This is a genomic window from Streptomyces sp. NPDC006314 (assembly GCF_040613075.1).
Classification (GTDB): Bacteria; Actinomycetota; Actinomycetes; order Streptomycetales; family Streptomycetaceae; genus Streptomyces.
In genome coordinates this window covers 1-56,074 of record NZ_JBEXRL010000011.1, presented here as the reverse complement: position 1 = coordinate 56,074, position 56,074 = coordinate 1, and the positions used below count along the sequence as shown (strand labels likewise).

The 56,074-nt window shown below is 71.2% G+C and carries 51 protein-coding genes and 2 pseudogenes (1 of these 53 cut by a window edge); 17 read left to right on the top strand and 36 right to left on the bottom strand.

Annotated elements, in window-relative coordinates; genetic code table 11:
- A protein-coding gene (gene pssA, locus ABZ079_RS21350; protein WP_356941174.1) for a CDP-diacylglycerol--serine O-phosphatidyltransferase crosses the window boundary here: on the top strand, positions 1–149 show its end. Its footprint begins 670 nt before the window's first position; only the last 149 of its 819 coding nucleotides appear in the window; its start codon lies off the left edge, out of view; its stop codon occupies positions 147–149.
- Positions 150–470: 321 nt separating this feature from the next.
- Here pssA and ABZ079_RS21345 read toward each other — a convergent pair whose 3' ends face one another.
- Positions 471–1,589 (bottom strand): glycerate kinase, encoded by a 1,119-nt coding sequence (locus tag ABZ079_RS21345; RefSeq protein WP_356941173.1) that lies wholly within the window; start codon positions 1,587–1,589, stop codon positions 471–473.
- Positions 1,590–1,787: 198 nt separating this feature from the next.
- Between ABZ079_RS21345 and ABZ079_RS21340 the strand changes: the two genes are divergently transcribed.
- Together ABZ079_RS21340 and ABZ079_RS21335 are read left to right on the top strand one after the other, a co-directional pair.
- On the top strand, positions 1,788–2,861 hold the full coding sequence (locus ABZ079_RS21340; RefSeq protein ID WP_356941172.1) for an ADP-ribosylglycohydrolase family protein: 1,074 nt from the start codon (positions 1,788–1,790) through the stop codon (positions 2,859–2,861).
- 29 nt (positions 2,862–2,890) lie between these two features.
- Positions 2,891–3,385 carry an NUDIX hydrolase gene (locus ABZ079_RS21335; RefSeq protein ID WP_356940997.1) on the top strand — a complete coding sequence of 165 codons (495 nt, stop codon included), beginning with the start codon at positions 2,891–2,893 and terminating at the stop codon, positions 3,383–3,385.
- Positions 3,386–3,389: 4 nt separating this feature from the next.
- On the opposite strand, the gene ABZ079_RS21330 is transcribed toward ABZ079_RS21335, so the two are convergent.
- Entirely contained in the window at positions 3,390–3,590 is a 201-nt protein-coding gene (locus ABZ079_RS21330) for a DUF2191 domain-containing protein (RefSeq protein WP_356940996.1), read from the bottom strand.
- A 31-nt stretch (positions 3,591–3,621) separates the two neighbouring features.
- Here ABZ079_RS21330 and ABZ079_RS21325 point away from each other — a divergent pair, with 31 nt between their 5' ends.
- Both ABZ079_RS21325 and ABZ079_RS21320 read left to right on the top strand, forming a co-directional pair.
- Positions 3,622–4,023, top strand: coding sequence for a hypothetical protein (locus tag ABZ079_RS21325; protein WP_356940995.1), 402 nt, complete (start codon positions 3,622–3,624; stop codon positions 4,021–4,023).
- A gap of 47 nt (positions 4,024–4,070) precedes the next feature.
- Positions 4,071–4,826, top strand: a complete 756-nt coding sequence (locus ABZ079_RS21320; protein ID WP_356940994.1) for a Sir2 family NAD-dependent protein deacetylase — start codon at positions 4,071–4,073, stop codon at positions 4,824–4,826.
- 30 nt (positions 4,827–4,856) lie between these two features.
- On the opposite strand, the gene ABZ079_RS21315 is transcribed toward ABZ079_RS21320, so the two are convergent.
- The 3 genes from ABZ079_RS21315 to ABZ079_RS21305 all read right to left on the bottom strand — a co-directional run bounded on the left by ABZ079_RS21315 (position 4,857) and on the right by ABZ079_RS21305 (position 7,735).
- Entirely contained in the window at positions 4,857–5,348 is a 492-nt protein-coding gene (locus tag ABZ079_RS21315) for a methylated-DNA--[protein]-cysteine S-methyltransferase (protein ID WP_356940993.1), read from the bottom strand.
- A gap of 12 nt (positions 5,349–5,360) precedes the next feature.
- Complete coding sequence (locus ABZ079_RS21310) at positions 5,361–6,830, bottom strand: AlkA N-terminal domain-containing protein (protein ID WP_356941171.1); 1,470 nt, start codon at positions 6,828–6,830, stop codon at positions 5,361–5,363.
- Positions 6,831–6,928: 98 nt separating this feature from the next.
- Complete coding sequence (locus ABZ079_RS21305; protein ID WP_356941170.1) at positions 6,929–7,735, bottom strand: methylenetetrahydrofolate reductase; 807 nt, start codon at positions 7,733–7,735, stop codon at positions 6,929–6,931.
- Between the two features lie 1,091 nt (positions 7,736–8,826).
- Between ABZ079_RS21305 and ABZ079_RS21300 the strand changes: the two genes are divergently transcribed.
- On the top strand, positions 8,827–9,675 hold the full coding sequence (locus ABZ079_RS21300) for a YihY/virulence factor BrkB family protein (RefSeq protein ID WP_356940992.1): 849 nt from the start codon (positions 8,827–8,829) through the stop codon (positions 9,673–9,675).
- A gap of 254 nt (positions 9,676–9,929) precedes the next feature.
- Here ABZ079_RS21300 and ABZ079_RS21295 read toward each other — a convergent pair whose 3' ends face one another.
- Positions 9,930–10,760 (bottom strand): hemolysin III family protein, encoded by an 831-nt coding sequence (locus ABZ079_RS21295; protein WP_356940991.1) that lies wholly within the window; start codon positions 10,758–10,760, stop codon positions 9,930–9,932.
- A 219-nt stretch (positions 10,761–10,979) separates the two neighbouring features.
- Here ABZ079_RS21295 and ABZ079_RS21290 point away from each other — a divergent pair, with 219 nt between their 5' ends.
- On the top strand, positions 10,980–11,540 hold the full coding sequence (locus tag ABZ079_RS21290; RefSeq protein WP_356940990.1) for a hypothetical protein: 561 nt from the start codon (positions 10,980–10,982) through the stop codon (positions 11,538–11,540).
- Positions 11,541–11,860: 320 nt separating this feature from the next.
- Here ABZ079_RS21290 and ABZ079_RS21285 read toward each other — a convergent pair whose 3' ends face one another.
- The gene (locus tag ABZ079_RS21285; RefSeq protein ID WP_161200952.1) at positions 11,861–12,064 is read right to left on the bottom strand and encodes a cold-shock protein; all 204 of its coding nucleotides are present in this window, start codon (positions 12,062–12,064) and stop codon (positions 11,861–11,863) included.
- A gap of 242 nt (positions 12,065–12,306) precedes the next feature.
- Positions 12,307–12,645: a MerR family transcriptional regulator gene (locus tag ABZ079_RS21280; protein WP_356940989.1), complete on the bottom strand. Its 339-nt coding sequence runs from the start codon at positions 12,643–12,645 to the stop codon at positions 12,307–12,309.
- A 1,047-nt stretch (positions 12,646–13,692) separates the two neighbouring features.
- Between ABZ079_RS21280 and ABZ079_RS21275 the strand changes: the two genes are divergently transcribed.
- Positions 13,693–14,049 (top strand): hypothetical protein, encoded by a 357-nt coding sequence (locus ABZ079_RS21275; RefSeq protein ID WP_356940988.1) that lies wholly within the window; start codon positions 13,693–13,695, stop codon positions 14,047–14,049.
- Positions 14,050–14,158: 109 nt separating this feature from the next.
- Here ABZ079_RS21275 and ABZ079_RS21270 read toward each other — a convergent pair whose 3' ends face one another.
- From ABZ079_RS21270 to ABZ079_RS21235, 8 genes and pseudogenes are all read right to left on the bottom strand, one after another.
- Complete coding sequence (locus ABZ079_RS21270) at positions 14,159–14,467, bottom strand: SCO5918 family protein (RefSeq protein WP_356940987.1); 309 nt, start codon at positions 14,465–14,467, stop codon at positions 14,159–14,161.
- A gap of 82 nt (positions 14,468–14,549) precedes the next feature.
- Positions 14,550–14,818, bottom strand: a pseudogene (locus tag ABZ079_RS21265) (hypothetical protein); the annotation flags it as partial.
- 132 nt (positions 14,819–14,950) lie between these two features.
- Positions 14,951–16,426 carry a DEAD/DEAH box helicase gene (locus ABZ079_RS21260; RefSeq protein ID WP_356940986.1) on the bottom strand — a complete coding sequence of 492 codons (1,476 nt, stop codon included), beginning with the start codon at positions 16,424–16,426 and terminating at the stop codon, positions 14,951–14,953.
- A 357-nt stretch (positions 16,427–16,783) separates the two neighbouring features.
- Entirely contained in the window at positions 16,784–16,987 is a 204-nt protein-coding gene (locus ABZ079_RS21255) for a cold-shock protein (RefSeq protein ID WP_003973099.1), read from the bottom strand.
- Positions 16,988–17,400: 413 nt separating this feature from the next.
- Positions 17,401–17,910 carry an O-acetyl-ADP-ribose deacetylase gene (locus ABZ079_RS21250; protein WP_356940985.1) on the bottom strand — a complete coding sequence of 170 codons (510 nt, stop codon included), beginning with the start codon at positions 17,908–17,910 and terminating at the stop codon, positions 17,401–17,403.
- Complete coding sequence (locus tag ABZ079_RS21245; RefSeq protein ID WP_356940984.1) at positions 17,907–19,325, bottom strand: NAD(P)/FAD-dependent oxidoreductase; 1,419 nt, start codon at positions 19,323–19,325, stop codon at positions 17,907–17,909. Before ABZ079_RS21245 ends, ABZ079_RS21250 begins: the two co-directional genes overlap by 4 nt.
- A gap of 338 nt (positions 19,326–19,663) precedes the next feature.
- Entirely contained in the window at positions 19,664–20,509 is an 846-nt protein-coding gene (locus tag ABZ079_RS21240) for an inositol monophosphatase family protein (RefSeq protein ID WP_356940983.1), read from the bottom strand.
- 109 nt (positions 20,510–20,618) lie between these two features.
- Complete coding sequence (locus ABZ079_RS21235) at positions 20,619–22,436, bottom strand: gamma-glutamyltransferase (RefSeq protein ID WP_356940982.1); 1,818 nt, start codon at positions 22,434–22,436, stop codon at positions 20,619–20,621.
- A gap of 285 nt (positions 22,437–22,721) precedes the next feature.
- Between ABZ079_RS21235 and ABZ079_RS21230 the strand changes: the two genes are divergently transcribed.
- On the top strand, positions 22,722–23,390 hold the full coding sequence (locus ABZ079_RS21230; RefSeq protein ID WP_356940981.1) for a hypothetical protein: 669 nt from the start codon (positions 22,722–22,724) through the stop codon (positions 23,388–23,390).
- Positions 23,391–23,404: 14 nt separating this feature from the next.
- Here the strand turns inward: ABZ079_RS21230 and ABZ079_RS21225 are convergent, their stop codons facing one another.
- From ABZ079_RS21225 to ABZ079_RS21185, 9 genes are all read right to left on the bottom strand, one after another.
- A complete protein-coding gene (locus ABZ079_RS21225; RefSeq protein ID WP_356940980.1) occupies positions 23,405–24,931 on the bottom strand; it encodes an NCS1 family nucleobase:cation symporter-1 in 1,527 nt (508 codons plus the stop codon).
- 124 nt (positions 24,932–25,055) lie between these two features.
- Entirely contained in the window at positions 25,056–26,075 is a 1,020-nt protein-coding gene (locus ABZ079_RS21220) for a TIGR03842 family LLM class F420-dependent oxidoreductase (protein ID WP_356940979.1), read from the bottom strand.
- A gap of 11 nt (positions 26,076–26,086) precedes the next feature.
- Entirely contained in the window at positions 26,087–27,490 is a 1,404-nt protein-coding gene (gene hydA / locus ABZ079_RS21215) for a dihydropyrimidinase (protein ID WP_356940978.1), read from the bottom strand.
- Between the two features lie 31 nt (positions 27,491–27,521).
- Positions 27,522–28,364, bottom strand: coding sequence for a nitrilase-related carbon-nitrogen hydrolase (locus tag ABZ079_RS21210; RefSeq protein ID WP_356940977.1), 843 nt, complete (start codon positions 28,362–28,364; stop codon positions 27,522–27,524).
- Between the two features lie 155 nt (positions 28,365–28,519).
- A complete protein-coding gene (locus ABZ079_RS21205) occupies positions 28,520–30,091 on the bottom strand; it encodes a PucR family transcriptional regulator ligand-binding domain-containing protein (protein ID WP_356940976.1) in 1,572 nt (523 codons plus the stop codon).
- A gap of 40 nt (positions 30,092–30,131) precedes the next feature.
- Positions 30,132–31,415: an aspartate aminotransferase family protein gene (locus ABZ079_RS21200; RefSeq protein ID WP_356940975.1), complete on the bottom strand. Its 1,284-nt coding sequence runs from the start codon at positions 31,413–31,415 to the stop codon at positions 30,132–30,134.
- Positions 31,412–32,254, bottom strand: a complete 843-nt coding sequence (locus tag ABZ079_RS21195) for a nitrilase-related carbon-nitrogen hydrolase (RefSeq protein ID WP_356940974.1) — start codon at positions 32,252–32,254, stop codon at positions 31,412–31,414. The genes ABZ079_RS21200 and ABZ079_RS21195 overlap by 4 nt, the downstream gene beginning before the upstream one ends.
- A 331-nt stretch (positions 32,255–32,585) precedes the next feature.
- A complete protein-coding gene (locus ABZ079_RS21190; protein WP_356940973.1) occupies positions 32,586–34,247 on the bottom strand; it encodes a hypothetical protein in 1,662 nt (553 codons plus the stop codon).
- Positions 34,248–34,397: 150 nt separating this feature from the next.
- A complete protein-coding gene (locus tag ABZ079_RS21185; protein WP_356940972.1) occupies positions 34,398–34,649 on the bottom strand; it encodes a helix-turn-helix transcriptional regulator in 252 nt (83 codons plus the stop codon).
- 58 nt (positions 34,650–34,707) lie between these two features.
- Between ABZ079_RS21185 and map the strand changes: the two genes are divergently transcribed.
- Together map and ABZ079_RS21175 are read left to right on the top strand one after the other, a co-directional pair.
- Entirely contained in the window at positions 34,708–35,484 is a 777-nt protein-coding gene (gene map / locus ABZ079_RS21180) for a type I methionyl aminopeptidase (RefSeq protein ID WP_356940971.1), read from the top strand.
- 203 nt (positions 35,485–35,687) lie between these two features.
- Complete coding sequence (locus ABZ079_RS21175; protein ID WP_356940970.1) at positions 35,688–38,228, top strand: ATP-dependent Clp protease ATP-binding subunit; 2,541 nt, start codon at positions 35,688–35,690, stop codon at positions 38,226–38,228.
- A 113-nt stretch (positions 38,229–38,341) separates the two neighbouring features.
- Here the strand turns inward: ABZ079_RS21175 and ggt are convergent, their stop codons facing one another.
- A complete protein-coding gene (gene ggt / locus ABZ079_RS21170) occupies positions 38,342–40,141 on the bottom strand; it encodes a gamma-glutamyltransferase (protein ID WP_356940969.1) in 1,800 nt (599 codons plus the stop codon).
- Positions 40,142–40,283: 142 nt separating this feature from the next.
- Between ggt and ABZ079_RS21165 the strand changes: the two genes are divergently transcribed.
- Together ABZ079_RS21165 and ABZ079_RS21160 are read left to right on the top strand one after the other, a co-directional pair.
- On the top strand, positions 40,284–41,030 hold the full coding sequence (locus ABZ079_RS21165) for a hypothetical protein (RefSeq protein WP_356940968.1): 747 nt from the start codon (positions 40,284–40,286) through the stop codon (positions 41,028–41,030).
- A gap of 108 nt (positions 41,031–41,138) precedes the next feature.
- Positions 41,139–42,704, top strand: coding sequence for a CocE/NonD family hydrolase (locus tag ABZ079_RS21160; RefSeq protein WP_356940967.1), 1,566 nt, complete (start codon positions 41,139–41,141; stop codon positions 42,702–42,704).
- A 48-nt stretch (positions 42,705–42,752) separates the two neighbouring features.
- On the opposite strand, the gene ABZ079_RS21155 is transcribed toward ABZ079_RS21160, so the two are convergent.
- From ABZ079_RS21155 to ABZ079_RS21115, 9 genes are all read right to left on the bottom strand, one after another.
- Positions 42,753–43,631 (bottom strand): amino acid ABC transporter permease, encoded by an 879-nt coding sequence (locus tag ABZ079_RS21155; protein WP_356940966.1) that lies wholly within the window; start codon positions 43,629–43,631, stop codon positions 42,753–42,755.
- Positions 43,628–44,272: an amino acid ABC transporter permease gene (locus ABZ079_RS21150; protein ID WP_356940965.1), complete on the bottom strand. Its 645-nt coding sequence runs from the start codon at positions 44,270–44,272 to the stop codon at positions 43,628–43,630. The genes ABZ079_RS21155 and ABZ079_RS21150 overlap by 4 nt, the downstream gene beginning before the upstream one ends.
- Before the next feature lie 11 nt (positions 44,273–44,283).
- A complete protein-coding gene (locus ABZ079_RS21145) occupies positions 44,284–45,207 on the bottom strand; it encodes a glutamate ABC transporter substrate-binding protein (protein ID WP_356940964.1) in 924 nt (307 codons plus the stop codon).
- Between the two features lie 18 nt (positions 45,208–45,225).
- Positions 45,226–45,969 (bottom strand): amino acid ABC transporter ATP-binding protein, encoded by a 744-nt coding sequence (locus ABZ079_RS21140; RefSeq protein ID WP_356940963.1) that lies wholly within the window; start codon positions 45,967–45,969, stop codon positions 45,226–45,228.
- A 147-nt stretch (positions 45,970–46,116) separates the two neighbouring features.
- Positions 46,117–46,536 carry a DUF6278 family protein gene (locus ABZ079_RS21135; RefSeq protein WP_356940962.1) on the bottom strand — a complete coding sequence of 140 codons (420 nt, stop codon included), beginning with the start codon at positions 46,534–46,536 and terminating at the stop codon, positions 46,117–46,119.
- Between the two features lie 15 nt (positions 46,537–46,551).
- Positions 46,552–47,331: an exodeoxyribonuclease III gene (locus ABZ079_RS21130; RefSeq protein WP_356940961.1), complete on the bottom strand. Its 780-nt coding sequence runs from the start codon at positions 47,329–47,331 to the stop codon at positions 46,552–46,554.
- A gap of 45 nt (positions 47,332–47,376) precedes the next feature.
- A complete protein-coding gene (locus ABZ079_RS21125) occupies positions 47,377–48,012 on the bottom strand; it encodes an MBL fold metallo-hydrolase (protein WP_356940960.1) in 636 nt (211 codons plus the stop codon).
- A gap of 36 nt (positions 48,013–48,048) precedes the next feature.
- Entirely contained in the window at positions 48,049–49,338 is a 1,290-nt protein-coding gene (gene pcaC, locus ABZ079_RS21120; protein WP_356940959.1) for a 4-carboxymuconolactone decarboxylase, read from the bottom strand.
- Between the two features lie 32 nt (positions 49,339–49,370).
- Entirely contained in the window at positions 49,371–49,592 is a 222-nt protein-coding gene (locus ABZ079_RS21115; RefSeq protein WP_356940958.1) for a hypothetical protein, read from the bottom strand.
- Between the two features lie 207 nt (positions 49,593–49,799).
- On the opposite strand from ABZ079_RS21115, the pseudogene ABZ079_RS21110 reads away from it, so the two are divergent.
- Positions 49,800–50,096, top strand: a pseudogene (locus tag ABZ079_RS21110) (metal ABC transporter permease); the annotation flags it as partial.
- Positions 50,097–50,202: 106 nt separating this feature from the next.
- On the opposite strand, the gene ABZ079_RS21105 reads toward ABZ079_RS21110, so the two are convergent.
- Positions 50,203–52,281, bottom strand: a complete 2,079-nt coding sequence (locus tag ABZ079_RS21105; protein WP_356940957.1) for a SpoIIE family protein phosphatase — start codon at positions 52,279–52,281, stop codon at positions 50,203–50,205.
- Positions 52,282–53,243: 962 nt separating this feature from the next.
- On the opposite strand from ABZ079_RS21105, the gene ABZ079_RS21100 reads away from it, so the two are divergent.
- The 3 genes from ABZ079_RS21100 to ABZ079_RS21090 all read left to right on the top strand — a co-directional run bounded on the left by ABZ079_RS21100 (position 53,244) and on the right by ABZ079_RS21090 (position 55,993).
- Positions 53,244–53,450, top strand: coding sequence for a hypothetical protein (locus tag ABZ079_RS21100; protein WP_356940956.1), 207 nt, complete (start codon positions 53,244–53,246; stop codon positions 53,448–53,450).
- Positions 53,451–54,186: 736 nt separating this feature from the next.
- Complete coding sequence (locus ABZ079_RS21095; RefSeq protein WP_356940955.1) at positions 54,187–54,915, top strand: HAD-IC family P-type ATPase; 729 nt, start codon at positions 54,187–54,189, stop codon at positions 54,913–54,915.
- An 88-nt stretch (positions 54,916–55,003) separates the two neighbouring features.
- On the top strand, positions 55,004–55,993 hold the full coding sequence (locus ABZ079_RS21090) for an IS481 family transposase (RefSeq protein WP_356940954.1): 990 nt from the start codon (positions 55,004–55,006) through the stop codon (positions 55,991–55,993).
- The last annotated feature ends 81 nt before the right edge of the window (positions 55,994–56,074 follow it).

Here is a 56,074-nt window from a genome sequence, read left to right as displayed (position 1 = left end):
TCGACGCCCCGAGCGGCCAGCTGCTGCTCCAGACGGGCTGCGCCCTGCAGCTGGTCATGGGCGCGGTGATCCCGCTGTTCGCGACGGCTCGCCGGGTGAACAACTTCCGCGACAACCGCCGGGAGGCGCGGGCGGCGCAGCTGCCCTGAGCCTCCTTACCGGCCCAACGGGTGTGGCCCGAGTCCATGCGACTCGGGCCACACCCGTTTCCCGGTACAGCTGGGCACGGCAGCCGGCCAAGGGGCACTACGACGTGGGCATGCTGGACCTTCAGGGTCCCGTGCTGCCGGCCGGCGCGCACGAGGTGTCCACCGGTTCGGGAACAGCCAGACCGTGAGTGTCGCCGGGGTTGATCGTTCTGTCCGGTTCACCGTGGACGATGACGATGGGAACCCGCTCCCCGAGCACATGGGTGTCGGACGTGTCCTCGCGCGGTCAGACGGGACCAGGACGGTCCGTGCGGCCACCGCTCAGTTCGGGAAGTCCCGCCCGATCTGCTCCGCGACCCGCTCCAGGATCGGCCCGGCCTCCGCGATGCACGTCGCCACGTCCGGCTCGACGGAGGTCAGCGGATACGCCCGGCCGATCCCGGCCCGCCGCAGCGCCTCCTGCGGCAGCGCGAGCCGCCCGCACACCGCCACGACGTCCTTCCCGGCCGCCCGCGCCGCCGCGGCGACCCCCGCCGGCGCCTTCCCGTGCAGCGTCTGCTCGTCCAGTGACCCCTCACCGGTGATCACCAGCGAGGCCCGCTCGAGTGCGGGTGCGAAGCCCAGGACATCCAGCATGACGTCGATGCCGGGACGAAAGCGGGCGCCCAGGAGCAGAGCGCCGTAGCCGATGCCGCCCGCCGCGCCCGCCCCCGGGGCCGCCGCGTACTCCGCCGCCCGCGGTCCGGCCTCGGCCTCGAGCACCTTGGCATAGTGCGCGAGCGCCGCGTCCAGGGTCTCCACGTCGTCCGGCGACGCCCCCTTCTGCGGGCCGTACACCGCAGCCGCGCCCTTCGGCCCGGTCAGCGGGTTGTCGACGTCGCTCGCCAGCACCAGCTCGACCGAGGACAGCCGGGGGTCGAGACCGGAGAGGTCCGCGCGGGCCAGGCCGGCCAGCCCGCCGCCGCCCGGGGAGACCGGCTCGCCGTCCTCGTCCAGGAAGCGCGCGCCGAGCGCCGCCAGCATGCCCGCGCCGCCGTCCGTCGTGGCGCTGCCCCCGACGCCGAACACGATCGTCCGCGCACCCGCGTCCAGCGCGGCCCGCAGCAGCTCCCCCGAGCCGTACGTGGAAGCCGTCAGCGGCGCGAAGACACCGGCCGGGAGGCGCTGGAGCCCGCTCGCCTCGGCCATCTCCACGACCGCCGTGCCCTCGCGCAGCGCGAACGCGGCGGTGACCTCCCGGCCGAGCGGTCCGGCGACCCGGATCTCCCGCCGTTCGAAGCCGGCCGCGACCGCCGCGTCCACGGTCCCGTCGCCGCCGTCGGCCACGGGCAGCGCCTCCACCTGAAGATCCGGCACGGCCCGGCGCAACCCGGCCGTCACTCGCTCGGCGACCTGTACGGCCGTCAGCGAGCCCTTGAACTTGTCCGCGGCGATGAGCACCCGACGGGTCTCGTTCACTGCAGCGTCCGCCACCTTGCTTTCCCCTTGCTCTCCGGGCCCCGCGCACGTCAGGGCCAGTCGCGCCGCTGCGACCATAACCTCAGGACGCCCTCCCCGTCATGCTCCGACCGAACCATGGGAAGCCCCTGAGATGCGGCCGGGGAAAACGGGTAGACCCCAGCCATGACCACCCGCCCCATGACCATCGGGCGCACCGAGCCCGACCTCGCCGACCGCATCCACGGCGGCTGGCTCGGCCGGATCGCGGGCAACATGCTCGGCAAGCCGGTCGAACAGGGCGAGGTGTGGACCCGCGACCGCATCGACCGCTATCTGCGGCGGGCCGCCGCCCTGCCCCTCACCGACTACCTGCCCGAGCCCGCCGACGCGGCCGAGACCGCCGTACTGCGCCCCGAGTGGCGCGCGTGTGTGCGCGGCCGCATCCACGGCAGCTGCCGGGACGACGACGTGGACTACGCGATCCTCGGCCTGCACCTGCTGGAGACCCACGGCTTCGCCTTCAGCACCGAACAGGTCGGCGACCTGTGGCTGCTCCGGCTGCCGTACCTGCAGACCTTCACGGCGGAGCGGGCGGCGTACCGCAATCTCGCGAACGGGCTGAAGCCGCCGCTGACGGCGACGTACGACAACCCGTACCAGGAGTGGATCGGCGCCCTCATCCGCGCCGACGTGTACGGCTGGACCTGCCCCGGCGACCCGTCCCGCGCCGCCGGTCTGGCCCGCCGGGACGCGGTGCTGTCGCACACCGGCAACGGCGTGTACGGCGCGATGTTCGCGGCGGGGCTGATCTCGGCGGCCTTCACCGCCCCGACCGTACGGGACGCGCTGGAGCGAGCTCTCGGCCTGATTCCCGCGAGCAGCCGCCTCGCCCGTACCGTGCGGCGGGTCACGACCCTGCACGAGACGCGGCTGCCGTGGGAGGAGACCCTGGCCACGCTGTCCGCGGAGACCGCCGGGCTCGGCTGGATCCACACCGTGCCGAATGCCGCCGTGCTCACCGCCGGGCTGCTCTACGGTGACGGCGACTTCACCCGGACCATCGCACTGACGGTGCGCGGCGGCCTGGACACCGACTCCAACGGGGCGACGGCCGGCTCGGTGGCCGGTGTCCTCCTCGGCGCGGCCGCGATCCCGGACCAGTGGAAGGACCCGCTGGAGGACACCGTCCGCAGCGCGGTGTTCGGCTTCGACGGCGTACGGATCAGTGCGCTGGCCGAACGCACCCTGCGCCTGGCGACGAGCGGGGCATAGCCCCCACCGTGGCTGGTTACCCTTCCTGGATGACCACGACTGACGACTTCGCCACGTACATCGCGAGCCTGCCCCGTGTCCTCGCCGGAGCCGCCGCGCTCTTCCGGGACACCGACGGGCGTGTGCTGCTGGTCGAGCCCAACTACCGTGAGGGCTGGGCGCTTCCGGGCGGGACCATCGAGTCCGACGACGGGGAGACCCCGCGCCAGGGCGCGCGGCGGGAGACGCTGGAGGAGATCGGGCTCGACCGCGAACCGGGCCGGCTGCTGGCCGTGGACTGGGTGCTCGGCGCGGGCCGGCCGCCGCTGGTGGCGTACCTGTACGACGGTGGGGTCCTCGCGGACGCCGACTTCAAGGCCATCCGGCTGCAGGAGGAGGAGCTGCTGTCCTGGCGTCTGGTACGGCGCGAGGAGATCACCGAGTACCTGCCCGGCGCGCTCGGCCGCCGCGTCCTGGCCGCCCTGGACGTCCTCGCGGACGGCTCCGGCGCGGCGGAGCTGGAGAACGGCCACCGGGTGGCGTGACCGGTCAGCCCTCCGGGTCCCGCGGCTTGGCGTCCACCTCGCGCAGCGCCTCGTCGCGTGCGGCTACCCTCGCCTCCGTGCGGTGTCCGCGCTCGATGTAGTCGCGGACGACGAGTTCGACGGCGTCCTGGGGGTTGCCCACCCCGGCGAGCACCATGACCTCCACGACGAGCTGGGCGTCGAGCGAGACAGTCACCTTGGCCATGCCCGGACGCTAGCATCGGGAACTCCCCGCCGTGACCGGAATCCCCGACACGAGGACCGGCCGACCCGAGGACGACACCGCGCCGATGCCCCGCCCCGCCCACCCGGACGACCTCGCACCGAAGCGCGGCCCCGCGGCCCCCGACGACGACCGCGGCTGTCTGCGGCTCGTCATGGCCGCACCGCTCACCCTGCTCACCCTCGTTGCCGGGTTCTTCTGCCGGGCGGCGCTCACCATACGCCCGTCCGGCCCGTGGGACGACGACGCGTACGCCGCCATGGTCCTGGCGTGCGTCCTCACCGTGGCGGCCGGCGGTGCGGCGACCGGGCTGTGGCTGTTCCCGTCGGTGCGGCGGGTCTTGGGGTGGGGCTGGGCGGCGCCGGCACTGACGCTGGCCGCGGTGGCCGCGGTGCGCTGGGCGTGGCTGGGCTGAGGTTATCCGTTGGCGGGGGCCGGAACGCCCGGCCTACCCTCGAGTACATGACCAAGCTTCTCGTCGCGGTGCTCAGCGGCGCCGGTATCTCCACCGACTCCGGGATTCCCGACTACCGCGGTCCCAACGGGCTGTGGCGGCGGGAACCGGAAGCCGAGAAGCTCGTGACCTACGAGTACTACATGGGCGATCCGGAGATCCGGCGGCGGTCCTGGCAGATGCGGCGCAAGAACCGCACGCTGAGGGCCGAGCCGAACGCGGCGCACCGGGCCGTCGCCGAGCTGGAGCGGTGCGGCGTCCCGGTGCGGGTGATCACGCAGAACGTGGACGGCCTGCACCAGCTGGCCGGGATGCCGGCCCGCAAGGTGCTCGAACTGCACGGCAGCGCGCGCAGTGTGGTGTGCACCGGGTGCGGTGCGCGGAGGCCGATGGAGGACGCCCTCGCCCGGGTCGAGGCCGGCGAGGAGGATCCGTCGTGCCTGGAGTGCGGCGGCATCCTGAAGTCGGCGACGGTCATGTTCGGCGAGCGGCTGGATCCGGTGGTCCTCGGTGAGGCCCTGGCGATCAGCAAGGCGTGCACCGTTTTCATCGCGGTCGGCAGCAGTCTGCGGGTGCAGCCCGCCGCCGGTCTGGTCGGGGTCGCCGCCGACCACGGCGCCCGCCTGATCATCGTCAACGCCGAGCCGACACCGTACGACGAGCTGGCCCAGGAGGTGATCCGCGAGCCCATCGGCACCGCCCTGCCCGGGCTCCTGCGGCGGCTCGGTGCCGAGAGCGGCGTGAACGGCCCGGACGGCGTCTAGGCCGGTCGTGCGCCGTGGAGTCGCGGTGTGCTAGAAGAGTGCCGTTCCCCGCTCGAAGTCCAGCAGCTGCCGCTTGCGGTCCAGGCCGCCGCCGTAGCCGGTGAGGCTGCCGTCGGCGCCGACCACCCGGTGGCAGGGGATGATGATGCCGATGGGGTTGCGTCCGTTGGCGAGGCCGACCGCGCGGGAGGCCTGGGGATTGCCGAGGGTCTCGGCGAGTTCGCCGTAGGTGCGGGTCTCGCCGTAGGGGATGCGGGCGAGTCGTTCCCACACGTTGCGCTGGAACGGCGTCCCGGACAACGCGAGTTCGACGGTGAACTCCGTCAGCTCGCCCGCGAAGTAGGCCGACAGCTGCTCCTCGGCCGCAGCGAAGGTGGACGGGTGGTCATCGCGCGGGCCGAAGCCCTCCTCAGGAGGGCGGTGCCGCTGGCCGGCCATGTACAGGCCGCACAGGGCGCCGTCCGCGTCGGCGACGAGGGTGAGTGGGCCGTACGGGCTGTCGATCACGGTATGGCGCTTCACTGCTGACCCTTCTCAGACGGGGAGGAAGTTGATCGGGTGGCTGTCGGTCGCCCACAGATACTGCACCGCGTACGCCCGCCAGGGCCGCCAGGCCTCGGCGCGTGCGGTGAGCGCGGCCGGGGTGGCCGGCAGGCCCGACTCCCCCGCCGCTCGGCGGATTCCGAGGTCGGTGGGGAGGAAGGCGTCGGGGTCGCCGAGGGCGCGCATGGCGATGACGTCGGCCGTCCAGGGCCCGAAGCCGGGCAGGGCGAGCAGCCGGGCACGGGCCTCCACCCAGTCCGATTCGACGCCCAGGTGCAGAGTGCCGTCGGCGAGTTGCCGGACGAGGGTGGTGAGGGTGGTGCGGCGGGTGCGGGGCATGGCCAGGGTCTCGGGGTCCACGTCGGCCAGCGCCTCGGGGGACGGGAAGAGGTGGGTGAGTCCGCCCCCCGGGTCGTCGAGGGGCTTGCCGTGTGCGGTGACCAGGCGGGCCGCGTGGGTGCGGGCGGCGGCCGTGGACACCTGCTGTCCGAGGACGGCACGGACGGCGAACTCGGCCTCGTCGACCGTGCGGGGCACCCGGCGGCCCGGGGCCCGGTCGACCAGGGGCGCGAGCAGCGGGTCGGTGCGTAGCCGCCCGTCGACGGCGACCGGGTCGGCGTCCAGGTCGAGCATGCGGCGGCAGCGGCTGATGGCCACGGTCAGGTCGCGCAGGTCGCTGAGGGTGAGGCGGCAGGCGATGTGGTCGGGCCGCGGGGTGAGGGCGGCGATGCCGTGCCCGTAGGGCAGCCGGAGTGTGCGCCGGTAGGCGCCGTCGCGCCACTCCTCGACGCCGGGTACCGCCGTGGCGGCGAGGTGACCGAACAGGTTGTCGGGGTTGAGCGGGGCGCGGAACGGCAGGCGCAGGGAGAGCGTGCCCGGGGTGCTCGCCGCGCGGCTGCCGGGGACTCGGGCGCGCAGCTCGCTCGGGGACAGGGCGAAGACCTCGCGGACGGTGTCGTTGAAGGTGCGGATGGAGGAGAACCCGGCCGCGAAGGCGATCTCCGCCATGGGCAGCGGGGTGGTCTCGATGAGCAGGCGCGCGGTCTGGGCGCGCTGGGCGCGCGCGAGTGCGAGGGGCCCCGCGCCCAGCTCGGCGAGCAGTTGCCGCTCCACCTGCCGGATGCTGTAGCCGAGCCGGGTGGCGAGTCCCGGCACGCCCTCCCGGTCCACGACGCCGTCGGCGATGAGCCGCATGGCCCGGGCGACCAGGTCGGCGCGCTGGTTCCACTCCGGGGAGCCGGGGCTGGTGTCGGGGCGGCAGCGCTTGCAGGCCCGGAAGCCGGCCTGCTGACAGGCGGCGGCGCTCGGGTAGAACGTCATGTTCCCGGCCTTGGGCGGGACCACCGGGCAGCTGGGCCGGCAGTAGATCCGGGTGGTCAGGACGGCCGTGAAGAACCACCCGTCGAACCGCGCGTCCTTGGAGCGCACGGCGCGCACGCAGTGCTCCCGGTCGAGGTGCATCCCTGTCCGCATGCGTCCAGCATCGACCACCGCCGGACCCCGCCGCTGGCGGAAATCCGACACGTACGTGGGCGTGACCAGGGGGCGCCTTCGGGTTACTAGAGGCGGCTCTCCCGCTGGAACCGGGAGACCCACTCGGCGGTGGTCCGCAGCCCGCCGAACGTGTAGAAGTGCACCTTCACCTGGCCGTGCCGCGCGGGGTCGTACCCGTCGGCCAGCGCGTGCAGGAAGCGGTCCGGTCCGGTCGTGCCCATCAGGTTGGTCAGCGAGAAGCCGTACTTGCGGGCGACGGAGGCGCTGGTGGCGACGCCGAACCGGGTGGCGTAGCCGAGCAGCCGGCGCACGCCCGCCGGGCCGGGGACGCCGATGCGGACGGGCAGGTGCACGCCGCGGGCGCGGACGGCCTCCAGCCAGGCGAGGACCGGGTCGGCGTCGAAGCCGAACTGCGTGATGACCTCGCCGCCGAACCGGTCGGTGCCGATGGCCGCCGCCTTGTCGGTGAGCGCCGACCACAGCGTGGGACCGGCGATCGCCGGGTGGCCCTCGGGGTAGCCGCTGATGCCGACGTGGCGGACGCCGTGCTGCCGCAGCGGACCGGTGCGCAGGAGGGCGAGGGCGTCCGCGTAGGGGCCCTCGGGGCGGGCGGGGTCACCGCCCACGACGAAGACGTTCTCGGCGGTGCCGTCCGCCGCCAGCCCGGACAGGAACTCCTCCAGGGCGGAGTGGGAGGGCAGGCGGCGCGCGGAGATGTGCGGTACGGGGACGAAGCCGAGCCGTTTGACCGCGCGGGCGGCCGTGAGCCGCATGCCGAGGTCCTCGCCGGCGAGGAAGGTGATGTTGATCCGGGTACCGGGCGGGATGCTGTCGCGGGCCTCCTCCAGCCGGGGCACGTCCTTGCCGGTCATCTCCAGGGAGAAGTCGTCCAGGAGGCCGTTGGCCGGCCTCCGGCTCTCGGCTCCGTTCGGGGCGGGGGTACCCCCGTCGGGCGGGGCGGTGAGAGCGGGGTTCATCGTGCTCCTCGTACGGCGGTGGTCCTGACCCCGGCCGATGATGCCACGCGCGCCGCCGCCGCTTCGGCCAGGGGGCGGCGGCCGCTACCGGCCTCCGGGGAGGGCATGGCCATGGCCGGGGCATACAACGGCCGCGGCAAGGCACATGGCCGTCGCCCCACACGGCCGCTCCGCCAGGCCTGCGGCCGTCTCCCGGCCTATGGGCGCGGACCGGAACAGGACCGGTCGCTCGCATCAGGGTTCCAGTAGTACGTGCCCGGTATCGCGGCACCCCCACGGGGCGAACGCGTTCGGGCAGCTCATCACCGAGTCCAGCGCATGCAGCAGGTGCCTTCTGCACCGCGCCTTGCCGCAAGTGGCTGAAAGCCGACGGAGATTGAGCAGTGAATCACGGAATGACCCCAACCGGCACCATGAGCTTGGCCCGAAGTCGCCAAAGGGCGATCCTCCGGCGCCTCGAACCGTACTGACGGATGCCCACCTCGGCGCTGCCTCTCGTGTGACAGCCCGCGGAGTTCCCGAGTTTCTCGCGGACTAACAGCGTCCCACCAGGTCAGGCGCCTTTGCGCGGCTGGCTCAAGGACGGCGACGCACTCCGCATGACTTCCTGGGCCTCGATCTGCCTGCCCCCTCAGGCTGCCGGGGAGCCGAGTGCGCCGCACGCCATCGCAGCCCGCCTGGGCGCCCGGCCGTCGGCAAGGCGCCGGGGGCGGGTACACGGCAGGAGGTCGCGCCGGTTCCCTCGCGCGTGCCCGTCCCGCCCCCGACTGCCACATTCCTACCCCTGCTGCCGTTTGGTACCCCTGCAGGCGGTATGGCCTCTTACGCGCCCGATCGCCTGCGCGTCCGCAGTGCGCACGGGGTCCGGCCGTCATATGGGCCGGACCCCCGGCCCGAGCGGTGACTCAGAAGGCGTGCCGGGCAGGCGTAGGGTGACGGCGAGAACGTCTCGAGCAGCAGTCCCAGGGAGTGAGAGCATCCGCGTCATGGACGATGCAGACGGTCACACGGCTCGGTGGTGGACGGCGCTGCGCCGGACGCCGGTGGCCGTCTGGAACGACGACGTCACGGACTGGGCCGCCGCGCTGACCTATTACGCGGTCCTGGCCCTGTTCCCCTCGCTGCTGGTGATCCTCTCGATCCTGGGGCTGACCATGCCCACGGCCAAGCCGGAGGTCATCGACCGCATGGCGCAGGCCGCCCCGGCCGCGTCCCGCGCTCTGCTGCGCAGCACCCTGCGGCAGATGGCCGCAGAGTCGTCGACGGCATGGACGCTGATCTTCGTCGGAGGGTCGGGAGCCCTGTGGTCGGGATGCAGCTATCTGAGTGTCTTCCGCCGGGCGTTGTACGCCATGCATCGGATCGACGCGGACCGGCCGGTCTGGCGTACCGCTCCGCGCATCATCGCCACGGCCCTCGTCCTGGTCTCCCTGCTTCTCACGTCGACCCTGGCGTTGTTGATCACTGGCAACCTGGCCCGGCGTCTGGGCCGGGCGCTGGATATGGGTGCCGGCCAGGCTGCCTGGGACACACTACGGTGGCCGGTCGTGGCCGCGGTCGCCGTCGCTCTGGTGCTCGTCCTGTACCGGTCAGGACCGGCGCGCTCCCGCCCTGTCGGGAGGATGGCGCCCGGCGGCACATTGGCGGTGGTGCTCCTGTCGGCCGTCTCACTCGGATTCGCCGCCTACACCTCCCATGTCAGCACCTACGACCGTCTGTACGGTTCGCTGGCAGGCGTCGTGATCTTCCTGGTCTGGCTGTGGCTGTCCAACCTGTCCCTTCTGGTCGGCGCTCAGTTCAACGCAGAGCTGGCGAAGCCCGTGCACGGGGAATGAGCCGGTCTTCCAGTACCTGCGGCTGACCACCCGTAGCCTCCGGCCGGTTCGCCTTCGGCCGCCCGGGCGGTCGCGGCCTACGACCTCGCGCGGTGCGCCGCGTCACGGGGTGCACGCCGCCCGCCGGTAGACCGGCCGGATCGCACGACGCAGCCGCGGTGCCCGCCCGGCCGACAGGCCTCGCGACACGAGGCACTACGCCCGGCATCTGTCCCGCTCCGCGGCACACCGGAGCCAGAACGCTGTCGCGGTGGTCAGTAGGTGGCCAGGGAGATGGCCGTGTAGTGCGCGGTGAAACCCACCACGGTCAGCGCGTGGAAGACCTCGTGGAAACCGAACCAGCGCGGTGAGGGGTCGGGCCGCTGGAGGGCGTAGACCACCGCGCCCGCGCTGTAGAGGAGACCGCCGGCAACGATCAGGACGACTACGGCTGCTCCGCCTGTGTGCAGGAAGTCGGGCAGGTAGCGCACCGGCGCCCACCCCAGGGCCAGGTAACACGGGGTGTACAGCCAGCGCGGAGCTCCCACCCACACGACCCGGAACGCGATACCGGCCAACGCGCACGCCCACACGGTCCACAGCAGCAAGGACCGCTGGTCGGGCGGGAGGAGGAGCACGGCCAGGGGGGTGCACGTACCGGCGATGATCAGGAAGATGTTGGCATGGTCGAGACGCCGCAGAAGAGCCTCGCCGCGCGGTCCCCAGGTGCCGCGGTGGTAGATGGCGCTCGTTGCGAACAGCAGCCAGGCGGTGACCGAGTACACGGCGCAGGCCAGGGCCGCCCGCGGAGTACGGGCCAGGCAGATGAGTACGACGCCTGCGATCAGTGCGGCGGGGACCATTCCGGCATGGAGCCAGCCACGCAACCTCGGCTTGATCGGTTCGGCCAGGTCGGCCACCCGCTCCACGAGAGCAGCAACCGGGTGAGCCTTCTCCCCTGCGTCGCCGCCTTGTGATCCGCAGGGCAGCCCGTCTTCACGACGGTCTCCACGCGCCGAGGCGACGTGACCACATTCGAGTTCAGCGGCGTCGCGGGACGCAGCTTCCCGTCCTCCCCCGGACTCCTGGGCGTCACTGGCAGCCATGCGATCATGCTAGGAGACCGCACCCGGACAGCATGGGAGGCCGGTCCAGACCCGCGGGCCCAGTCTCCGGGCATGGGCTGTTGCGCCACCATGTGAACTGCGGACCCCGGTGATCCTGTCGCCAATCGGGCCTGCCGAAGCCGAGTAGATCGGCTGGCCATGGGAACGATCAGGGCTTCCGAACGGGCATCTCCGCTCGCCTACGCGCAAGGATCGCCGATGCTTCCTGAGGTCCGCCCCCATGTATCCGCCCCCCTCGCACACCAGCTGGAACACCAACTGGGCCTGGCTTCGCATCTCGAAGCCGGCCATCTCGATGTGGAGCACGTCGCCGGCATCGCAGTCGTCGCGGCTGCCCACTCCGATGGCTATGCGGCCACCGGCCATCTCCTCGGGCTGCTGGCCGCGCTACCCGCCCCCACCAAGGCGGGAGAACGCTTCTGGTCGGACCTGTGGAGGTCTTCGGGCACCGCTTACCTGCTACCCGTCAACATCAAGGCGCTGGTGCTGCGTTCCCTGGGAGGAGAAGGAACCCCACTGGCCCGACAGATCCTCTCGGCCGTTGATGAGATGACCCCGCCTCAGCGCGTCGCGACCGGGGAGGTGATCGGCCAAGCCCTCGCCGAGTCCGACCATCTTCCCGACCTCAAGACACAGGTCATCGGAGAACTGTGGCTCCGAGATCTCGAGCTCACCGCCTGGCGCGTCCTGCATGCGGACCGCAGGGCGGACGATCCGGCCGGACGGAAAGCCTTCCTCGACGCCTGGACCAGCGTCTGAAGCTCTGCTCCTCCAGCGACCTGCACCGCAGCTTTGCGGCCCTCGGCTCAACAGCGACACGTACGGTGAGGTGACCGAGCCGGGACAACGCCAGAAGCGACCGAGTTCAGGAAGTTCCCGCCCGAGGTTCGCGCCGCCCCGGATGCACCTCGGCAGATCAGGGCCGCCCAGCCATTGCTGCGCGGCCCTGATCCAGTGGACCACAGGTCCTCGGCGCCCGGCACGAGAGCGGATCCCATGGTCCGGCTGAAGCACGGCCCCCACGGGCTGCGGCGGTCACCGGACGCGGAGTGCGCTCTCCCTCGGGCAGGGCTGTGGGGTCAGGCCGGGTTGATGTTCTCCGCCTGCGGGCCCTTCTGGCCCTGGGTGACGTCGAACGTCACGCTCTGGCCCTCCTGGAGCTCACGAAAGCCGGAGGAGTTGATTGCGGAGTAGTGCGCGAAGACGTCCGGGCCGCCCCCGTCCTGGGCGATGAAGCCGAAACCCTTTTCCGCGTTGAACCACTTCACGGTTCCCGTAGCCATAGTCATGCCTTCCAGTCGATGAACGCCCCCACTCCATGTGGAAGGCGGAGGTGATCGCCCTGGTTCCTGCGGCACAGCACAGCAAAACGCCCACGCCAAGGCGTGGGCAAAGGGGGGAACTCCGAACCACGACAGCTGACACAGACGCTACACGCCCGCACGCCACGTCACCACAGGAACGATCACGCCACACACCGGGACCGTGCGTGCGGTGCCCGCCGGTATCGGCGGGCACGCGCCTCTCATGCCGCGGCCGGGGGGTTGGGTGATCCGGCGGCGCGGCGGTGTTCGGCGTTGATGCGCAGGGCTTCTTCGAGCTGGTCTTCAAGGATGACGATGCGGCAGGCGGCCTCGATGGGGGTGCCCTGGTCGACGAGTTCGCGGGCGCGGGCCGCGATGCGCAACTGGTAACGGGAGTAGCGGCGGTGGCCGCCCTTCGAACGGAGCGGTGTGATCAGCCGGGCCTCACCGACGGCGCGGAGGAAGTTGGGGGTGGTACCGAGTATCTCGGCAGCTCGGCCCATGGTGTAGGCGGGGTAATCGTCGTCGTCGAGACGGCCGAGGGAATCGTCCGCTGTCATCTCACCTCTCTGTGGAACACGTCGAGGGGCCCTGGTGCCGTACCGGCACCAGGGCCCCGAAGGAACTGCTACACCATCTGCCGGCCCTAGTGCTGCGCCGGCCTTCTGTGTCCGCTGACCCGACCGAGTCGCTGTCGGGGGCGCGGGGATCGCGATTGCCTGACCGGAGACCACCTCACTATCGATGTCCTGCGGTACCCGGGCTCGAGACTTCCGCCCGGGCGATCCTGATGGCGCTTGGCTCCTCCGTTCTTCCCTCGGTGATCAACTACTTACCAAGCGGGGTACTGCTGGTGATGTGGACTCCCCGGTGCGCGCGCCCGCAGCCGACGCCTTCACCGGGGTACTGCTCACTGACTTCGCTGCTGAGTGCCTGTACTACTGCCCGGCAGTTCATCTCTGCCGGGCTTGCTCGATCTCGGCTACGAGAGAAACCATAACCACGTCACCGCCGCATGTCTACTCTGGCGGGCATAGATTTCCGCTTGCCCGGAGATGAGGTAACCGCCTCAACTGGTCCATGGACGGTCTGAGCAGCCCCGAAGCCGAGGTCCGGCGCTCGGAGTGGTTCACGGCCACGCAGCCCCTACCGTCGGCGGGTACCGGCCCCCACTGGGCATTCATGCTTGCGGCCGTATCCCCCGACAGCTCGGCCGGTGACGGGCGCGTCACGAGGGCCGGTGCCGGCCTTGACGTCCTGGTCCGATGACCGGGCAGCTCATGGAAGCGGTGCACGCCGGCGCTGGTGCCGCGATGTACGGACCGGCGCTCCCGCCGCGGCGTCAGCACCTCGACGAAAAGCTGCTTCCCGGCCCGCGGCCACTCTCTCGTGCTGAGCATGACGGCCGTCAGCGCCACAACCGCCCGTTCCACGACGGCCGTTGCGACGCACGCGATAGGGCACGGGCTTTCCCGCCGTGATCGACCGCCTCACCCGCGCCACCGCGGTCACCCACCGGGCCTCCGGCGGCAGGACCGTGAGCGCTCGCCTTGCCCGGTAGCGCCACCGCTGAAGCAGCCGGATGACCCGTGAATATAATGTCCCTCGTGTCGAAGCCTGACGAGCTGCTGGTTGATGTCGCCGCCCTGGTCGAGTCCGGGCAGAGCAATCAAATGTCCCTGACCGTGGTCACCGGTGGTGCTGTCATCACCGGTCGGCTGGCCCCCGAAGCGGTGTGGAGGCAGCGGGTGTCGGAGGTACTGACGGATTCGGACCGCTTGGGCGAGTTCTCCGCCGTCTTCGACACCCCCGCGACCAACGGGCCGCCCGCGCATCTGCACTTCCATGTCGCCCGGATCCTGCAGGGCACGATGGGGATCCCGGAGACGGGCGGAATGTACCGTGTCGCGATCGAGGACGTCAGCGCCTGGACCGTGGGCGACTTCAGCTACTCCGATCGCTGAGCGATCACCGCGGCGGGAATACGCTGAACGGCGGTGTGGGGTCCGGCCGGCACGCGCCGGTCGGACCCCACACCGCCGTTCAGGTGTCGGCTCGTGCCTGTTCCCCCGGTCAGACGGATGCGGGGGTGCCGAGCAGCGCGGAGGCTTGCTGGAGCGGGCTGAGGGTGGGTACGGGTGCGGCCTTGGGGAGGGTGCGGCAGGTGAAGCCGAGCTGAGCCATGGCCCGAAGGACTTCGGCGGCGCTGAAGTCACGGCGGTCCTGGCGGGTGATGACCTGGCCGACTTGCTTGACGGGATAGTGGCGACGGCCGATGATCACCGATTCGCCGGTGACCGGTTCGGGCTTGACGCCCTTCATCGATTCCAGCACGCCGCTCTTGGTGAGCTCGAAGGGGAAGCGGGCGATGACGCAGCGCATGTGACCTCACAGGGAGAAGGGGAGAACGGCCCGACCAGGGGTGAGGCGGTTCAGCGGGAGAGGACGAGGATGTCCGCGACCTGCCTTGCTCGCCGACGACCGGCAGGGCGCCGAGCCCACGGGAGCGCATCGCGTGCTCGGCTTCGGCCGCAGGGGCAACGGGTGGGGTGAACGATCCGTGGTCGCCGGGGATGCCGCGCAGGCGGACGCGGTCCGTGGGGCGGAGCTGTCGCGGACGGCGGCGAGTTCGGCCGGGGTGACCGGGCCGGTGCCCTGGTCCTCCCGGTCACAGACGACCAGTCGGCCCGTGCGGGCGGCGGCCATGACGGCAGGCGCCACCTCGACGCTCATGTCGTCACAGACCTGCGGTCCCCTCAACGGCTGTCCCGTGCACGGCGTTGGCGCTCGCCGGGCGGGGCTGAGCCTGAACCAGCCTCATGGTGCCTCCTGCTGAGGGAGGCCGGCTTCCTGATCACGAAGGTTCTAGGCCGCCGCGTCGAAGACGGACTTGCGTACGGGCGCGCGCCGGGTCGCCGAAGAGGGGCGGCGTCGGCCTCGGGAGGAGGCGCTGCGCTTGGGGCGTTCGACCACCGGTGCGGTGATGACGACCGGGATGCCGGACGGGGCCTGGGCTCCGGTGATCCGGCTCAGCGCCTCGTCGCCCGAGCGTACCTGGGTGGTCTGCGGCCGGATTCCGGCGTCCGACATGAGGCGGACCATGCCGCGGCGCTGGTTCGGCGTGACGAGCGTGACGACACTGCCGGACTCACCCGCGCGGGCGGTACGGCCGCCGCGGTGGAGGTAGTCCTTGTGGTCGGTCGGCGGATCGACGTTGACGACGAGGTCCAGGTTGTCGACGTGGATGCCGCGCGCCGCGACATTGGTCGCTACCAGCACGCTGACGTGCCCCGTCTTGAACTGCGCCAGCGTGCGGGTGCGCTGCGGCTGCGACTTGCCGCCGTGCAGCGCGGCGGCCCGGACCCCGCTGTTGAGCAGGTCCTGGGTCAGCCGGTCGACGGCGTGTTTGGTGTCCAGGAACATGATCACGCGGCCTTCGCGGGCGGCGATCTCCGTGGTGGCGGCGTGCTTGTCGGCGCCGTGGACGTGCAGGACGTGGTGCTCCATGGTCGTGACCGCACCGGCCGACGGGTCGACCGAATGCACGACGGGATCGGTCAGATAGCGGCGCACCAGCAGGTCGACGTTACGGTCCAAGGTGGCGGAGAACAGCATCCGCTGCCCCTCCGGACGCACCTGGTCGAGCAGTGCGGTGACCTGGGGCATGAAACCCATGTCAGCCATCTGGTCGGCCTCGTCCAGCACCGTGATGCCCACGTGGTTCAGCCGGCAGTCGCCACGGTCGATGAGGTCCTTGAGCCGGCCCGGGGTCGCGACGACGACCTCGGCCCCGCCTCGCAGCGCGCCGGCCTGCTTGCCGATCGACATCCCGCCCACCACCGTCGCCAGCCGCAGCTTGACGGAGCGGGCGTACGGCGTGAGTGCGTCGGTCACCTGCTGCGCCAGCTCACGCGTCGGTACGAGGATCAGCCCCAGCGGCTGGCGGGACTCGGCACGCTGTCCAGCGGTGCGGGCCAGCAGGGCGAGGCCGAAGGCGAGGGTCTTGCCGGAACCGGTGCGCCCGCGGCCCAGGACGTCACGTCCGGCCAGGGAGTTCGGCAGCGTCGCGCCCTGGATCGGGAACGGTGCGGTCACACCCTGCTTGCCGAGTTCGGCCAGCAGGTGGTCGGGCATGTCGAGATCGGCGAAGTCCTCGACGGCGGGCAACGCGGGGGTGATCGTCTCGGGGAGCGCGAACTCGCCTTGCACGGCGGCGGGCCGGCGGCCGTGACCGCCGGAACGGCGCGGTGCCGGCGAGCCGAAGCGGCTGCCACCCTTTCCGGCGTCGGCCCTGCCATTGCGGGTGCGCGGGGAACGGTCGTTCGTACGGGTGCGGTTCATGCGGAACCTTCCTCGATGCGGCACATATCAAGGAATTCCCGCAGCGATGAGCGGCATGGAGAATTACGAGTATGGACCGATGTCAAAATTAAGCGACTCTGGCCGGCGGAACATCCAGGCCTGCGCGGGTGGTGAAATGCGTGACGCGGTGGGGACGTAAGATCCGGGCGTCGACTGCGGTGTGGCTCCGCGGGATGCGCCTGCATCCCTGAAGCATCCCTGAAGGAGGACCCGCGCGTGGCGAGACCGCGGAATACCCCCGACTCGCCCAGCGGGTCACACCGCTACGGGAAATGCGTGCAGCTGGGGCCCGCACCCCGAAGGATACGGGCCCCAGCTACAAAGTGTGCGTCAGCGTCAGGCCGGAACGATGTTCTCGGCCGTCGGGCCCTTCTGGCCCTGCGCGATGTCGAAGTTCACCTTCTGACCCTCGAGCAGCTCGCGGAAGCCCTGGGCGGCGATGTTCGAGTAGTGGGCGAACACGTCAGCGCCGCCGCCGTCCTGCTCGATGAAGCCGAAGCCCTTTTCCGCGTTGAACCACTTAACGGTACCAGCAGCCATGTCATATCTCCTTTGGCGCGCTACATCTGGGGCGGTACATCGGAATCCGCACTGCGCGGACACCGTGTCGCTGAGATGATTACCCCGCCGGAAAATGACCGGAAATACAAAAGCGCTCCCACCGTGGCATGAGCCGAATGGGGGCACTTGGAGTTTTGGGAACCACAACTGCAACTGAGATCGACAGTAGCACACCGGAACGGCCGGTGCGTGTCGAATAATCCCACTCTACTCCTCGCGGCAAAAACTCTCCCTGCATGGCCCGTCGAACTCTCACCTCACGGGTACAGATATTGATTCACCCGGAGTGCAACGTCTAGGGAGATCGCCCTTCAGGTCAGAGGAGTTTTCAGCCCGACTCCGGAATCGCCACACACTCGACGTGCAGGTCACCAACCGGACCGTGAGTCCGGTCAGCGAAGCCGCGCGGCGAACGCCTCGTACGCCCGCTCGTCGAAGAGAACGAACCGCACCTCTTCGACCGCCGTGTCCGTGGCTCGCACCGTCTCCACCGCGATACGGGCGGCATCCTCCAACGGCCAGCCGTAGATGCCGGCGGAGACGGCGGGAAACGCGACCGTACGAGCACCGAGTTCATCCGCAATCCGTAGCGACTCCCGATAACAGGAGGCCAGCGACTCCGACCGGTCCTCCTCGCGGGTGAAGCGCGGACCCACCGTGTGGATCACCCAGCGGGCGTCCAGTTCTCCGGCCGTGGTGGCGACCGCCTGGCCGGTGGGCAGGCCCTTGCCGTACCGGGAGGCGCGCAGCGTGCGGCACTCCTCCAGGATGGCGGGGCCGCCCCGGCGGTGGATCGCGCCGTCCACTCCCCCACCGCCGAGCAGGGAGGAGTTGGCGGCATTGACGATCGCGTCGGCGCTCTGCCGGGTGATGTCACCCTGAACGAGGGTGATGGTGGTCATGTCCGCCTCAGTCTCCGCCATACGGCCTTGGCCGCGTTGTGCCCCGACATGCCGTGCACCCCGGGTCCCGGCGGGGTGGCCGAGGAGCAGATGAACACGGCCGGGTGGGGGGTGTGGTACGGGAACAGGGACGGTTTGGGGCGCAGCAGCAGCTGGAGTCCGGAGGCCGCGCCGCAGGCGATGTCGCCGCCGACGTAGTTGGCGTTGCGGGCGGCCATCTCGGCGGGACCGGCGACGGCGCGGGCGAGCACCCGGTCACGGAAGCCGGGGGCGAAGCGCTCCAGTTGACGTTCCATGACGTCTGTGAGGTCACCGGACCAGCCGTTCGGGACGTGACCGTACATCCAGAAGACCTGTTTGCCCTCGGGGGCGCGGGTGGGGTCGACCACGCTGGGCTGCACGGTGATCATGAACGGCCTGTCGGGGGCGCGGCCCTTGAGGGCGGCGGCACGCAGTGCGGTGCCGATCTCGGCACTGCTCGCGCCGATCTGGACGGTTCCGGCGACGCGGGCCTCGGGCGCGGTCCAGGGCACCGGGCCGTCCAGCGCGTAGTCGATCTTGAAGACGCTGGGGCCGTACCGGTAGTTCGCGTAGTGGTCACCGAAGCCGGCGATGCGGGCGAGCGCGGTGGGCGAGGTGTCGAAGACGTACGCGCGCGCGGGCGGCAGGTCGTCCAGGCGCTTGACCTCGTAGTCGGTGTGCACGGCGCCACCGAGGTCCTTCAAGTAGGCGGCGAGGGCGTCGGAGATTGCCTGGGAGCCGCCTCGGGCCACCGGCCAGCCGCGGGCGTGGGCGGACAGGGCGAAGACCAGGCCGATGGCGCCGGTGGCCGGCCCGCCGAGCGGGGCCATCACATGGGCGACCAGGCCCGCGAAGAGTGTCCTGGCCCGCTCGTCCTTGAAGCGGCGCATCAGCCAGGTGGACGGGGGCAGCCCGGCCAGACCGAAGCGGGCCAGGGTGACGGGGTCGCGCGGGAGCGCGGTCAGCGGCAGGGACATGAAGTCCCGTACGAGGGTGTCCCAGCGGGCGAGGAACGGCTCGACCAGCCTGCGGTAGGCGCCCGCGTCCCGTGGCCCGAAGGATGCGGCGGTCTCGGCGACCGACCGGGCCAACACGGCCGCGCTGCCGTCGAGGAAGGGATGCGCCATCGGCAGGTCGGCATGCAGCCATTCGAGGCCGTAGCGGTCGAGGGGCAGGGCGCGGAAGGCGGGCGAGTTGATGCCGAGGGGGTGGGCTGCCGAGCACGGGTCGTGCCGGAAGCCGGGGAGGGTCAGCTCCTCGGTGCGGGCGCCGCCGCCCAGGGTGGGCTGCGCCTCGAACAGGGCGACGGAGAAGCCACGGCGGGCCAGCTCCACGGCAGCGGTCAGTCCGTTCGGTCCCGCACCCACTACGACCGCATCGAGCATTGACGGCACCTTCGGACCCCTTCGTCAACCGATGGCCACTCGGGATCAGGATATGCCGGGGAACCGGCACTCTCGGGCCCGGGTGGCCCGGCCCGCGGGAGACCGCCCCGGCGGTGCGGTGGCGCATCCGTGCGACAGCGCTGTGGCCCGGCGGCTCTGTGGCCCGGCGGCGCAGTGACGGCGGCGCGGTCGCGCGATCGACGGTTCCCGTGCCCGGGCGTCAGGCGCCCCGGGATCGCGGGCCCGAGCGATCACACCCTCGTCCAGGATGCCGCCCGAGCGGTCGGGCCGCCGCGGGATGCCCGCCCGAGGCGTCAGGCCACCGTGCGAGACCCGCGCACCAGCCGTCAGACCGCCGTGCGGAGCAGGTCGGACAGGCGGCGGGCGGTCGTGGCGTCGCGGGCGGCGGTGAACGGCAGGGCGTTGCCGCCGGCCACGCGGAACGGCTCGCCGGCAAGGGTGAGGTGCGCGCCGCCCGCCTCCTCGACCAGGAGCAGCCCGGCGGCGTGGTCCCAGGCGGCCTCCCAGTCGAACGCCACGGCGTCCAACTCGCCCCGGGCGACGGCGAGATACTCCAGGCCCGCGGAACCGCACGGGCGGGGTGCGACGCCGTCGGTCCCCAGGGCGCGCAGCGCGCGCTTCTGCTCGTCGGTGGTGAAGTCGGGGTGCGAGGTGGCGACGACGAGGTCCCGGCCGGGCTCCGGCGGCCCCGCGAACAGCCGCTCGCCGTCGAGGAAGGCACCCTGGCCCCGGACGGCGGTGGCGAGTTGGTCGCGTGCCGCGGCGTACGTCCAGGAGGCGATCACGACGCCTCGGTGGGCGAGCGCGACCAGGGTGCAGAATCCGTCGTCGCCGTGCACGAACTGGCGGGTGCCGTCGACCGGGTCGACGATCCAGACCGGTGCGTCGCCCCGGAGCGCTTCGTACGTCGCCGGGTTGGCGTGCACCGCCTCCTCGCCGACCACCACGGAGCCGGGCAGCAGGGCACCGAGGTCCTCGGTGAGCCGCAGCTCGGCGAGGCGGTCGGCGTCCGTCACCAGGTCGTGCGGTCCGCTCTTCTGGTCCACCTCGTGCTCGGCGAGCCGGCGGAAGCGGGGCAGGATCTCGGCGGCGGCCGCCTTGCGGATCGCTTCCTCCACGTCGGCCGAGCAGCGGGTGAGAAACTCCTCGATGGTTTCCGTCTCTTCGATCATGCCTCCATGAGAGCACGCCCCGCTGACAATCCCCGCCCGGCCGGTGCACGCCGGGTGGAATCGGGGCCAAGGACAGGGATCGGACGGAGCCGTCGCCGGCCGGGGTGCGTCACCGGCCCACCGCGTACCCCTGCATCCCGCGCGGGTTCGCCGCCGCCGACAGGACGCCGGTCTCCGGGTCACGCGCGACGGCGCACAGGCGGCCCTCGGACCAGGCGGGTCCCACGGTGACGTCATGGTCGCGCCGCCGCAGCTCCTCGATCACCGCGGCCTCCATGCGGGACTCCACGGTCACGCTGCCCGGGCGGCGGCCGCGCGGGTAGAAGGAGCTGGGGAAACTGTCGTTGTGCCAGTTCGGGGCGTCGATGGCGCCCTGGAGGTCGAGGCCGCCGCGAACGGGGGCGCGCAGGGCGGCGGCGAGGAAGAAGTGCAGCTGCCACTGGTCCTGCTGGTCGCCGCCGGGCGTACCGAACGCCAGGACCGGCGCTCCGTCGCGCAGCGCGAGGGACGGGGTGAGGGTGGTGCGCGGGCGGCGGCCCGGAGTGAGGGTGTTGGGCAGGCCCTCCTCCAGCCACGTCATCTGCAGGCGCGTGCCGAGCGGGAAGCCCAGCTCGGGCACGACGGGGTTGGACTGGAGCCAGCCGCCGCTGGGCGTGGCCGCGATCATGTTGCCCCAGCGGTCGACTACGTCCAGGTGGCAGGTGTCGCCCCGGGTGATGCCGTCGACGGCCACGTGCGGCTCGCCGGGGATAGCGGCGACGGTCGGCTCGCCCGCACCCATGGGGTTGAAGACGGGCACGTCGCCGGGCTCCACGCACGCGTGCGCCTGGGCGGGCAGGTACGGGATGCGTCCGCCGGGGCTGCCGGGGCGCAGCTCGTACGAGGCCTTCGAGCCGACGAGGGCGCGCCGCCCGGCGTTGTAGTCGTCCGACAGCAGCTCGGCGAGCGGCACCTCGGCGGCGTCGCCGTACCAGGCCTCGCGGTCGGCCATGGCGAGCTTGCACCCCTCGATCAGCAGGTGGACGTAGTCGGCGGAGCCGTAGGCGGGCAGCTCGGGCGGGAGCAGGGCGAGTTGCTGGAGCAGGGCGGGACCCTGGCTCCAGGGGCCGGCCTTGCACATGGTCCAGCCGTTCCAGTCGTACGTCACCGGGGTCTCGTAGGCCGCCGACCAGCCGGCGAGGTCGGCCTCGGTGAGCGTGCCGGTGTTTTGTTCGCCGCTGGTGTCCAGGGTGGGCCGCCGGGACTGCCGTACCAGGGCCTCGGCGATGAAGCCGGAGCGCCATATCTCGCGCGCGGCGTCGATCCGGGCCTCCCGGTCGCCGGCCCGGGCGGTGTCGGCGAGCAGCCGCTTCCAGGTGGCGGCGAGGGCGGGGTTGCGCAGCAGCTCGCCGGGCCGGGGCGCCCTGCCGCCCGGCAGGTAGACCTCCGCCGACGACGTCCACTCCGTCTCGAACAGCTCCCGTACCGTCTCCACGGTGGCGCCGACGTTCTCCACGGGCGCGTGCCCGTGCTCGGCGTATCCGATGGCGTACTTCAGGACGTCGTCGAGGGACTTCGTGCCGTGGTCGCGCAGGAGCAGCAGCCAGGCGTCGAAGGCACCGGGCACGGCGGCCGCGAGCGGTCCGGTGCCGGGCACGAGATCCAGCCCGAGCCCCCGGTAGTGCGCGGCCGTGGCGCCCGCCGGGGCCACGCCCTGTCCGCACAGTACGCGTACCTCGCCGCCCGCGGGGGCCAGCAGGATCGGCACCTCGCCGGCGGGCCCGTTCAGGTGCGGCTCCACCACGTGGAGCACGAACGCCCCGGCGACCGCGGCGTCGAAGGCGTTGCCGCCGTGCTCCAGGACCGCCATCGCCGACTGCGAGGCGAGCCAGTGGGTGGAGGAGACCATGCCTAAGGTCCCCTGGAGGGTCGGCCGGGTGGTGAACAAGATCGCGCTCCTCGGCTCGGGTACGTCTCCCGGGTGATCGTACGGATGTGATCGCCGCCCGGGAACACCCCGGCCGCGCCCCACGATCCGAGGTGCCGTGGGGGCCGTGAGGGCCGTGGGCACACCCCATAAGGGACGGAACCGTACGTCGCGAACCGGCTGTCGTGATCGGCCGGGCACGCAGCGAGTTTCCACTTCCGCCCCACAGGCAGTCGTGTGACACTGTCGTCCCCGTCCACCCTGCGGACCCCTTTCCGCACCCCCCTCCCCCACGAGAAGTGCGCCGTGCGTTCCCTTCCTCTGCCGCTCGCCCTCACCGCGCGCCTGTCGCCGGTCGCGGTCCTCGCCTGCGCCGGCTGGGCGCTGACGTCCGGCCCGGCCGCGCCACCCGCCGCCGCGCACCGGCCGGCGGCGCAGGAGGTACCCGCCGAGTCCTCCTCCGCGCCGTCGTCCACCGCGGTGTCGAAGACGTACGCCACCGCTCCCGCCCCCTGCTCCAGCGTGCCCGTGGCCACCGTCAGGTCGCTGGTGCCCGGGGCGAAGACGGCGGGCAACGAGATCCCGTCGACGGACACCAAGCTGCGCCGCACCTGTTCCTGGAACGCGCTCAAGGGCTACGACTACCGCTGGCTCGACGTGTCCTTCGAGATCGGTGAGTCGGACCAGGAGGCGAAGCAGGAGTACCAGCAGCGGGTCGGCGAGAAGAGCGGTGGCGGGGCCGTTCCGGGGCTCGGGGACTCCGCCTACTCCGTCGTGAACCTCACCACGGAGGACAAGCAGCAGACCCGCGAGGGCGTGGTGCTGGTCCGGGTCTCCAACGCCCTGGTGATCGTCACCTACAACGGCAGCGACTTCGAGACGAAGAAGGCCCCGGACACGGACGAGATCAACAAGGGAGCCATCAGGGCGGCGAAGGCCGCGGTCGGCGCGCTGGGGGGCGGGCAGTCCGGCTGACCGCCCCAAGTCGCTCACACCGTGACACTTTTGTGGCCGGTGAGCAGGGTGAGGGCCAGGTACAGCACCAGGGAGGTGCCGAGGCCCACCGCCCAGCCGTAGTCGGCCAGCGAGGACAGGGCGCGGATGGGGCGGCCGTCGATGAGCGGCTTGAAGCTGGCGCCGCCGATCGCGAGGACACCGCCCGCCAGGAAGGCGACGACCGCCCGCCAGTTCCAGCCGCCCGCGTACCAGTAGCGGCCGCCCGTGCGGTACAGGTCGGCGAGGTCGAGGCGGGTGCGGCGCAGGAGCCAGTAGTCGGCGACGAGGATGCCCGCGACCGTGCCGAGCAGGCCGCCGACCAGGCCGAGCCACGTGAAGATGTAGCCCTGCGGGTCGGAGTACAGCTTCCAGGGGGAAATCAGCACGGCGAGCACGGCGGTGATCAGGGCGCCGGTGCGGAAACTCACCCTTCTGGGGGCGACGTTGGAGAAGTCGAAGGCCGGGGAGACCAGGTTGGCCGCGATGTTCACGGACAGGGTGGCCACCAGCACGGTGACCAGGGCGTAGAGCAGCCCCACCACGTTGTCCGTCTTGGCGGCGAGTTGCACCGGGTCCCAGACCGGCTTGCCGTACACCGCCTGCGAACCGGACGTGACGAGCACGGAGAGGAACGCGAAGAGGGTCATCGTGGTGGGCAGGCCCAGGGCCTGCCCCCAGGTCTGCGCCTTCTGGCTCCTGCCGTAGCGGGTGAAGTCGGGGATGTTCAGCGACAGCGTGGACCAGAAGCCGATCATGCCCATGAGGGAGGGCCAGAACAGCTTCCAGAAGTCACCGCCCCAGCCGAGTGCGGACGGCTGGTCGAAGAGCGGGCCCACGCCGCCGGCCTTGCTGCTCATCCACCACAGCATCACCAGCGCGCCGACGATCACGAAGGGCGCCGCCCAGTTCTCGAAGCGGCGGATGGTCTCCATGCCCCGGTAGATGATCGCGACCTGGATGACCCAGAAGACCGCGAAGGACAGCCACCTGGTCCAGGCGTAGCCGCCGATGTGCGAGGCGTCGGACCAGCTGTCGCCGATCAGCTTGCCGGCGAGGAAGTAGATGGCCTCGCCGCCGATCCAGGTCTGGATGCCGAACCAGCCGCAGGCGACCAACGCCCGGACGACGGCGGGCAGGTTGGCGCCGCGCACACCGAAGGAGGCGCGGGCGAACACCGGGAAGGGGATGCCGTACTTGGGTCCGGCGTGCCCGGTCAGCAACATCGGCACCAGCACGATCAGGTTGGCGAGGGCGATGGTGAACACGGCCTGCTTCCAGTCCATGCCCACCGCGATCAGCCCGGAGGCCAGGGTCCAGGAAGCGGTGTTGTGGGCCATGCCGACCCACAGGGCCGAGAAGTTGTACGTCGTCCACGTGCGCCCCGCCACGGGGACCGGGACCAGGTCCTCGTTGGCGTAGGGGCCGCTGGGCGGTGGCGTGCCGGGGGCGAGTTCCACGCGCCCGTCGGGGAGGGTGACTTGGCCGGACGGTGGTATGGCCGTGGGAGCGGTGTCGGTCATGAGCTGGCCAATCGGGGAGAGGCGGGTCGGGAAAGGCCGTGCGCGGCCACCAGCCCCCTCCCCCTGGGACGGCGGGGAGGGGAGACCAAGAGGGGCGTGGGGGACTCGGACTCGGAGAACGGCGTCAGGAGTTGACCGCGGGGATGATCCGGCGGCCGTAGGCGTCGATCGTGGCCTCCTGTGCGTCGTGCATGTCGTACACCGCGAACTGGTCGACGCCCAGCGCGCGGAGCGCGTTCAGTTTCTCGATGTGCTTCTCGGCGGGTCCGATGACGCAGAACCGGTCCACGATCTCGTCGGGCACGAATTCGGTGTCCGGGTTGCCGCTGCGTCCGTGGTGGGCGTAGTCGTAGCCCTGCCGCGCCCTGATGTAGTCGGTGAGTTCCTCGGGGACCTGGGCGGAGTGCTCGCCGTACTTGGTGACGAGGTCGGCGACGTGATTGCCCACCATGCCGCCGAACCAGCGGCACTGCTCGCGGGCGTGGGCGAGGGCCTGGGGCGAGTCGTCCTCGGTGACGTACGCGGGGGCGGCCACGCAGACGGTCACCTCGGACGGGTCGCGGCCCGCGGCGACCGCCGCGTCCTTGACGGCCTTCACCATGTACTCGGTCAGGTACAGGTCGGACAGCTGGAGGATGAACCCGTCGGCCTCCTCGCCGGCCATCTTCAGGGCCTTGGGGCCGTACGCGGCCATCCAGACGGGGAGTTCGGCACCCTCCTTGATCCAGGGGAACCGGATCTTCGTGCCGCCGAGGTCGGCCTCCTCGCCGCGGCCGAGGGCGCGGATGACCTTCATGGCCTCGCTGATCCGGGCGAGGGTGTTGGGTTTGCGGCCCGCGACGCGCATCGCGGAGTCGCCGCGGCCGATGCCGCAGACGGTGCGGTTGCCGAACATGTCGTTGAGGGTGGCGAAGGTGGAGGCGGTGACCTCCCAGGTGCGGGTGCCCGGGTTGGTGACCATCGTGCCGACCGTCAGTTTCCGTGTGTTCGCCAGGATCTGGCTGTAGATCACGAACGGCTCCTGCCACAGCACGGCGGAGTCGAAGGTCCAGCCGTAGCGGAAGCCGTTGCGCTCGGCCCGCTTCATCAGGCTGATGACCCGGGAGGCGGGCGGGTCGGTCTGCAGGACGAGTCCGAAGTCCATGGGCACCACTCCTAGGTGAGGTACTGGCAGGTGGAGCGCGGGGTGTAGACGCCGTGGCCGGCGCGCCCGGTGTACTCCCGCCGGTCGATGACGGGTTCGCCGCGCGAGAGGACGGTCTCGACCCGGCCGGTGACGCGCTTGCCCTCGTAGGCCGAGTAGTCGACGTTCATGTGGTGCGTCTCGGCGGACATCACCTGCTCGGCGTGCGGGTCGTAGATGACGACGTCCGCGTCGGCGCCCGGCGCGATGGTGCCCTTCTTCGGGTACAGGCCGAACATCCGGGCCGGGGTGGCGCAGGCGATCTCGATCCAGCGGCGGCGGGAGATGTGTCCGTCGACGACGGCCTGGTGGAGCAGGTCCATACGGTTCTCCACGCCCGGCAGGCCGTTGGGGATCTTGGAGAAGTCGCTGCGGCCCAGCTCCTTCTGGCCGACGAAGCAGAAGGGGCAGTGGTCGGTGGAGACCACCTGCAGGTCGTTGGTGCGCAGGCCCCGCCACAGCCTGGCCTGGTGCTCCTTCGGCCGCAGGGGCGTGCTGCACACGTACTTGGCGCCCTCGAAGCCGGGCTCGGCGAGGTTGTCGGTGGACAGGAACAGGTACTGCGGGCAGGTCTCGCCGAAGACGTTCAACCCCTCGTCGCGGGCCCGCGCCAGCTCGGCCACCGCCTCCATGGCCGAGACGTGCACGACGTACAGGGGGGCGCCGGCGACCTGGGCGAGCCGGATGGCGCGGTGGGTGGCCTCGGCCTCCAGCAGGGCCCTGCGGACCTCGCCGTGATAGCGGGGGTCCGTCTCGCCGCGGGCCAGCGCCTGCTCGACCAGGACGTCGATCGCGATCCCGTTCTCGGCGTGCATCATGATCAGACCGCCGTTCTCGGCGGAGCGCTGCATGGCGCGCAGGATCTGGCCGTCGTCGGAGTAGAAAACTCCTGGATAGGCCATGAACTGCTTGAACGACGTGATGCCTTCTTCGACCAGGAGGTCCATTTCCTTCAGCGTCTCCTGGTTCACGTCGGAGACGATCATGTGGAAGGCGTAGTCGATCGCGCAGTTGCCCTCGGCCTTGGCGTGCCAGGCGTCCACGCCCTCGCGCAGGGTGTGGCCGACGCTCTGCACCGCGAAGTCGACGATCGTCGTCGTACCGCCCCAGGCGGCCGCGCGGGTGCCGGTCTCGAAGGTGTCGGAGGCGGAGGTGCCGCCGAACGGCAGCTCCATATGGGTGTGGGCGTCGACGCCGCCCGGGATGACGTACTTCCCGGTGGCGTCGATGACCCGCTCGGCACCGAACGCCTCGGCGGCGGGGGTGCCGGAGGCGGCGAGGGCGGCGATGCGGCCGTCCTCGATCAGCACGTCGGCGTGCATCTCGTCGGACGCGGTGACGACGAGACCACCGCGGATGACGGTACGGCTGCTCATGGTCCCTCTCCTTCCAGGGTGGACGGTGCGCTCAGGGCGCGGTCAGCGGGGTGTACGCGCCCGGCGCCCGGTCGCGGTAGAACTGCCAGCGGTCGCGGACCGCACGGAGTTTCGCCAGGTCCAGGTCGCGGACGACGAGTTCGGTCTCCTTGTCGCTCGCGACCTCGCCGACGAACTGGGCCTCCGGGTCCACGAAGTAGGTGGTGCCGTAGAAGTCGTTGTCGCCCAGGTCCTCCACGCCGACCCGGTTGATCGCGCCGACGAAGTACTCGTTGGCGACGGCCGCCGCCGGCTGCTCCAGCTGCCACAGGTAGCGGGACAGGCCACGCGAGGTGGCCGACGGGTTGAAGACGATCTCGGCACCGGCGAGGCCCAACGCCCGCCAGCCTTCGGGGAAGTGACGGTCGTAGCAGATGTAGACGCCGATCCTGCCCACGGCCGTGTCGAAGACGGGCCAGCCGCTGTTGCCCGGGCGGAAGTAGAACTTCTCCGAGAATCCCTCCACTTGGGGAATGTGGGTCTTGCGGTACCTGCCGAGGTAGGAGCCGTCCGCGTCGATCACGGCTGCGGTGTTGTACAGGACGCCCGGCTGTTCCTCCTCGTACATCGGCAGGACGAGGACGATGCCCAGCTCCCGGGCGAGGGACTGGAAGCGCTGGACGGTCGGGCCCTCGGGAATCCGCTCGGCGTACTCGTAGAAGGCCTTGTCCTGCACCTGGCAGAAGTAGGGGCCGTAGAACAGCTCCTGGAAGCAGAGGACTTGGGCGCCCTGTGCGGCGGCGTCGCGGGCCGCCTGCTCGTGGACCTGGATCATGGATTCCTTGTCGCCGGTCCAGGCGGTCTGGAAGAGGGCGGCACGGATCACTCGGCTCATCGGGACCTCCGGTAGCTCGGTGTGCCGTGAGCCTAGAAAGCCCGGACGATCCCTTTGAGTGGCAGCGTGTCACGTCTGCGGGCCGTGGGCGTGCCACCGTGTCACGTGTGTGTGGGCCCATGTTTCACCGCCGTATTCCCAGGTCGTCGCATGTTTCACCCCTGCTGCGCGTCATGCGCGAGGAGCGCGATGTGCACGGAGGCCGCCTGTTCGAAGTCGTCCAGGTCGACACCGAGGCGGGCCTGTATGGCCTCCAGGCGGCGGTAGAGGGCGGGCCGGGAGACATGGTGGAGCTGGGCGGTGCGGGACTTGTTGCGGCCGGTCGCGAGGTACGTGCGCAGGACGTTCAGCAACTCCGGTTCGGACTCGCACAGCAGCCCGTCCAGCTCTCGCTCGGCGAAGGACTGCACCTGCGGGTCGTCGCGCAGCAGCCGGATCAGCCCGCGCAGGTGGACGTCCTTGAGGCGGACGACGGCCGGCAGGTCGAGGACGGCGTCGGCGACGGCGTCGGCGACATGCCGGGCCTCGCGCAACCCGGCCGGCACGTCGTCCCAGGCGGTGCGCGGATCGGCCGCGGCGACCACCGTGGCCGGCGCCCCGGTCTCGGTGCGCAGCCGGGCCGCGAAGTGCGCGGTCAGCGCCTCGGCGTGCTGGTCGCGGGGGAGGCTGAGCAGGACGGCGGTGACCCCGCCGGCCAGCTCCGCGACCAGCCCGGGCAGCCCCAGCAGCCGCAGGACCCGGTCGAGCCGGGCCGGATCCTTGCCGGGTACGACCAGCGGGACGAAGGTCCGCCGGTTGACCGGCAACCCGGCCGCCCGCGCCCGCGGCAGCAGGTGCCGGGCCGGTACGGCACCGGAGACCAGGTCGGTCAGCAGGCTCTGCGCGGACTGCTCCTCCCAGGTGTGCGCGGAGCCGCCGCCGAGCATGCGGTGCAGGACCAGCGCCTCGGCGGCCCGGTCGGCGAGGAGCCGTCCGGTGGCCGTGTCGCCCCGGTAGCCGCACAGCAGCAGCCGGCCCCACCGCTCGCCGCGCCCGCCCAGCTCGGCGTGGATCCAGCCGTCGCCCGCGCCGCCACCGGCCTGCCGGGCGATGCGCTCCCAGTCGCGCAGTACATCGTCCACCGCGGACCGCTCCCCCGCGGTGGCGAGGACGCGGTGGGCGAGGTTGGTGACGACGACCGGGCAGCCGCTGTGCTGGGCGACCTCGTCCAGCAGGCGTTGCAGCGGGGCACCTGCCGTGATCAGCCCGGTGAGGGCGGTCCGTACCGTCTCCGACAGGCTGACGGCTGCGAACTTCCGCCGCACCAGGCGGCATTGCACTTCCTCCGTCAACTCGGCGAAGGGGAGGGGCCGGTGCAGGACCACCATGGGCAGCCCGCACCGCTCGGCGGCCCGCCGCATCACCTCGGGCGGCGCTGGGAAGGCCCGCCCGAGGCCGAGCACGACGGCCGCGGCCTCGGAGCGATGCAGGGACTGGATGTACTCGGCCTGCTTGGCCTCGTCCCCGGCGAGGAGCACCCCGGTGGTGAGCACCATCTCGCCGCCGCTGAGCATCACGCCGACGTCGGCGGCCTCGGCGACGTGCACCCAGCGCACCGGCCGGTCCAGCTGTCCGGCCCCGGCCACCACCTCGGGCTCCCCCGCGAGCACCCGCTCCAGGGTGAGCACCTGCCGGACGGAGAAAGCGGGTTCGAGCGGCTGCCACGTGGCGGTCGAGATGGCGGTCATGGCCGTGTCCCTTGCTCGGGTGGTGCTGGCTGGGGTGGTGTCAGTACGAACTCCTCAGTGCGTGCTCGAGGATGGCCGCGCCCTCCTCGGCCTCCGCGACGGTGAGCGACAGCGGGGGTGCGATGCGCAGGGCACTGGTGTTGTGGCCGCCGCCCTTGCCGATGAGCAGTCCGCCCTCGCGAGCCGCCTCCAGCACGGCGGCGGCCGCCCGCGGATCGGCCTCGTCCGTCCCCGGTTTCACCAGCTCGATGCCGATCATCAGCCCGCGCCCGCGTACTTCGCGTACGCCGGGCAGCTGGGCGGCGACGGCCCGCAGCCGCTCGATGAGCAGCCCGCCGACCCGGCGGGCGTTGCCCTGGAGGTCGTGTTCAATGAGGTAGTTGAGGTTGGCGAGGCCCGCGGCCATGGTGATCTGCGTGCCGCCGAAGGTCGAAATACTGTTGGCGTCCAGACAGTTCATGATCTCCCCGCGGGCGACGACCCCGCCGATGGACATGCCGTTGCCGATGCCCTTGGCGAACGTGACGAGGTCCGGCGGGCCGCTGCGGGCGTGTGCCTGCCAGCCCCAGAAGTGCTCGCCGGTGCGGCCCCAGCCGGTCTGCACCTCGTCGGCGATCCACAGGACGCCGTGCTCCTTGAGGACCTCGCGGAAGGCTGCGTAGAGACCGTCGGGCGGGGAGGTGAACCCGCCGACACCCTGGACGGGTTCGGCGATCAGCGCGGCGGGCGGCCGGGTGTGGCCGAGGATGTCCTTCAGGTCGGCGACACAGGCGTCGATGAACGCGCGGTCGTCGAGTCCCGCGTACGGGCCCCGGGTACGGACGGCGCCGTGGACGTACAGGGTCTGCAGCGGGGACAGCGAGGTCGGGGACCAGCCGCGGTTGCCCGTGATGCCGACCGTGCTGAAGGAGCGCCCGTGGTAACTGTTGCGCATGGCCAGGACGGTGTTGCTGCGCCGGTGGGTGGTGGCCAGCAGCAGGGCGGTGTCGTTGGCCTCGGTGCCGGAGGTGGTGAAGAACACCCGGGGGTCCGGGATACCGCTCAACTGGGCGATGCGTTCCGCGAGTTCGACCATCGGCCGGTTGAGGTAGAGGGTCGAGGAGTGGATGATCCGGCCGGCCTGCTCGCTCACCGCCTTGGTCACCTCGGGCAGCGCGTGGGCGGTCATGGTGGTCAGGATGCCGCCGAAGAAGTCGAGGTACCTGTTTCCGGCGGAGTCCCAGACGTGCCGTCCCTCGCCGTGGGTGATCTCGAGCGGGTCGTCGTAGTAGAGGGCGAGCCAGTCGGGCAGGACGCCCCGGTGGCGGGAGTAGAGGTCGTTCACGGCTGTACCAGCCCTTCGTAGGCGTCGGGGCGGCGGTCGCGGTAGAAGGCCCACTGCTGCCGCACTGCCTCGACGAGGTCGAAGTCGAGGTCGCGGACGAGGAGCTCTTCGCTCGTGTCGCTCGCCACCTCGCCGACGAACTGCCCGCGCGGGTCGACGAAGTAGCTCGTGCCGTAGAAGTCGTTGTCGCCGTACTCCTCCTGCCCCACCCGGTTGATGGCGGCGATGAAGTATTCGTTGGCGACGGCCGCGGCGGGCTGCTCCAACTGCCAGAGATGGGCGGACAGGCCGCGGTGCGTGGCGGAGGGGTTGTAGACCAGCTGGGCTCCCTTCAACCCCAGTTGCCGCCAGCCCTCCGGGAAGTGCCGGTCGTAGCAGATGTAGACGCCGACCTTGCCGACGGCGGTGTCGAAGACGGGCCAGCCCAGGTTGCCGGGCTTGAAGTAGTACTTCTCCCAGAAGCCCTTCACCTGGGGGATGTGATGCTTGCGGTACTTGCCGAGGTAGGTCCCGTCGGCGTCGATCACGGCGGCGGTGTTGTAGTAGAAACCGGACTGTTCGACCTCGAAGACCGGGACGACGATGACCATGCCGGTCTCGCGCGCGAGCTCCCGCATCCGTCGGACGGTCGGACCGTCGGGCACCGGTTCGGCCCAGCGGTAGTGCTCCGGTTCCTGCACCTGACAGAAGTAGGGGGCGTTGAAGACTTCCTGGAACCCGATGATCTTCGCGCCCCGGCGGGCCGCCTCGCGGGCGTGCTCCTCGTGTTTCGCCACCATGGACTCGGTGTCGCCGGTCCAGGTGGCCTGGACCAGAGCGGCGCGGACGACGTTGGCCATGAGCTGCTCCTTCGACACGACGTAAGAGCCTCTACGCCCGTAGAGCAGGTCGTAGAGGGACGAAAGTAAGCCTCCGGGCGGCCCTTGCCAAGACCATCGTCGCCAACCCGCGGAGTCGATCACGTTTCACACTCCTGCGGGTGAGCGGAAGACCGGTCACGGGGGCGGATCCGGGCACATCGGGACGAGATCACGGAGGGGCGGCCGCGGTAGGTGAGCCCTGCATCACAGAGCGCTTACGGCCCGCCTCGGGGGCCGGTCGCGCGGTGTCCCGGCCCCTGAACCGGCGGTCGCGGAGGACGGGGCACGGAATCGGTGGCATCAATCGTGGTCACGTCGCGTGCCCGGCGACCCGCAGGGCGTGTACGAGGTCCCAGTACCGTTCGTCGGAGACGGTGTGCGCGGCCTCCAGCAGCAGGGGTACGAGGCGGCCCGGGTCGGCGGCGACGCTGCGGGCGGCCTCCTCCGGGGTGCGGACGGACACGTAGGCGTCCAGCAGCGCCCGCGCCTCGCGCCGGCGGCCCTCGTCGTCCAGGCTCAGCACGGCGGCGCCGATCTGCTCCGCCGGGCGCGCCACGCCCTGCCGCAGCATCTGCTGCCCGTCAGCGCCCCGCCCCGCCGCGGCGAGCGCGTCGGCGGCGGCGACCAGCCGCTCGGCCGGCAGCGAGGCGGCCTCCCACAGCAGCGTGACCCAGTCGGCACCGAGCCCGGCCCGGTGCAGGGCGTTCGCGAGCAGCGGGAAGCGGGCGGGGGGCCACCACGTGGCCTCCACCAGCAGCGCGTGCGCTTCTCCGCTGCGCCCGTCGGCCCGCAGCCGCGCCAGCCGCGCCACGGCCCCGTCGACCGCCTCGCCCACCCCGTCGTCCACCGCCTCGACGGGGGCCGGCACGACTTCGGCCGACGACGCGGCCCCGGCGAACCGGGCTCCACGCGGCGTGCGACGCCCACCGGCGGGCTCGGGCGCCCGCGAGACGGCCACGGGAGCGGTCTCGTCCTCGGCCATCCCGGCGAACCTGGCACTGCCACGACGGCGTTTGCGGGGTTTGGCGGGAGCGGGAGGCGGGGCGTCAGAGCGTGCGAGGGAGGCGGCACCGTAGGGCACCTGGGCGGCCGGGGCGGATGGCCCGGCGGGATCGAGGGCGGCTGCAGCGGCAGGCGGGGCGGACGGTCCAGCCAGGGCCGATGCGCGGTAGGACACCTGGGCGGCCGGGACCTCTCGGGCGGGCTGCACCGGTTGATGGGCTGGTGCGGCCGGGGCGGGTTGCGCCGCTTGGTAGGCGTGCGCGGAGCGCCCCGGCTGTGCGGCCTGGGCAGCATCCGCCGCTCGATGAACCGGGCCGGCTTGGTGCGCGTGCGCGGAGTGCCCCGGCTGTGCGGCCTGGGCAGGGTCTGCGCCTTGGTGGGCCGGGTTGGCCTGGCACGCCTGCGCGGCGGAGTCCGGCCGGCCGGTGGGGGCTTCCGGGGCGCCGAGCCGGCCGTCCCTCGCACGGCGGTCCAACTCCGCCATCCGGGCTTGGATTTCGGCGCAGCGGGCGGTGGCGCGCTCGTGGTCGTCGTGGGCCCAGGTGAGGTCGAGGCGGAGGGACTCGGCCTCTTCGCGAGAGCCCGGCGCCGCCAGCAGGCGGGTCAGTTCGGCCTGCCGTTCGGCGGCGTACCGCTGCTCGCGGAGCATGACGTCGAGGCGGTCGACCAGGGCGTCCCGGGCGCCGGGACGTGCGTCGTACGCCGTGATCGCGGCGACGTGCAGCGCGCCGGCCCGTCGCCGTTCGGTCGCCGCGGCGGCGGGGCCGTACGCCGCGCCGAGGTCCTGAAGCAGCGCCTCCACCACGTCCCACGGCGGCACCTCGCGCCCGTCCAGGCATGCCCGCATGCCCTCGGGGTCGCGCTGCCAGAAGACCCCGCACCAGCCCCCGCCCGGGTCGAGGCGCGCCATGAGGCTTTCCAGGTAGCTCACGAACTCCCGTACCCGACCGGGGACTTGATCCACCGCCATCGCCCAGCTCCCGCCCACCCGCCAGCACTCCGGTCGGTAGGCAACACCAGTTGTGTTACGACCCTGCTACGCACAGTTTTCCGGCAGCGTGCGGACGGCTCATTGCCGGATCCCGACCGTTGCGCGCGCCGTGACCCCCGTACCGGCGTCTCAGGCGGCCACCAGCGCGCACCGCGCGACGAGTTCGTCCATCGACAGGCCGAGCACCGCGGCCAGCGCGGCCACCGTGAAGAACGCCGGAGTCGGCGCCCGCCCCGTCTCGATCTTGCGCAGCGTCTCGGCCGAGACGCCGGCCTCGGCGGCGACCTCGGCCATGCTCCGGCCACCGCGCGCCTCACGCAGAAGCCGCCCGAGCCGTTCACCGCGTTCGCGTTCGGCGGGGGTGAGAGGGGTGCGCACCATGCGGCCCATTCTAATACCGGCCCTCACCCCCCATTTAAATACCGGTATAGTAATTGGCATGGTGGAGTTGAAGACGGACACATCGATCGACGCGATGCACGCGGCGGGCCGGGTCGTCGGGCAAGCCCTGACGGCCGTACGGGAGGCCGCGCGCGTCGGCGTCTCCCTGCTGGAGCTGGACGAGGTGGCGCGGGAGGTGCTGCGCGCGGCCGGGGCGTCCTCGCCGTTCCTCGGCTACCGCCCCTCCTTCGCCCCGACCCCCTTCCCGGCGGTGATCTGCGCCTCGGTCAACGACGCGATCGTGCACGGAATCCCGACCGGCCATCGGCTCCGTGACGGCGATCTGGTCTCCATCGACTGCGGCGCCGAACTGGACGGCTGGGTCGGCGACTCGGCGATCAGCTTCGTGGTGGGCCGCCCGCGCCCGGCGGACCTCCGGCTGATCGACGCCGCCGAGCGCGCGCTGGCGGCGGGCGTCGAGGCGGCCCGGGCCGGCCACCGCATCGGCGATATCGCGCACGCGATCGGCCGGGTGTGCCGTACGGCCGGCTACGGCATCCCGCACGGCTTCGGCGGCCACGGCGTCGGCCGCCGTATGCACGAGGACCCCGAGGTTCCGAACGAGGGCCGCCCGGGCCGCGGCCTCCCGCTCCGCCCCGGCATGGTCATCGCCATCGAGCCCATGGTGATCGCGAGCGGCACGGACGCCTACCTCACGGCGGGCGACGGCTGGACCCTGCGTACGGCTGACGGCTCCCGAGCGGCCCACGTCGAGCACACCGTGGCGATCACGGATGCGGGTCCCAGGATCCTCACGGCACGCGTGCCGACCTGAAGGGGCGCGGGGCCGTGTCGGCATGCGGCTCCGCCGCGGTGGGCGCGACCAGCCACGACGCGACCCGCGCCCGCCCACCGGACAGGCGCCCCCACCCCGGTGGGCGGACATGCCCGCCCCAACGGATCGTGTCATCGTGGGGCATGAACAGCCCCACCAGGGTTACCCGGCGGAGCCAGTCGTCAGCGAAGGAAAGCAACGCCATGACCAACGGCTACCCTCCTGACCCCTTCGGTGAATTCATGGCCCGCTTTTTCGGCGGTGTCCCGAGCGGAGCGCACGGCGCCCGCCACATCGACATCGGCCGTCTGCTCAGCCAGCCGGCCCGGGAGCTGGTCAGAGGGGCCGCCCAGTACGCCGCCGAGCACGGCAGCCGGGATCTGGACACCCAGCACCTGCTGCGCGCGGCGCTGGCCACCGAGCCCACCCGCAGTCTGCTGAGCCGGGCGGGCGCCGACCCGGACTCGCTCGCGACGGAGATCGACGGCCGGGCCGGCCCGGTCCGGCATCCGCCGGGCGAGGTGCCGCCGCCGACCTCGCTGTCGCTGACCCCGGCCGTCAAGCGGGCCCTGCTGGACGCGCACGACATGGCGCGGGCGAGCGGCGCCGGGTACATCGGTCCGGAGCACGTGCTGAGCGCGCTGGCCTCGAACCCGGACTCCGCGGCCGGTCACATCCTGAACGCGGCCCGCTTCTCGGCGGGCTCACTGCCGCCCGAGGCCCCGGAGAGCACGCAGGCCCGCCCGGAGCGGCCGCGGCCGACCTCCACGCCCACCCTGGACAAGTACGGCCGCGATCTGACCGAGCTGGCCCGGCAGGGCCGGGTCGACCCGGTCATCGGCCGGGACACGGAGATCGAGCAGACCATCGAGGTGCTGTCGCGGCGCGGCAAGAACAACCCGGTGCTCATCGGTGACGCGGGCGTCGGCAAGACGGCCATCGTGGAGGGGCTCGCGCAGCTGATCGCCGACGGGGACGTGCCGGACGGGCTGGCCGGGCGGCGGGTGGTCGCCCTGGACCTGACCGGGGTCGTGGCCGGCACCCGGTACCGGGGCGACTTCGAGGAGCGCCTGAACAACATCGTGGAGGAGATCCGCGCCCAGTCCGACCGGCTGATCGTGTTCATCGACGAGCTGCACACCGTCGTGGGCGCGGGTTCCGGCGGCGAGGGCGGCGCGATGGACGCCGGCAACATCCTCAAGCCCGCGCTCGCGCGGGGCGAGCTGCACATCGTGGGCGCGACCACGCTGGAGGAGTTCCGCCGGATCGAGAAGGACGCGGCGCTGGCCCGCCGGTTCCAGCCGGTCCTGGTGCCCGAGCCGACCGTCGAGGACACGATCGAGATCCTGCGGGGTCTGCGCGACCGGTACGAGGCGCACCACCAGATCCGCTACACCGACGAGGCACTGGTCGCCGCCGTGGAGCTGTCGGACCGGTACCTCACCGACCGCCGGCTGCCGGACAAGGCGATCGACCTGATCGACCAGGCGGGCGCGCGGGTCCGGCTCGGTGCCCGGACGAAGGGCACGGACGTGCGCGCGATGGAGCGCGAGGTCGAGCAGCTGGTCCGGGACAAGGATCAGGCGGTCGCCGACGAGGACTACGAGCAGGCGAAACAGCTGCGCGACCGGATCGGCGAGTTGAAGCAGCGGATCGTCGAGGCGGGCGGTGACGGGAAGGCCGACGAGGGGCTGGACCTGGAGGTGACCGCGGAGGCCATCGCCGAGGTGGTGTCCCGGCGGACCGGCATTCCGGTCAGCCGGCTGACCCAGGAGGAGAAGGAGCGGCTGCTCGGCCTGGAGGAGCACCTGCACCAGCGGGTCGTCGGCCAGGAGGAGGCGGTCGCCGTCGTCGCCGAGGCCGTACTGCGTTCCCGCGCGGGGCTGTCGAGCCCCAGCCGGCCGATCGGCAGTTTCCTCTTCCTCGGCCCGACGGGCGTCGGCAAGACGGAACTGGCCCGGGCGCTCGCCGAGGCCCTGTTCGGCAGCGAGGACCGCATGGTCCGCCTGGACATGAGCGAGTACCAGGAGCGGCACACGGTCTCCCGGCTGGTCGGCGCCCCACCCGGGTACGTCGGCCACGAGGAGGCCGGGCAGCTCACCGAGGTGGTGCGCAGGCACCCGTACTCGCTGCTGCTGCTGGACGAAGTGGAGAAGGCGCACCCCGACGTCTTCAACATCCTGCTCCAGGTCCTCGACGACGGCCGCCTGACCGACTCCCAGGGCCGGACCGTGGACTTCACCAACACGGTCATCGTGATGACCAGCAACCTCGGTTCCGAGGCGATCACCCGGCGCGGTGCCGGGATCGGGTTCGGGCCGGGCGGCACGGAGGCCGACGAGGAGGCGCGGCGCGAACAGATCCTGCGGCCGCTGCGCGAGCACTTCCGGCCGGAGTTCCTCAACCGCATCGACGAGATCGTGGTCTTCCGCCAGCTGACGAGCGAGCAACTGCGGCAGATCACCGACCTGTTGCTGGAGGGCACCCGGCGGCTGCTGGACGGGCAGGGCGTCCGGGTCGAGTTCACGGCCGCAGCCGTGGACTGGCTCGCCGAGCGCGGCTACCAGCCGGAGTACGGCGCCCGGCCACTGCGCCGCACCATCCAGCGGGAGGTGGACAACCGGCTGTCCCGGCTGCTGTTGAACGGCACGATCTCCGAAGGCAGCCGGGTCACGGTGGACGTGCGGGACGGGCGGCTGGACTTCCGCACGGGGGAAGCCGGGCCGCCCGCACCGGAGCTGTGACCCGGCTGCCCACACTGCGGTGACCGGGTCACCCGCACCGCGCACCGGGAACCGTGAACATGCACGCCCCCCGGTGTCCGGACGCCCGGACACCGGGGGGCAGTCACGTATGGCTACGGCGCCGGGTCCACCACCATCGCCGAGCCGCCGCCGCGCCGTACCTTCTCGGCGGCGGCCAGCCACTTGCCGTTCGGCAGCCGCTGCACGCCGGTCACCGCGCCGATCTCGGGGTTCAGTTTGAACCTGTGCCCGATGGCCTCCAACTGCGACCTCACGTCGCTGTTGTAGAGGGCCGGTTCGACTTCGGTCTGGGCCGCGTTGCGCTGACTGGCTCGGGGCGCGGCGATCGCGTCGACCAGCGGCAGGCGCCGGTCCAGGAACCCGGTGAGCGTCTGCAGCGCGGTGGTGATGATGGTCGCGCCGCCGGGCGAGCCGAGCGCCACCACGGGCCGGTTGTGCCGGTCCAGGACGATCGTGGGCGAGATCGACGAGCGCGGCCGCTTGCCCGGGCCGGGCAGGTTCGGGTCGTGGACGGCCGGGTTGGCCGGGGTGAAGGAGAAGTCGGTCAGCTCGTTGTTGAGCAGGAAGCCCCGGCCGGGCACGGTGATGCCGCTGCCGCCGGTCTGCTCGATGGTGAGCGTGTAGGCGACGACGTTGCCCCACTTGTCGGCCACGGTCAGGTGGGTGGTGTTCTCGCCCTCGTACGTCGTCGGGGCCGCCGTGCCGCCCTTGCCGCAGGCCGCCGGGTGACGGGGGTCGCCGGGGGCGAGCGGGCTGGTGAGCACCGCGTCGTCCTTGATCAGGCAGGCGCGCGAGTCGGCGAACCGCTGCGACAGCAGCTGCTTGGTCGGTACGTCCTCGAAGGCGGGGTCGCCGACCCAGCGCCCACGGTCGGCGAAGGCGATGCGGCTCGCCTCGATGAAGTGGTGCAGGTACTGCACCTCGCTCACCTTCGGAAGGCCCGTGCCCTCCAGGATGTTGAGTGCCTCGCCGACCGTCGTACCCCCCGAGGAGGAGGGCGCGATGGAGTACACGTTCAGGCCGCGGTAGGAGGTCCTGGTGGGCGCCTGGAGCTTGGCGCGGTAGACGGCGAGGTCCTTCTCGGCCAGCTTGCCGGGGCGGGCGTTCCAGCCCGAGGCGGGGTCCACGGGCGGGTGTTCGACCGTCTTGACGATGTCGTCGCCGATGTCTCCGCGGTAGATCGCGCCGATGCCCTTGCGACCCAGCTCCTCGTAGGTGCGGGCGAGTGCGGGGTTCTTGAGGGTGGAGCCGACGACGGGGAGCCGTCCGTTCGGCAGGAACAGCTTCACGGTGTCCGGGAAGTAGCGGAACCGTGTCTCGTTGGACGCGGTCTGGGAGCGGAAGGTGTCGTCCACCGTGAAGCCGTTGCGGGCGATCCGCTCGGCCGGCTTCAGGACGGTGCCGAGCTTCTTGCTGCCCCACTCGTCCAGCGCCGTCTGCCAGGTGGCGGGCGTGCCCGGTGTACCGACGCTCAGTCCGCTGCTGACGGCGTCGGCGAAGGCGAGCGGCTTGCCGTTCTCCGTGAACAGGTCGGAGTCGGCGGAGAGCGGTGCGGTCTCGCGGCCGTCGATGGTGTGCACGGTGCGGGACCTGGCGTCGTAGTAGACGAAGTAGCCGCCTCCGCCGACGCCGGCGGAGTACGGCTCGGTGACGCCCAGCGCGGCGGCGGTGGCGACGGCCGCGTCGACCGCGTTGCCGCCGTGTCTCAGCACCTCGATGCCGGCGGCGGAGGCGTCCGCGTCGACGCTGGCGACGGCGCCGCCGTAGCCGACGGCCACGGGAACCTTGGGGGCCGTCCGGCTCGTTGTCGTGGTGGGTGGTGCCGCCCCCAGCGACACCACGGCGGCCGAGACCGCCAGAACCGCCAGCTTCCGCGTACCAGGACGACCCATCCGTACCTCCCATCGGAACCGTCCGCGCAGCGTAACCAGATCGCCGTAGTACCGACAGTACGCCTCGGTGCCCTGCCACACGAACGTCACACACCGAACACGGGTACGTAGCCGTCGGGAGCGCCCGCTAGCATGCGCGGCCATGAACGACGACGTGCGCAACATCGTCCTGGGCGTCATAGCGGCGGGTGTCTCCGCCTCGCTCGGCTGGGTCGCCCGCACCTACCTGTGGCGGCGCAGACTGCGGCGCAAGCAGGAGTTCTTCGGCCTGCCGGACCATTCCGAGTCGCTGCTGGTGGTCAACCGCAACGCGGGCGGGCCGGAGCTGTCGGTGATGCGGCACGACGTGTTCGCCCTGCTGGAACTCTCCGCCCTCATCAAGGACTGCAACGCGCACGCTCAGGTGGTGGCGCACGACGCCGCCCGGCAGGGGTTCGGCGAGCGCACGGAGTTCTGTCTCGGCGGTCCCGCCTCGAACCGCCGGATGGCGGCCCACCTGTCCTCGCTGCTGCCGGGCGTGCACGTGAACGTCGAGGCCGAAGCCGGCCCGGACCTCGGCGCTTTCCGGATCGGCGGGAACGACTACCGCATGGAGGGCGGGCGGAGCGAATACGCGCTGCTCGCCCGGCTCACCGCGGGCGGACGGCGCGACACCCGCCCGGTGTTCCTGTTCTGCGGTCAGCGTGCCATCACCAACCAGGCCGCCACCCGCTATCTCGCCCGCCACCACGAGCGGCTGGCCCGCAAGTACGGCGGCGGTCCCTTCGTCCTGCTGCTGAAGGTGGTCAACTCGGAGGCATACGGCCCGGATGTGGTCGAGCTGGTGGCGGACGTGACCCGGGCGGCGCAGACGCCCCTGCCGGAGCCCGCTGCCGCCGGCAACGAATGACGCTTCAATAATCTTTACCCGTACGTAACTTACCGACGGGTTACCTGCGGTAAGGGGGCGCGGTTACCGTCGGGTCACTTTGCACTGACACGAGTGAAGGAGTGACCCATGGGACATGGTCGCACCGCTCTGCGCACCACCGCCTCCGCAGCCGTCTCGGCGGCGCTGATCGCCGGCACCGTCGTCGGCCTGGCGCCAGCCGCCGAGGCCGCCCCGTCCGTCCGTTTCGTCGACATCCCCGGTGACGGCGGCACCGTACTGAAGGCCAACGTCCTCACGCCCGCCGGCGCCGACGGCTCACGCGGCTACCCGCTCATCGTGCTGCCCACGAGCTGGGGCCTGCCACAGGTCGAGTACCTCGCGCAGGCCCAGAAGCTCGCCGACTCCGGCTATGTGGTGCTCACCTACAACGTGCGCGGCTTCTGGCAGTCCGGCGGCCAGATAGAAGTGGCCGGTCCGCCCGACGTAGCGGACGCCTCCAAGGTCATTGACTGGGCTCTCGCACACACCCCGGCCGATCCGCGGCACATCGGCATGGCGGGTGTCTCGTACGGCGCCGGGATCAGCCTGCTCACCGCCGCCCACGACAAGCGCGTCAAGGCCGTGGCCGCGCTCAGCGGCTGGGCGGACCTGATCGCCTCGATCTACTCGGGTCGCACCCAGCACGTCCAGGCGGCGGCCGTCCTGGACGGCGCCGCCACCGTCACCGGCCGCGAGAGCCCCGAACTGCGGGCCATCTTCGACAACCTGTACTCCTCGGACCTGTCCAAGGAACAGGAGATGATCGACTGGGGGCGGAAACGTTCCGTCATGACCTATGTCGACCAGCTGAACAGCAACGGCGCCGCGGTGATGCTGGCCAACGCCTGGGGTGACACGGTCTTCCCGGCGAACCAGTACGCCGACTTCTACGAGAAGCTGGCCGGGCCCAAGCGGCTGGAGCTGCGCCCCGGAGACCACGCGACCGCCGAGCTGACCGGCCTGTTCGGGCTGCCCAACGACGTGTGGACGGACACCGAGCGCTGGTTCGACCACTATCTCAGGGGCAGCGAGAACGGCATCGACCGTGAGCAGCCGGTCCAGCTGAAGTCCCGTAGCGCGGGGGGATACGAGGGCTACCCGGACTGGAAGTCGGTCGGTGCCACCCGCAGGAAGATCGCGCTCGGGGGCTCCCCCACCATCCACGCGAACATCGACTCCGGCGCGGACGGCGGAATCGTCCTCCTCTCCAGCATCCTCGACCAGATCGCACAGCTGCCGCCGATCGCCTCGATGCCGCTGCTGCCGCGCCGCTGGGCGGCGGTGTGGCAGTCGGAGCGGTACGGCAGCGCCCAGCGGGTACGCGGCACGGCGAGCCTGCACACCACGCTCACCCCGACCAAGGAGAGCGGCACTTTCGTCGCCTACCTGTACGACGTGGGGGCGCTCGGCATCGGCAAACTGGTCACCCACGCGCCCTACACCTGGCACGGGCGGACGCCCGGCGAGTCGTTCGACGTCGACCTGGACCTGTTCTCCACGGCCTACGACGTCCCCGCCGGACACCGCCTCGCACTGGTGGTCGACACGGTCGACCCGCTGTACATCGAGCACAACCCGTCCGGCGCGCAGCTGACCTTCTCCTCGCCCTCGGACGACCCGTCGTACGTGTCCGTCCCCGTGCGCGAGCAGTGATCTCCGGCTGCCGCCGGACGAGCCTGGCCCGTGTGGACTGCCGCCCCCTTACGGTCTCGGGGCCGTGGGGGGCTCCCCACCCGGCAGCGGCGCCCCAGGTCCGGCCGTGGCGACCGCCACGGCCTCGGTCTTGGGACTGCGCTGCTCACGGCGGGACACCCAGCCGGCGAACCACGAGAGCAGCATGCACATCCCGATGTAGATCGGCGAGATCACCATCACCACAGGGATGAACGGCAAATCGTAGTCGAGGTTCGAGGCGATGAGCTTCCCGGCGTGGAGGAACTCCTCGTAGGTGATGAGGAAACCGAGGGAGGTGTCCTTCAGCGCGACCACCAACTGGCTGATGATGGCGGGCAGCATGGCCCGTACGGCCTGTGGGACGAGGACGTGCGCCATGACCTGGCTCTTGCGCATGCCGAGCGCGAACGCGGCTTCGTGCTGGCCGCGTTCGACGGCGTTCACGCCGGAGCGGAAGACCTCGGCGAGCACCGAGCCGTTGTAGAGGGTGAGTCCGGCGACCAGGGCGGGCAGCGGCTGCACCTTCAGTGCCACGAAGATGAAGAAGATCATCACCAGGACGGGCATGGCGCGGAAGAACTCCACGAGGAGTGTGGCCAGCCAGCGCACCGGCCGGTGGTCCGACAGCCGTCCGGTGGCGAGCAGTCCGCCGAGGGCGAGGGAGAGGACGGCCGCGAGCGCGAACGCCTTGAGGGTGTTGCCGAGCCCGCGCAGCAGCAGTTCCTGGATGCCCTGGTACCCGAACGGCATCCACTTGGTGTACGTGAACTGCCCGGTGTCGAACAGGAGATACAGGACCCAGCCGACGAGGGCGAGGAGGACGGCGGTGGACAGGACACCATAGGCGAAATGCCGTTGCCGGGTGCGCGGGCCCGGGACGTCGTAGAGTGCGTCGGCGCCGGTCATCGGGCCACTCCCCACGTCCGTTCCAGCACGTTGAACAGGGCGCTGATGGCGAGCGTGATGATCAGGTATCCGAGGGCGATCCAGACGAAGGTCCAGACGATGTTGTAGCCCAGCTCGTTGATGGTCTTGTAGGTGCCGAGCAGTTCGGCGACGCTGAACGCCCCGGCGATCGCGGAGTTCTTGGCGAGCGCGATGAGCGTGGAGCCGACGGGCGGGATCACGGACCGGAACGCCTGCGGCAGTACGACCAGGTTCAGGGTCTGCGCGAAGGTCATGCCGAGACTGCGGGCCGCCTCGCCCTGCCCTCGGGGCACGGTGTTGATGCCGGAGCGCAGCACCTCGCAGATGAACGCCGAGGTGTAGCAGCCGAGGGCGAGGACCGCGAACACCTTGAAGGGCAGCACGAGTCCGAACCGGGGCAGGCCGAGCAGCACCGCGAAGAACAGCAGGGTGAGCGGGGTGTTGCGCAGCACGGCGACCCATACCGTGCCGAAGACGCGCAGGGAGCCGACGGGGGCGACCCGGAAGGACGCCATCAGGAAGCCGAGGGCCAGCGCCAGCAGGGAGGCGTAGACGGTCAGTTCGACCGTGCCGAGGAAACCCTGCCGGTAGGTGGAGAAGTTGTCCGTCAGTACGTTCATGCCGTCCTCGCTCAGCTCGCCGGGTAGCGGTCGATGGCGGGCGGGTGGGGTGCGGGCACGCCGGACAGGCCGAGCGTGGCGTCGTACGCCTTCTTCCAGTCGCCGTTCTTCTCCCGGGCCCGGAGGGCGTCGTCGAGGGCGAAGCGCAGGACGTTGTCGCCGTGCGGGACGCCGATGCCGTAGGGCTCCTTCGAGAACGGCCTGCCGACGACCTTCAGCTCGTCGGGGACCTTGGCCGCGTATCCGATGAGGATGGCGTCGTCGGTGGTGACGGCGTCGACCTGGTAGGTGAGGAGATTGTCGACGCAGACGGAGTAGGTGTCGTACGCGACCAGGACCGCCCTCGGGTAGCCGGTCCTGATGCGCTGGTACGGCGTGGAACCCGCCGCCGAGCAGACGCGTTTGCCGGCGAGGTCCTGAGGGCCGTGGATGTCGTCCTCGTCCGTGCGGACCAGCAGGGACTGGCCCGCCAGGTAGTAGGGGCCGGCGAAGCCGACGAGCTTCTTGCGGCCCGGGTTGATGGTGTAAGTGCCGACGTAGTAGTCGATCTGGCCGTTCTGCAGGGCCGTCTCGCGGTTGGCGGAGGCGATGGTGCGGAAGCGGATCGTCTTCGGCGGGAAGCCGAGGGAGGCGGACATCATCCTGGCGATCTCGATGTCGAAGCCGGAGTACGTGCCGGTCGCCGGATCCTTCTCCCCGAGGTAGGGCTGGTCCTCCTTGGCGCCGACGACGAAGTAGCCGCGCTTCCTGGCGCGGGCCCAGGTCCGGGAGGCGGGCAGGCTGAAGCCCTGCGCCACCTGGTAGTCCGGGAGCTTCTCGGTTGCCGGGCCCTTGACGGGCGGGCTGCCGCCCTTGCCGCAGCCGGTGGCGAGCAGGGCGAGGACGCCGACAAGGGCGGCGCCCAGGGCGCGGGGCACACGGGTGGTACGCAACACGGGTCGCACTCCCCCGGGTCAGTGCTTGAGGATCTTGGAGAGGAAGTCCTTGGCGCGCTCGCTGCTCGGGTGGGTGAAGAACGCCTCCGGGCTGCGGTCCTCGACGATCCGTCCGTCGGCCATGAAGACGACGCGGTTGGCGGAGGCGCGGGCGAAGCCCATCTCATGAGTCACGACGATCATGGTCATGCCGTCCCGGGCGAGCTGCCGCATGACCTCCAGCACCTCGTTGACCATCTCCGGGTCGAGGGCGGAGGTGGGCTCGTCGAAGAGCATCGCCTTGGGTTCCATGGCGAGGGCACGGGCGATGGCCACGCGCTGCTGCTGGCCGCCGGAGAGCTGCGCCGGGAACTTGCCGGCCTGGTTCAGCAGGCCCACCCGGTCCAGGAGTTCCCTGGAGCGGCGGTCGGCGTCGTCCTTCTTCCGTCCGCGGACCTTGACCTGGGCGAGGGAGACGTTCTGCAGGACCGTCCTGTGGGCGAAGAGGTTGAAGGACTGGAAGACCATGCCGACCTCGGCGCGGAGCCGGGCGAGGGCCTTGCCCTCCTCGGGCAGCGGCTGCCCGTCGAGCGTGATGGTGCCGGAAGCGATGGTCTCCAGCCGGTTGATCGTCCTGCAGAGCGTCGACTTGCCCGACCCCGAGGGGCCGATGACCACGACCACCTCCCCCTTGCCGACGGTGAGGTCGATGTCCCTGAGGACATGCAGCTCCCCGTAGTACTTGTTGACGTTCCGCAGTTCGATCAACGGATCGACGGCCATACGCAGCCCTACCCACTCTCAGCCGTGTCGTGGTTGCCGCAAACTATCCAGACGGCAGCGGACCTGACGGGCGACACGCACTTTTCGGGCATTAGCCGTATTTACGTCAACGGGGTGATTCCGTGGGTGTTGGGGCGGGTCGCACAGTCAGGCCTCGGCGATCTCCGCGTACAGCTGGGACAGCTCGGGGGCGCCGCTCGCCGCCCACTCCTGCCCGGCCGGCACCACCTCGACCTCACGGCCGGAGGCGAGGCGCACCACGGGCTCGCCGTCGGAGCGGATCTCCCAGGCGGCGCCGGGCACGGTGCGCACCACGACCGTGCCCAGGTACAGCCCGGCGTCGTTGCCCAGCCAGGGCAGGATCTCGGTGTCGTCGCGCCAGCGCGGGACCATCTGGTCCAGGGCCTCCAGCGAGGCCGGGGTGTCGTCGAGGCGGACGCCCGCCTGGGCCGCCTGCGAGCGGAGCAGTTCGCACTCGGACAGCAGCGCGGCGACCGACTCGGGGTCGGCGCGGAGCGCCGCGTGACCGCCCTTCTTGTGCCGATGGCCCAGGAACGGAATGTTCATGGACCCAGCGTGGCATCACACGTCGAGGTCGACCACCACCGGCGCGTGGTCGGAGGCGCCCTTGCCCTTGCGCTCCTCACGGTCGACGTAGGCGTCCTTGACGGCCTGGGCGAAGGGCTCGTTGCCGTACACCAGGTCGATGCGCATGCCGCGGTTCTTCGGGAAGCACAACTGGCGGTAGTCCCAGTAGGTGAAGGGGCGCTCGTACTTGAGCGGGCGGGGGACGACGTCGTGCAGACCGGCCTCGCGCAGGGCGGCGAGGGCGGCGCGCTCGGCGGGGGTCACGTGCGTGGCGCCCTCGAAGGCGGCCGGGTCGAAGACGTCGTCGTCGGTCGGCGCCACGTTGTAGTCGCCCAGCACGGCGAACGGGCGGCTGCCCTGCGCGTCGCCGTACACCGCTGCCCTCAGGGCCTCGAACCACTGGAGCTTGTACGCGTAGTGCGGGTGGCCGACCTCACGGCCGTTGGGCACGTACACCGACCAGACGCGGACCGGGCCGCAGGTCGCCGAGATGGCCCGCGGCTCGGTCAGGCCGTCGTAGCCCGGGTCACCGGGCAGGCCCCGCACCACGTCCTCGATGCCGACCCGGGAGAGCACCGCCACGCCGTTCCACCGGCCGGTCGCGTGGACCGCCGCCTCGTAGCCCAGCTCGCGCAGCTGGTCGAACGGGAACTGCTCCTCGGCGATCTTGGCCTCCTGGAGGCAGAGCACGTCGGTGCCGCTGCTCTCCAGCCAGGCCAGCAGCCGCGGAAGGCGGGCGGTGATCGAGTTCACGTTCCAGGTAGCGATGCGCATGCCTCACAAACTACCTGGCGGCTCTGACAACGCCGGTCCGCGCCCTCAGACCTGCGCCGACGCCCCGGGGGTGAGCCGCTGGTGGTCGGTGCCCCCCAGCGTGCCGATCTGGCGGTCGTAGATCGGGCGGGCGAGGTCGGTGAGCAGCGCGTCGTGGACGTCGTAGGCGCGCTGCGGCTTGACCTCGCGGACGTAGTCGATCACCTCGGCGATCTTGCTCCAGGGGGCCATCACCGGGAGCAGCAGCGTCTCCACCTGCTGCTCCGGGACGGTGAGGGCGTCGCCGGGGTGGAAGACCTTGCCGCCGTCGACCAGATAGCCGACGTTGGTGATGCGCGGGATGTCCGGGTGGATCACGGCGTGCAGTTCACCGTGGACCCGCACATCGAAGCCCGCGGCGGAGAAGGTGTCGCCGTGGCCGACGGTGTGCACGCGGCCCGGGAAGGCCGCGGTGATCTGGTCGGCGACGGACCTCAGCGTCCAGATCTCCGCGGCCGGGTTCGCCTCCAGTGCGGCCCGCAGCCGGCCCTCGTCGAAGTGGTCCGGGTGCTCGTGCGTGACCAGGATCGCGTCCGCGCCGGCCGCCGCGTCCTGCTCGCTGAACCCGCCGGGATCGATGACGAGCGTCCGCCCCTCCTTCTCGAGGCGGACACAGGCGTGGGACATCTTCGTGAGCTTCATGGCTCCCCATCCTGCCGCGTCAGGCCCCGCGAGGCCTCACTCGGCGGGTGTGGTCTCCTCGAGGATGACCTGCTGGGCCACCCGGAACGCGCTGTTCGCGGCCGGTACCCCGCAGTAGACGGCCGCCTGGAGCAGCACTTCCTTGATCTCGTCCGGGGTGAGCCCGTTGCGCAGGGCCGCCCGGGTGTGGAAGGCCAGCTCCTCCAGGTGGCCGCCCGCGACCAGCGCCGTCAGCGTGATGCAGCTGCGGGTACGGCGGTCCAGGCCCGGCCGGTCCCAGATCTCGCCCCAGGCGTAGCGGGTGACGAACTCCTGGAAGTCCCCGGAGAACTCGCCGGCCTGCGCCAGCACCTGGTCGACATGTGCGTCGCCCAGCACCTCCCGGCGGATCTTCAGCCCGGTCTCGTACCGGTCCGGCTGCCCGGCGGGCTCCAGCGGTACGGCGGCCGGGGCGATCTCCGCGACCGGCGCCGGCTGCGGCGGCGCGAGCGGGACCGGAACGGCCGGGACGCTCGGCAGGGCGGTCTGGCCGGTGTCGAAGGGCTGCTGCCAGGCGGTGGAGAAGTGGTGCACCAGCAGGTCGGTGACGGCGGCGGGCTGCTCGACCGGCACCAGGTGGGAGGCGCCGGGGACCACCGCGAGCCGGGCGTCCGGGATGCCGGCGACCAGGGTGCGGGCCTCGGCTGGGCCGGTGACCTGGTCATCGGAGCCGACCAGCACGAGGGTCGGCACACCCACCCGGCCCAGTTCGGGCCGCACGTCGAACGTGGCCAGGGCCTCGCAGGCGGCGATGTAGCAGCCGGGGTCGGTGGTGCGGACCATCTGCACCGCCCACTCGGTGATCGCGGGCTGCGCGGCGGCGAACCCGCCGGTGAACCAGCGGTCGGGCGCGGTCCGGGCGATCGGGTCGAGGCCGTTCGTGCGGACGATCACCCCGCGCTGCCGGAACTCGTCGGCGGTGCCGAACCGGGGCGAGGCCGCGACCAGCGCGAGCGAGGCGACCCGCTCCGGGTGGCGCAGCGCCAGCTCGATGCCGACCGCGCCGCCCAGGGCACAGCCCGCGTACCCGAAGCGCTGCACGCCGAGCGCGTCCAGCGTGACCAGCAGCCGGGCCGTCAGCTCGCCGACCGAGCCGGCCGGGTGGGCGGGGGCGCCGCCGTGGCCGGGCAGGTCGAACCGGAAGACCCGCCACTGCTTCGTCAGCTCGGGGACCTGCCGATCCCACATGTGCCATGTGGTGCCCAGTGAGGGACCCAGGATCAGGACCGGAGCGTCTTCTGGCCCGTCAAAGCGGTATTGCAGGGTGTTCGGGGGTGTCTCACTCACGCGTCAGACCATCTCACGTATCACGGACGCCCCTATAACGCAGGGGTGCGGGAAACCGTTCTGACCAGGTTGAAGACCTCGCGGGCTGCGTATCGCTTGAGGCAGCGGACGATCTCACGTCGGGTCTTGCCCTCCTGGGTGCGGCGTTCGTAGTACGCCTGGATGCACGGGTCGTGGCGCAGGCGGGTGAAGACGATGCGGTGCAGGGCGGCGTTGGCCTGTGAGTTGAATCCCCGCCCACTCGTGACCGGCAATGACGGACAGCCGTCTGGCCCGCCGCACGCAAGTCCCTTCATCGACCATCGCACGAACGGCTTCGAGCCCTCTTTCTGGTACACGGCTTTCCACAAGTCATGTAGCGGGCGCCGACGGCCCGCGATGCGGCGAACTCGGCGCGCTGTCGGAGTTCCCCCTCCCGGCGGGCCTGGGCCTGGGCTATCTACTGCAGTGCGCGGGCCTCGATGGCGGTCGCCCTCTCGGTGCAGGTCGTCGGCGCACTGCTGGTCCTGACCCTCGTCGTGACCCGGGCAGCCGCCGCCGCACGCATCACCGCCTCTCCGGTGCTGCTTCCGCTGCTCAGCGTGGTCTTCGCCGTGGTCTCGATCGAGGGCGGCATCCTGCTCGCCCTCGGCAGCAGCATCCCCATCAGCCCCTACGTCACGACCATTTCGTTCACCATCTACGCCGCCTGCCGCTTGGCGGGGGCCCACCGCACCCGACGGTGGGGAGCGAGGAGGGTAACGCCCCAACCGGTCTGAAGGAGTGAGGGGAGTTGCCCTGATACCCGGTCCGCTTGTGTTGCACACCTGACGCCTGTGCTGCCGACGGCTGGACTCGCCGTCGGTTCAGGCGCGTGAAACCTCCCTATGATTGGTCAGCCTGTGCTCGGGCGATGAGCAGGGCGACGTCGTCCTCCCCGCCGGGCGGCCGCAGGATCTCCAGGATGCGGTTGCAGGTGTCATCCAGGTCGTGCCCACGGGTCGCGGTCAGGGTGTCGAGAAGGGTGTCCAGGCGGGCGTCGATGGGTTCGCTGCGGGTTTCGACCAGGCCGTCGGTGTAGAGGACCAGTTCGTCGCCGGGGCGGAAGGGGATGGTGGTGGCCTCGAAGGGGACCCCGCCCACGCCCAGCGGTGCGCCGGTGGGCATGTCCAGCAGGTGCGCCGCGTGGCCGGCTCGCATGAGAGCGGGGGGCAGGTGGCCGGCGAGGCAGATCTGGCACGTGCCCTGGTGAGGGTCGTAGACGCAGTAGATGCAGGTGGTGATGGTCTGCTCGACGCCCTCGGTCAGGTGATCGAGGTGACGAAGGGCCTCTGCGGGGGCTAGGCCGAGTTCAGCGAACGCGCGGGCGGTGCTGCGGAGTTGGCCCATGGTGGCGGCGGCGTTGATGCCACTGCCCATGACGTCCCCGACGACCAGGGCGGTTTTGTCCCCCTGCAGAGGTATGGCGTCATACCAGTCGCCGCCGATCTCGCTCGTGACCCCGGCGGGCTGGTAGCGGCAGGCGACGTCCAGGCCCGGCAAGTGCGAGGGAGGCTCAGGGAGCAGGCTGCGCTGGAGGGTGAGGGCCGCGTGGCGCTGGGCCTGGTATCCGCGGGCGTTGTCGATGCAGACAGCGGCTCGGGCGGCCAACTCCGAGGCGAAGGCGGCGTCGTCGTCATCGAAAGGCGCGGAGTTCCGGGTGCGTTTGAGGTCGAGGGCGCCGAGGACTTCGCCCCGGGCCACGAGTGGTACGGCCAGGTAGGAGTGCACGCCGGCCGCCGCAAGGAGGGAGGCTGCCTCACCATGGCGGGCGATGTGATCCAGATCCCGACGAGTGGTGCGGGGCACCAGGACCGGTTGGCGGGTGCGTACGCATCGGGAGATGAGGCGGTCGTCGTCGTAGACAGCGAGTTCCCCGGGTGGATCGGCCGCACGGACCGCCTCGGTGCGATGGGCCGCGCGGACGGCAAGGGCACGGAACCGGGCAGGGCCCGTCTGTGGCGCCGTGCGGCCCTGAAGGGCGCTGTCGAGTACGTCCACGGCGGCCACGTCAGCCAGGAGGGGTACGACGAGGTCGGCGAGCTCGCGCGCTGTCGTCTCCAGGTCGAGGGTGCTACCCACGCAGGCAGAGGCTCTGGCGATCAGTGCCAGTCGTTGCCGGGCTTGGGCGGCCTCGATGGCGGCTCGGTGACGCTCGGTGACGTCGATGACGGAGTACGCCAGGCCCAGCACCCGTCCACTTGAATCCTCCAGCCGGTAGTACGAGACGGACCAGGCATGCTCATGGTCCGGGTCGGAGGGCGGACGGCAGACGATGTGCCGGTCCACGACCGACTCGCCCGTCTCCAGGACACGGCGCAGACGGGCCTCGGGATCCGTGTCCAGGTAGCTCAGGGCCTCGCCGACCGGCCGGCCGAGACGCTCGGCGGCGGACTGGCCGGTGATGCGTTCGAGAGCAGGATTCACGGCCAGGTACCGCAGGTCCGGATCCAGAATGGCCAGCCCGACCGGGGACTGGGACACCAGCCGCATGGCCAGGGCGGCATCTCGCTCGACCCGCTCCACAGCGGCCTGATCCGCGGCAAGGCCCAGGGCGTAGACGTCACCGAGGTCGTCCAGCAGCCGCATGTTGCGGAACTCCACCAGACGGGTGCTGCCGTCCTTGTGCCGGATCGGGAAGGCCCCTGCCCAGTCGGTGCCGGATTCCATGACGTCGGCGAGCAGCTTGATCACCGCGTCCCGGTGCTCCTCGTGGACCGTCAACCCAGCCGCGTGCTGGCCCAACGCCTCCGCCGCGGTGTAGCCGAACAGTTCCTCGGCCTTCCGGCTCCAGAAGACCACCCGGCCCTGCGCATTCAGCACCACCGCGGCGACGCTGAGCAGATCGAGCAGGCCACTGGGGGGCGCAGCAGGACCCGTCAGTGACCGGCCGTCGTCCGCTCGGGAGGAGTCCGTCGTGCCCATGTCTCGTTTCCCTTCCCGCTCGGCGCCTTGGCTTGTGCCGTACCGGCGGGCGTTCTGCCTTCATCCATGGTCGGCCCAGACCGAGGAGAACACACCCCCGACTGGATGCGAGCCTGCTCGGGATCGGCGCCCAGCCCTTCACAGCAGCTGGCGCCATAGCCAGACCGTGCTACGCGATGAAGGCATGTCGCGGGCGAACAGCCTGGGTGATCGAGTGGATCCATGGGGCCTGCAAAGGGATAATTCAAGCGATAACCGTTCCGGTTCACTATGGCGCAGGGGCCGGTCCGCAAGCTACGGCGGTTCTGCCAGCGAGGCACGACATCCCAGTAATTCCGTCACGCAAGCCTCTGCCTCCCGTCAGGACGACGTCAGCTGGATGAACTCCGATATCGATGCGCGCAACAACGCCTTGGACAGTAGGCGACGAGCAGCTGGACAGACCATGGACGGCACCGAGGCCAGCACGTCACTCTCCCTTCGAGGCCACGGCCACCGGAGGGCCGAGTGGACCATGCCCGTGATCAGTCTGCGAGACGCCGCACTGGCCCACGGCGACCGTGCGCTGCGGAGCGGTCTGGACTTGGCGGTGCGCCCCGGAGAGTTCCTCCGCGGTTCTGGGCCCCAACCGATCCGGCAAAACCAGCTGCTGCGCGTGATCCTTGGCCGACAGCAGCTCACCGCGGGGTCCGTCACAGTCCTCGGCCGGGCGCCGCAGCACGGCACGGCAGCAGAAACATCGGCTACATCCCCCAGCCGGAGTCCTTTCCCGCCCACACCATGCTCCGCGCCCGCGACCTGGTACAGCTCGGGATCGACGGGCATCGCTGGGGGCCGTCGCTCACTCCGCGGGCGATCCGCCGCTGTGTCGATGAGGTCTTGACCTCGGTCGGAGCGACGCACTTCGCGGACATACCGATGGGCACGCTCTCCGGCAGTACCGGCGCACGGTCGTCGAGCTGGTGGACCGACGCCGTCGCACCGACGGCACGGCCGTCGTCTTCGCGACACACGAGATCAATTCCGTGCTGGGGCCGGTGGACCGGGTTCTGTATCTGGCACCGGGCGGATTCCTGATCGGGGCACCGGACGAGGTGATGACCACGCCCAACCTCTCCCGGCCGTACGGGACGCAGATCGACGTCGTCCGCGTCGGGGGCCGCACATGATCGCGGAGGCCAGGACCTCGTCGGGCGAGGAGGCACCGCCGCCTTCCGCTGTCGGCGTCGAGTCACACGATCACGGACACGAGCGCTGATCATGCCGAGGTGGTCGTACGGTCTGTGGCGATGGGCCGCGCTCGTCTGACCCTTCCTTGGGTACGGGCCCGTCCGGGCAGCGCCGGGCTGGGCGATGAGCGGCTGATGGGCACCCGCGGATTCAGGGCACTGCGGATCTTCCCCCGCACCGGAAGCGTGGTCATCTGGATGGATGGACGTCGACCGCCTGGTGGCCGCACTCCAAGAGGCCCCGCCCGCGTCCGCGCCTGCCAAGCCCACCCCTTCCATGCCCGATTCCTCCACTGGCGAGCTCGCCCGACTCGTCGTGGGAGGCGCGGTCCTCGCAGTCGTGGCGGTGCGCCGCCTGCTGCGTCGGCCTAGGCTCGCCTTCGGTTCGTCGGGAGTCCTCGGTGCCGTGACGGTCTTCTTCACCGGTCTGCCCTTCTTCCGGGGCGCCGCTGCGAGGACGCTCACATCCGGGGACCGACACGTTGGTGTCGGCGGCGACCGTCATCTCGCTGGTGCTGCGGGAGAACGTCGTTGCCCTCACCGTGCTGTGGCTACTGAACATCGGGGAGTTCCTCCAGACCCTGACCCTGCGCCGCACCCGGCGCGCGATCGAGGAGCTGCTCACCATCGGTGAGGAGCGGGTCTGGCTCATCCGAGACGGCGTCGAGGTGGAGGGGTGGCGCTCGAGGAAATCGCGCCGGCCGGCATCGTCGCCGTGTACGAGCACCATCGCATCCCGGTCGACGGGCACGTCGTCTCCGGCGAGGCTCTCGTGGACCAGGCCGCGATCACGGGCGAGGCCCTGCCCGTCTACGCCAGGGATGGCACCCACGTCTACGCCGGCACCATCGTCACTTCCGGCTCCCTCACCATCCGTGCCGACTCGATCGGCTCGGACACCACCGTCGGCCGGATCATCAGCCGCGTCGAGGAGGCCCAGTCCGACCGCGCGCCCATCCAGACCGTGGCCGCCCGCTTCACCCGGCGCTTCGTCCCCGTCTCCTCCGCCCTGGCCGCAGTGACCTACGCCGTCACCCGGGACGCCCGCCGCGCCATGACCATGCTCCTGATCGCCTGCCCCTGCGCGGCCGGGCTCGCCACCCCGACCGCCATCAGCGCCGCCATCGGCAACGGAGCACGTCGGGGCACGCTCATCAAGGGCGCCACTCATCTGGAAGGCGTGGGGCGAGTCACGGCTGTCGTCTTCGACAAGACGGGCACGCTCACCTTCGGACGTCCCCTGGTCACCAGTGTCGTCACCCTCAGCGACCGGTTCACCGCCGACGAAGTGCTGAGCCTGGCCGCCTCCGGAGAGCTGCACGCCCGGCACCCGCTCGCCCAGGCCATCGTCGCCCGCACCGAGGAGCAACATCTTGTTCTGTCCGGGGAGGTTGTGGACAGATGAGCCAGGTCTCGGCTGAGGGATCTTGAACAGGTGAGGGCCTTCCGGGTTCGGTGTGGATTGCGACGTCTACACCGACCGAAAGGCCCTCGTGCCCCACCGTAATGCACCCCTGACCGAGACCGGCCGCCTGCGCCTGGCCCGCTGCGTCGTCGAGGACGGCTGGCAACTGCGGCGGGCCGCCGAACGCTTCCAGGTCTCGCCCACCACGGCCCAGCGATGGGCCGACCGCTACCGGCAGCTCGGCGAGGCCGGCCTGACCGACCGCTCGAGCCGGCCTCACCACAGCCCCCGCCGCACTCCCACCCGCACCGAGCGACGGATCATCAAGGTCCGCCTGCTGCGCCGGTGGGGACCGGCCCGCATCGCGCACTTCCTGCACCTGGTTCCCTCGACCGTGCACCGCGTCCTGACCCGCTACCACGTGGCCCGCCTGTCCCATCTCGACCGGGCCACGGGACGTGCCGTGCGCCGCTACGAACGCGACCGGCCCGGCGAGCTGATCCACGTTGACATCAAGAAACTGGGCAACATCCCCGACGGCGGCGGCCACAAGGCCCACGGCAGAGCCCAAGGCGGCCGCAACAGCTCCGCACACCGCGACCCCGCACGGCCCCGCACCCGACACGGCCGCCCCAACCTGGGCTACAGCTACCTGCACACCGCCGTCGACGACCACTCCCGCCTCGCCTACAGCGAGATCCTCACCGACGAGAAGAAGGAGACCGCCACCGGCTTCTGGCAGCGGGCCCACGCCTTCTTCAGCCAGGCCGGCATCACCGTCGAGCGGGTCCTGACCGACAACGGTTCCTGCTATCGCTCCCGCGACTGGCGCGACGAACTGCCCCGGGCCGGGATCACGCACAAGCGCACCCGGCCCTACCGGCCCCAGACCAACGGCAAGGTCGAACGCCTCAACCGCACCCTGCTGGACGAGTGGGCCTACGCCCGCCCCAACCGCTCAGAAGCCGAACGACGCGACGCCTTCCCGCAGTGGCTGCACACCTACAATCACCACCGCGGACACACCGCGCTCGCAGGCAAACCACCCGCCAGCCGCGTCCCCAACCTAATCCGGTAGTAGCAGCGCTCGGTGGCCGGGCAGCGTCGAGTGAAGACACCTATCCCCAACACGGTCCTACAGACCTTCTGTGAGAGCGGT

What these genes read in the sequence shown, in the direction of transcription:
- ABZ079_RS21340 (WP_356941172.1), top strand. Translation starts at nt 1,788, where the DNA reads ATGACCATCGGGCGCACCGAGCCCGACCTCGCCGACCGCATCCACGGC.
- ABZ079_RS21335 (WP_356940997.1), top strand. Translation starts at nt 2,891, where the DNA reads ATGACCACGACTGACGACTTCGCCACGTACATCGCGAGCCTGCCCCGT.
- ABZ079_RS21330 (WP_356940996.1), bottom strand. Translation starts at nt 3,590, where the DNA reads ATGGCCAAGGTGACTGTCTCGCTCGACGCCCAGCTCGTCGTGGAGGTC.
- ABZ079_RS21320 (WP_356940994.1), top strand. Translation starts at nt 4,071, where the DNA reads ATGACCAAGCTTCTCGTCGCGGTGCTCAGCGGCGCCGGTATCTCCACC.
- ABZ079_RS21310 (WP_356941171.1), bottom strand. Translation starts at nt 6,830, where the DNA reads ATGCACCTCGACCGGGAGCACTGCGTGCGCGCCGTGCGCTCCAAGGAC.
- ABZ079_RS21305 (WP_356941170.1), bottom strand. Translation starts at nt 7,735, where the DNA reads ATGACCGGCAAGGACGTGCCCCGGCTGGAGGAGGCCCGCGACAGCATC.
- ABZ079_RS21300 (WP_356940992.1), top strand. Translation starts at nt 8,827, where the DNA reads ATGGACGATGCAGACGGTCACACGGCTCGGTGGTGGACGGCGCTGCGC.
- ABZ079_RS21295 (WP_356940991.1), bottom strand. Translation starts at nt 10,760, where the DNA reads ATGGCTGCCAGTGACGCCCAGGAGTCCGGGGGAGGACGGGAAGCTGCG.
- ABZ079_RS21290 (WP_356940990.1), top strand. Translation starts at nt 10,980, where the DNA reads ATGCTTCCTGAGGTCCGCCCCCATGTATCCGCCCCCCTCGCACACCAG.
- ABZ079_RS21285 (WP_161200952.1), bottom strand. Translation starts at nt 12,064, where the DNA reads ATGGCTACGGGAACCGTGAAGTGGTTCAACGCGGAAAAGGGTTTCGGC.
- ABZ079_RS21280 (WP_356940989.1), bottom strand. Translation starts at nt 12,645, where the DNA reads ATGACAGCGGACGATTCCCTCGGCCGTCTCGACGACGACGATTACCCC.
- ABZ079_RS21270 (WP_356940987.1), bottom strand. Translation starts at nt 14,467, where the DNA reads ATGCGCTGCGTCATCGCCCGCTTCCCCTTCGAGCTCACCAAGAGCGGC.
- ABZ079_RS21260 (WP_356940986.1), bottom strand. Translation starts at nt 16,426, where the DNA reads ATGAACCGCACCCGTACGAACGACCGTTCCCCGCGCACCCGCAATGGC.
- ABZ079_RS21255 (WP_003973099.1), bottom strand. Translation starts at nt 16,987, where the DNA reads ATGGCTGCTGGTACCGTTAAGTGGTTCAACGCGGAAAAGGGCTTCGGC.
- ABZ079_RS21250 (WP_356940985.1), bottom strand. Translation starts at nt 17,910, where the DNA reads ATGACCACCATCACCCTCGTTCAGGGTGACATCACCCGGCAGAGCGCC.
- ABZ079_RS21240 (WP_356940983.1), bottom strand. Translation starts at nt 20,509, where the DNA reads ATGATCGAAGAGACGGAAACCATCGAGGAGTTTCTCACCCGCTGCTCG.
- ABZ079_RS21225 (WP_356940980.1), bottom strand. Translation starts at nt 24,931, where the DNA reads ATGACCGACACCGCTCCCACGGCCATACCACCGTCCGGCCAAGTCACC.
- ABZ079_RS21220 (WP_356940979.1), bottom strand. Translation starts at nt 26,075, where the DNA reads ATGGACTTCGGACTCGTCCTGCAGACCGACCCGCCCGCCTCCCGGGTC.
- hydA (WP_356940978.1), bottom strand. Translation starts at nt 27,490, where the DNA reads ATGAGCAGCCGTACCGTCATCCGCGGTGGTCTCGTCGTCACCGCGTCC.
- ABZ079_RS21210 (WP_356940977.1), bottom strand. Translation starts at nt 28,364, where the DNA reads ATGAGCCGAGTGATCCGTGCCGCCCTCTTCCAGACCGCCTGGACCGGC.
- ABZ079_RS21205 (WP_356940976.1), bottom strand. Translation starts at nt 30,091, where the DNA reads ATGACCGCCATCTCGACCGCCACGTGGCAGCCGCTCGAACCCGCTTTC.
- ABZ079_RS21195 (WP_356940974.1), bottom strand. Translation starts at nt 32,254, where the DNA reads ATGGCCAACGTCGTCCGCGCCGCTCTGGTCCAGGCCACCTGGACCGGC.
- ABZ079_RS21190 (WP_356940973.1), bottom strand. Translation starts at nt 34,247, where the DNA reads ATGGCGGTGGATCAAGTCCCCGGTCGGGTACGGGAGTTCGTGAGCTAC.
- ABZ079_RS21185 (WP_356940972.1), bottom strand. Translation starts at nt 34,649, where the DNA reads ATGGTGCGCACCCCTCTCACCCCCGCCGAACGCGAACGCGGTGAACGG.
- map (WP_356940971.1), top strand. Translation starts at nt 34,708, where the DNA reads ATGGTGGAGTTGAAGACGGACACATCGATCGACGCGATGCACGCGGCG.
- ABZ079_RS21175 (WP_356940970.1), top strand. Translation starts at nt 35,688, where the DNA reads ATGACCAACGGCTACCCTCCTGACCCCTTCGGTGAATTCATGGCCCGC.
- ggt (WP_356940969.1), bottom strand. Translation starts at nt 40,141, where the DNA reads ATGGGTCGTCCTGGTACGCGGAAGCTGGCGGTTCTGGCGGTCTCGGCC.
- ABZ079_RS21165 (WP_356940968.1), top strand. Translation starts at nt 40,284, where the DNA reads ATGAACGACGACGTGCGCAACATCGTCCTGGGCGTCATAGCGGCGGGT.
- ABZ079_RS21160 (WP_356940967.1), top strand. Translation starts at nt 41,139, where the DNA reads ATGGGACATGGTCGCACCGCTCTGCGCACCACCGCCTCCGCAGCCGTC.
- ABZ079_RS21155 (WP_356940966.1), bottom strand. Translation starts at nt 43,631, where the DNA reads ATGACCGGCGCCGACGCACTCTACGACGTCCCGGGCCCGCGCACCCGG.
- ABZ079_RS21150 (WP_356940965.1), bottom strand. Translation starts at nt 44,272, where the DNA reads ATGAACGTACTGACGGACAACTTCTCCACCTACCGGCAGGGTTTCCTC.
- ABZ079_RS21140 (WP_356940963.1), bottom strand. Translation starts at nt 45,969, where the DNA reads ATGGCCGTCGATCCGTTGATCGAACTGCGGAACGTCAACAAGTACTAC.
- ABZ079_RS21135 (WP_356940962.1), bottom strand. Translation starts at nt 46,536, where the DNA reads ATGAACATTCCGTTCCTGGGCCATCGGCACAAGAAGGGCGGTCACGCG.
- ABZ079_RS21130 (WP_356940961.1), bottom strand. Translation starts at nt 47,331, where the DNA reads ATGCGCATCGCTACCTGGAACGTGAACTCGATCACCGCCCGCCTTCCG.
- ABZ079_RS21125 (WP_356940960.1), bottom strand. Translation starts at nt 48,012, where the DNA reads ATGAAGCTCACGAAGATGTCCCACGCCTGTGTCCGCCTCGAGAAGGAG.
- ABZ079_RS21105 (WP_356940957.1), bottom strand. Translation starts at nt 52,281, where the DNA reads ATGGGCACGACGGACTCCTCCCGAGCGGACGACGGCCGGTCACTGACG.